Genomic DNA, 57,145 nt, shown 5'->3' on the forward strand with positions numbered 1-57,145 from the left:
CGCGGCGCAGAAGCTGACGCCGAACAGCGTGGCGAGAATGTCTTCCGGGCTGCCGCCGCGACCCTTGACGATGAATCCCGCCGCCAGGATCACGCTCAGAAAGCCGAAGCTGGTGCCCTGCAGGCAGAGCATGCCGGCGCCTATCGGGCCGACCCGCTTGGCTTGGATGAACGTCCCGATTCCGGACACGAACAGCGCCATGCTGACCAGATAGGGCACGTATTCGCCCAGGCCAAGCACACTGCCGATGATCAACGTGGGGGTGATGATGCCGACGAAGCTGGCCAGCACGTGCTGGATGGCGGCAAAGGTGGCGGGAAGCGGACCCGGACGATCCTCGAGCCGATAGATCAGGTCCTGGTTGGGAGCGTCACCGCTCCTGGATTCGGTTGCGGTCATGGTCAAGCCTGCCATTAGTTATTGTTCGGTCATGGGCTTCGGGGCTGCACGGACCCCCATACGCTGATCGCTGAAAAGCTGTTCAAGCGGTCAGGATGTTCCCGACTATAACAACCTGTGAACACACCTTTAAACAATTAATTTAAAAATTGTGCACAATTATGACGAGCGTGCATCGGCGGCTGACTGCGGTCGCTGACTGCCAGCGAATATGGCCGCTTTCAACGTTTGGCCAGCAACTCCTGGGACACGTTCTCGGCGAGCCCGGCACCGGCTTCGGACATGGTGAGGTAGGTGCGGTCCGCACCGGCCTGCTCGATCTGCTGGGCGATGTCCTCGTACAGGGCGTGGGACACGATCAGACCCGCAAACCCCTTGCCGCGCAGTTTGCGGGTGGAAATGATCTTTGCTTCCGGATCGTTCATGGCGAGGATCACGGCCTCCACCTTGTTCATTTCCAGCGACTCCCAGAACATCTGGTCCTCGGCATCGGCAAAAAGGACATGGCGTCCGCTCTCGCTGCTTTTCTCCACCGTGACCGGGTCGGAGTCGAGGCTGACCAGGCGCCAGCCCTTGTCGCGCAGGTGGTCATAGGCGGCGCGGCCGGTTCGGCCCATGCCCATGATCAGGATCTGGGCGTCGCCCAGGGAGACCGGTTGTTCGTCGGGATGACGCGTATTGCGTTCCAGCGGAATCAGGCGTTTGGCCAGGCGATCGTAGAGCGGATGGGACATACGATTGAGTTGCGCCGAAATGATGAACGACAGGGCCACGGTAATGGCCAGCGGTGTCAGCCACTGCGGCAGTACGACGCTGGCGACGATCAGGCCGAATTCACTGTAGTTGGTCAGGCTCGAGGCGCTGAGGAATGCACTGCGCGCGCGTAGGCGGAACAACAGGAAAAGGAAGAAGAACAGCAGGCCCTTGAGCGGCAGCAACAGGGCCACGGCGCCGGCGAAGAGCATGGCATCCATGTCAGGCAACCCGCCGATTCCGATCTGCAGGAAGAAGCCGACCAGAAACACTTCCTTGATCGCCCAAAGCGAACTGGAAAGCTCGGTCGCGCGCTTGTGCTTGGCCAGCATGGCGCCGAAGGCCAGCGCGCCTAGCTCCGAACTCAGCCCCAGATGCTCGAAGCCGAGGCCGCCGACCACCAGCGCCAGCATCAGCCCCAAAAGCACCATCAACTCTTCGTGGCCGCTGTGGTCGAGGAGGCGGAACAGCAGCGGGCGCAGCAGCGGCAGGCCGAATACCAGCAATGCCCACGCCGAGGGCACCTTGCCGCTGGCGATACTCATCACCACCAGCGCTATCAGGTCCTGGATGATCAATACGCCAATGGCGACCCGACCGTGGAAGGCGCGTAGTTCGCGCTTGCCTTCCAGAACCTTGGCGGCCAGCACGGTACTGGAAAACGACAATGCGATCGCCAGCAGCAGGCTTTCGCGCCAACCGGTGTCGAGAAAGAACAGGATCGCCGGCCATACCAGCAGGCTGGAAATACCGAAGTGCAGCAGGCTGCCCCCGATGACCTCGCGCCGCACCAGGTTGCTCAGCTTGAGCTTCAGGCCAACGGTGAACAGCAGCAGCAACACGCCGAGATGAGCGAGATGAGCGAGAATCTCGCTGTCCTGCGGGCCGACGCCGAAATATTCTCCGAAGCCGGCCAGGGCGAACCCTGCCGCCAGGTAGCCAATCAACGGCGGCAGGCCGACGGCACGTGCGACAAGACCCAGAACGAAGGCGAACGCAATCCAGCTGGCTTCAATCATCGCAGGGGACTCGGGCAGGCGGGCCTGCATTTTAGCGGGGGCGAGCGGCTTGTCGAGATTGTGATAAGCGACGAAACCCCGCAGGGGCGGGTTTCGTCGCACGCTGCAGCGGCGGTGGAGTCCGTTCCGCAGCGCGGGTTTCGTGGGGCGTGTACCGCTCTGTCAGTGCTGGGCCGCACCGGTCAACGCATGGCGCTCCGGCCCGCCAAGAACGTTGAACAACAGATTCAGGGTCACTGCGCTGATGGTAGCGACCGCGATACCACTGTGGGTGATGGGTTCCATCCAGTGCGGCAGGTGCGCGAAGAACTCCGGCCGAACCACCGGGACCATGCCCAGGCCGATGCTTACGGCAACCAGCAACTGGTTGCGACGATCGCCGATATCGGCCTCCTGCAGAATCTTGATGCCGGTGGCGGCGACCATGCCGAACATGGCGATGCCCGCACCGCCCAGCACCGCGGCGGGAATCGAGGCGACCATGAATGCGGCCTTCGGCAACAGGCTCAAGGTGATCAGGAACAGGCCGGCGATGGCTGTTACGTAGCGGCTTCGCACGCCGGTCATCTGTACCAGACCGATGTTCTGGGCGAACGAGGAATGGGTGAAGGTGTTCATGAATCCGGCGAGAAAGGTCGCGCCCGCATCGCACAACAGACCGCGGCGCAGTTGCCTGGGATCGACATCCTGGCCGGTGATCTTGCCCAGCGCGAGGAACATGCCGGCAGACTCGACGAAGATGATCACCACCACCAGGCACATCGACAGGATCGGGGCGAGCAGGAACTGCGGCGTACCGAAGTGGTTCGGCGTGACGATCTGGAATGCCGGTGCAGCGCTGATGCCCGACAGCTCGACCATCCCCAGGCTGCCTGCCAGGACGTAGCCCAGCGCCATGCCGATCAGCACCGAAACGTTGACCCAGAAGCCGCGCAGGAACTGGTTGATCAGCAGGATCACCGCCAGCACCGCAGCGGCGACGCCGAGGTAGGGCAGGGCGCCGAACTGACCGGTGGCGCTGCCGCCGCCGGCCCAGTTCACCGCTACCGGGAACAGCGAGAGGCCGATCGAGGTGATGACCGTGCCGGTTACCAACGGGGGAAACAAGCGGACGATCTTGCAGACGAAGGGCGCGATCAGCAGGCCGAAAAAGCCGGCGGCGATGGTGGCACCGAAGATGCCTGTCATGCCCACGCCAGGCATGCCCGCCATGACCACCATGCTGCTGACCGCAGCGAAACTGGCGCCCATCATCACCGGCATGCGGATACCGGCCGGTCCAATGCCCATGGATTGCACAATGGTCGCGATGCCCGCCACCAGCAGATCGGCATTGATCAGGAAGGCGATTTCCTCACGCGACAGCCCGGCTGCCTGGCCTACGATCAGCGGGACGGCAACTGCCCCACCGTACATCAGCAGCACATGCTGAAAGCTCACCAGCAGCATCTGCAGCAAGGGCAGCCGCTTTTCGGTCGCTGGCGCGGTTTCCCGCTCGGTCACATCGTTCATGCAAAAACACCTCGGACGCTTTTGTTATTGGAGGGTCGCGGCGGCTCCGCTGAACGTGCGGGGCCGGGTTTAGGGTGTTCGGGTTCGACCTGTGGCAGAAACCCGCTGGGCGTAGTCTCGGGCTGGTGGGGTCTCCTGGACGCTGGTGTTGGGGGGCTGGATAAAAAAAAGCCGCGCCCGGAAGCGCGGCTGGCGGGCGCCGATCACTGGATCGAAGCACCCTTGTCGATCCAGGCACCGAGCAGGTCGCGCTCCTCCTGGGTCATGTTGGTCATGTTGCCCAGCGGCATGATCTGGCTGGCGACGGACTGTGCGTGAATCTTCGCCGCCTGTTGCCGGATCTGCTCAGGCGTATCGAACATCACGCCGGCCGGGGCGGCGCTGAACAAAGGGCTGCTTGGCTGCGCGGCGTGGCACACGGTGCAACGCTCTTCGATAACGCGGCGGACCCGGGTGAACTCGCTGTCGCCGCCCGTGGCCTGGGCATCGCTCGCCGTGCCGGACTGCTGTGCGCTGATGCTGGCCTGCTCCGGCGAGGTCGCGGCCAGGTTCGGCGCGGCGGGCTGGCGGTTAGGCGAAGTCACGAACGCCAGGCAGATCATGCCGACCGCCGCGGCGGGAAGTGCCCAGGCGAAGCGGTTGCTGTCATGCCGGGTGTTGAAGTAATGGCGGACCAGCACCGCCAGCACCGAAATACCGGCCAGGATCAGCCAGTTGTACTGGCTCCCATAGGTGCTCGGGAAGTGGTTGCTGATCATGATGAACAGCACCGGCAGGGTGAAGTAGTTGTTGTGTCGCGAGCGCAGCAGGCCCTTGGCCGGAAGTACCGGGTCCGGCGTGCGGTTCTGCTCGATGGCCGCAACCAGCGCCCGTTGCGCCGGCATGATGATGCGGAACACGTTACCGACCATGATGGTGCCGATCAGCGCGCCGGTGTGGATGTAGGCGGCTCGGCCGCTGAAGACCTGCGAGTAGGCCCAGGCGGCAAAGATCACCAGGATGAACAGCACCAGCCCGAGCAGCGCCGGTTGTTTGCCCAGTGGTGAGTCGCACAGCAGGTCATAGACGAACCAGCCGACGATCAGCGAGCCAAAGCCGATGGCGATCGCCACGGCTGGCGTCATGTCGCTGCCGGGTGCGATCAGGTACAGCGAAGGGTTGAGGTAGTACACCACCATCAGCAGGGCGACACCCGACAGCCAGGTGGTATAGGCCTCCCACTTGAACCAGTGCAGATTGTCCGGCATCTGCGGTGGGGCCAGCTTGTACTTTTCAAGGTGATAGATACCGCCGCCATGAATCGCCCAGAGATCGCCGGACAGGCCATCGCGGGGGTTGGCGCGGTTGAGGTTGTTTTCCAGCCAGACGAAATAGAACGAGGCGCCGATCCAGGCGATGCCGACGATCATGTGAATCCAGCGAATACTCAGGTTCAGCCATTCGGTCAGATGTGCTTCCACGATAATTACCTCTTGCACGGCCGGCGTACCGGTCGCTGTTTCTTCTTATTCGACTCGTCGCAAGTGTCCCGCTTGTTCTGAAGCACGCATGCCCGGTGTCGGCTGTGCTGTTCAGCCGTGCCGGTAATGCCGTCGCTGATCAATCGGTTGCTTGGTCGGAGTCCCGGTGGGGGTCGAGGAGAACCAGCTCATCCTCGTTGAAAAAATGCTCGTCGCAGTTGTTGCCAGAACCGCTGCGATCGACCACCAGGAATTCATCCCGCTTTTCGATCGTCAGCACCGGGTGGTGCCAGACGCCGCGGTGGTAATTGACGCCTTGCCTGCCGTTGCTGCGGAAGGCGCGGACGTTACCCGGTACAGGTGCATCGCCACGTGGCGCGACCACGACCAGAAAGGGGTTGCCGAGCAGCGGAATGAACGCCTGGCTGCCCTGCGGATGTCGTTCGAGCATGCGAATGACCAGCGGCATTTCCAACGCGTCGGCGGCGAAGATGCTGATGATGGCCTGATCGTCCGGCTGCGCGGTCTCTACCGTCGCCAGCTTGTGGTAGCGGCGGGTGGAACCGTTGTTGATCATGAAATAGTCGCTGCCTTCGGTTTCGATCACGTCACCGAACGGGGCGAAGGCTTCCTTGGTCAACGGTTCGATCTTGAGTGTGCGCATGCTGTGCTCGTTATCTGGATTGCTGTAACGCATGGCAGCAGGAGGGCCATGGCGAAAGCCGCCACGCTCGACCTGCTGCACCTGCTTTCGCTTACTTCACGGCCTTGCCGAACAACCGCAGACGACTGACGCCACCGTCCGGGAAGATGTTCAGGCGCACGTGGGTGATCGGCCCGAGCTGGGCGATCTGCTCGCTGAATTCATGCTCGGCGTGCATCTCCAGCTTCTGGCTTGGCAGCAGTTCACGCCAGAACAGGCTCTGGGTTTCGATCTGGCTGTCGGTGCCGCCTTTGACGTAGGCCGCCTGGATGTTGCAGCTGTCCGGGTAGTTGCCCTTGAAGTGCAGGGTGTCGACGACGATGCGCTCGATCTCGCCGGGGTGGCCCAGTGCGACGATGACCCAGTCATTGCCCGGCGTACGGCGACGCGCCGTCTCCCAGCCATCGCCCATGTTGATGCCACGACCGGGGTTGAGAATGTTGCTCATGCGGCCGAAATGCTCGTCGGAGCAGGCCAGCGCACGGCCGCCGTTAAGCGCCGAGGCGAGGTCGATCTGCTCGTTGTCGCCGACACTGCTCCAGTCGCGGAACGGAATGCCGTGTACGCGCAGACGGGCGACGCCGCCGTCCGGGTAGATGTTGAAGCGCAGGTGGCTGAACGGCTGGTCCACACCGATCTCGTGGTAGTGGTGGCTGTTGCCCTTGAGTTCGACCGCAGGCAGGATTTCGGTCCAGACGGTACGGTCGTCCGGATCGCCTTCGGCGAGGAAGCAGGCTTCCAGCGACGCGGAGGGTGGAAAGTTGCCGGTGAAGAAGCTGGTGTCGATGTCGACGCCCTTGATCGAGCCGGGCACGCCGAGGCGAATGACCGCGTGGTCGAAGCCTTCGAAGCGCTTGCGGCGCGACTCCCAGCCGTCCATCCACTTGCCGTTATCATCGAAAACGCCCTCCTTCCAAACGGCCGGCGTCGGCTGGAATAGCCGGTTGACGTCGGCGAACCAGTCGTCGGTGACGGAGATGGCCTTGGTGCCCAGGCGGGCGTCGGCCAGGTTGACGTATTTTTCGAAGGGTACGGCGTAGCTCTTCATAGGTTGTTCTTCTCTTCGTGTCGTCTGATGGTCTCTTGCTTACATCGCCTGCAGACGGAACAGTGCGATTTTGTTGATCTCGGCGAGGGCGCGGGCGAACTCCTGATCTGGCGTGTTATGCATGCGCTCCTCGAACGCCGCCAGGATCTGGTGCCGGTTACTGCCCTTGACCGCCATGATGAAGATGAAGCCGAACCTGTCCTTGTAGGCCTCGTTCAGCGCGGTGAAGCGAGCGAACTCCTCCGGTGTGCATTCGTGAATCCCGGCGCCGGCCTGCTCGGCTGTGGAGGAGGCCGTCAGTTCACCGCGCACGGCGGCCTTGCCGGCCAGATCCGGGTGCGCGTTGATCAGCGCAAGCTGGGTTTCGCGAGGCGCCGACAGCATCGCCTGAGACAGGCGTTCATGCATCACCTCGACAAAGTCGAGCGTTTCGTCCACGCCAGCCTGATAGACCGTGTCGGCGACCCACGGCGAATGCTCGTAGACGTCGGCGAAGGTGGCAATGAACGTCTCGCGGTCGAGGGTGGAAGGCTTGATGGTCTTGAACGGGGTCATAGGGCGCGTTCCGCGGTAAGGGGGTGAGTCGAGTGCCAGTGACGGGCGATGTCGACGCGGCGGGCGAACCACACCTGCTCATGGCCCTTGGCATACTCGATGAAGCGCTGCAGCGCGGCCAGGCGCGCGGGGCGACCCAGCAAGCGGCAGTGCATCCCGATGGACAGCATTTTCGGCGCGCCTTCGGCACCCTCGGCGTAGAGGACGTCGAACGCGTCCTTGAGGTACTGGTAGAAGTCGTCGCCTTTGTTGAATCCCTGCACCTGGGTGAAGCGCATATCGTTGGTATCCAGGGTGTATGGGATCACCAGGTGCGGCTTGTCCGGGGTAGATTCGGGGTCCCAATAGGGCAGGTCGTCATCGTAGGTGTCCGAGTCATAGAGGAAGCCGCCTTCCTCACGAACCAGTCGCCGCGTGTGCGGGCCGGTGCGGCCGGTGTACCAGCCCAGCGGGCGTTCACCGGTGATATCGGTCAGGATACGGATCGCCTCGAGCATATGCTCGCGCTCCTGCTCCTCGGTCATGTACTGGTAGTCGATCCAGCGGTAACCGTGGCTACAGATCTCGTGGCCATCGGCAACCATGGCCTTTATCACGTCCGGGTGCCGCTGGGCGGCCATGGCGACGGCGAAGATCGTCAGCGGGATGTCGTGCTTGCGAAACAGCTTGAGCAGGCGCCAGACGCCCGCGCGGCTGCCGTATTCATACAGTGACTCCATGCTCATGTTACGCACGCCCTGCAAGGGTTGCGCGGCCACCATCTCGGAAAGAAAGGCTTCGGATTCCTTGTCACCATGCAGCACACAGCGTTCGCCGCCTTCTTCGTAGTTGAGTACGAAAGACAGGGCGATACGGGCATCGCCCGGCCATTGCGGATGGGGTGGGTTGTCGGCATAGCCGATGAGATCACGAGGGTAGTCGGCGCTCACTGTTGTTATTCCTTTATCGATCGCGGGTCGCTGCCTTGGATTGCCGTGCGACCGTCATGGCTCAATTGTATACAAAACGTTTTGCGCTTTGTAAATCACATTTCGTTGATTTATTTTCCAGCTCGGCCAGGGCGCTCGGCTCCAGGCTCCGCTTGTGCGCCCGGCTGGCGCTGTATAGCGCAGCGCTGGCAGATTAAACAGCAGAAATCGGGCCAGAATTGGATACTTAAGATTGTGTACAATTTTTCTAGAAAGTGTCTTTCAAATGTGCGGGTGCATGCTATGCTCGAGCCTGTCCACACTAACCACAAGAGGAGGCGGGCATCGTCAGTAAATCTGCGATGCGAGAATCTATGGGACGTTTGACTACTCATGTACTGGATGCGGCCCATGGTTGCCCGGGCAGTGACATCCGCATCGAACTCTATCGGGTCGATGGCGATCGCCTCGAACTCATCACCACCCGCCAGACCAATTCCGATGGCCGCTGCGATTCACCGTTGCTGGAGGGCACCGAATACCGTTCCGGTGTTTATCAGCTGCAGTTCAGCGCCGGGGATTACTACCGAACCCGTGGCGTGCAGCTGCCCGAGCCGGCATTTCTGGATGTGGTCGTGCTGCGCTTCGGCATCAGCGCCGAGCAGGACCACTACCATGTTCCGCTACTGATTTCGCCGTACAGCTACTCCACCTACCGCGGTAGCTGATGGCGTCTGCCGTGTGCAGCGACGCGGCAGATACCGCTCCCATGCGTGAAACTTTGACTCCCTGAGTCTACGACCCGCCTCTGATGGCGGGTTTTTTTTGGGCGCGGCGGGGCGGGGGCGGGTTTCGCTTGTGAAACGACGCGAGCGTCCCTCACCGGCTCATCAGGGAAGCGGCTCCCGCGCCGCCAAACAGCGCCGCGCTGGTGCGGTTGAACCAGACCTGCCCCTTGCCGGTGCGCAGGTAGCGCGCCGCACCGTGCGCCCCGAGTCCGTAGGCCAGCTTGCAACACAGGTCCAGCACCGCCCAGGTCAGGATCATCATCAGCAACTGCGGCATGAAGGGCCGATCGGCACTGAGAAACTGCGGCAGAAACGCCGCAAAAAACAGAATGTCCTTGGGATTGCTCGCGCCCAGTCCAAAGGCGCGCCAGAACAACTGGCGAAAGCGCGGGCTGACTTCGGGTGTCGCCACGCTGGGCCCGCTGGCGGGGCGGCGCGATTCCTGCCAGCTCTGCCAGGCCAGGTAGAAAAGATAGAAGGCGCCGATGATTTTCAGAATGCTGAAGACCTGCTCCGATGCCAGCAGCAACGCGCCAAGTCCCAGCGCCGAAGCGCTGAGCAGACAGATCGAGGCGCTCACCCCGCCGATGAATGCCGGCCAGGAGCGTCGCAGCCCGTAGTTGAGGCTGTTGCTGATCATCAGCAGCGACAGCGGGCCAGGGATCAGAATCACCACCAGCGCCGCGCTCGCAAATAACAACCAGGTTTCCAGACTCATTTTCGATACCTCAGTATGGCGTTTAAGTGTGTGTCAGCCGCTGTAAAACTACAGCTAAGCGAGGCGGGCTTCCTACAAAAGCCCAAGCCAAAACCAAAAGTCCGGGCGCTTCACCGACCCGCTTTTGTGGGAGGCGCGCCCCGCGGCGAATGCAGGCCTGCCAAGCCCCAAAAGCTTCGCCCCCGGGGCGGGCCTCCCACAAAAACCAAAGCCAGACCCATCGGAAGCACCGATCCGTTCCGGTTCCTGCAAACTCAAAAACCCCGCCGCACGCAGCAGCGGGGCGTGGCCGGTCGTCTTGCTTAAAGGAAGGCGAACTTGGCGATGAAGATGACGCACAGCACATAGAGGCTGATCGAAACCTTGTCGCGCTGACCGGTCAGCAGTTTGAGTGTCGCGTAGGTCAGAAAGCCCAGCGCGATGCCGTTGGCGATGGAAAAGGTCAGCGGCATCATGACCACCGTGACGATGGCCGGAATCGTATCGGTGTGGTCCTTCCAGTCGATATGCGCCAGCCCGCTCATCATCAGCATCGCGACGTAGATCAGTGCGCCCGCGGTCGCATAGGCGGGGATCATGCCGGCCAGGGGCGCGAAGAACATGGCGATCAGGAACAACGCGCCAACGGTGACCGCCGTCAGCCCGGTACGACCGCCCGCGGCGACGCCCGACGCGCTTTCGACATAACTGGTCACTGGCGGACAGCCGACGAAGGCACCGACCACACTGGAGGTACTGTCGGCTTTCAGCGCACGTGAAAGGTTCTGGATCTTGCCATCGTCATCCACCAGGTTGGCGCGGTGCGCAACGCCCATCAGCGTCCCGGCGGTATCGAACATGTTCACGAACAGGAATGCCAGGATCACGCTGACCATCGCCACGTTCAGCGCACCGGCGATATCCATGGCCAGCCAGGTCGGCGCCAGGCTCGGCGGCATCGAGACCAGGCCATTGTATTCGACCAATCCCAGGGCCCAGCCGATGCCGGTGACGACCAGCATGCTCAGCAGGATCGCGCCGAATACGTTGCGGTGGCTCAGCACAGCGATCATCAGAAAGCAGATCGCCGCCAGCAAGGCAGTCGGTTCGCTGAACGAGCCCATGGTCAGCAGGGTCGCCGGACTGTCGACGACGATACCGGCCGTTTTCAGGCCGATCAGGCCGAGGAACAGACCCACGCCCGCACCCATCGCAAAACGCAAACTCATCGGGATGCTGTTGAGCAGCCATTCGCGGATGCGCGACAGGCTCATGACCATGAACAGGACACCGGAAATGAACACCGCACCGAGGGCGATCTGCCAGCTGTAGCCCATCTCGCCGACTACCGTATAGGTGAAGAACGCATTGAGGCCCATGCCGGGTGCCAGGCCCACCGGCCAATTGGCATACAACCCCATGAGCAGGCAGCCCAAGGCCGCACCGATGCAGGTGGCGACGAACGCGGCGCCGTGATCGATGCCTGCATCGGCCATGATGTTCGGGTTGACGAAAATGATATAGGCCATGGTGACGAAGGTCGTCAGGCCCGCGAGCATTTCGGTTTTGACGCGGGTGCCATGGGCGCTGAGTTTGAAGAATCGGTCGAGCCAGCCGGGGTTCTTCGTCTGCAGCGCGAGCGATTGCTGTTCCTGCTTTGTGGTTTCCACAAGGTGTTCCTCATCGTTCTTGTTGTCTATCACCCAGAGCGGTGCTCTCGAGGGCAGGTGATGGTGAGGGCTCTTCTACTCGGTTTTTGACCGAGAGGTCAGGAAGGCTTGACGCGATTATGCTTTTGTATACAAGAAATGCAACAGCGATTCTGCGATATTTCTCGGGATCACTGATGCCTGGCGCCGACGGAAACGGCGGAGCGCCGGACCAGTCGCCAAGTGGACCGTCTTTAGGAAAATACCGACACCATTGATTGTGCACAATAAATGGCGATTTAATTCGATCTTTTGCCGTGGGCTACTGCCAGCCGGGTGCCGAAAGGCAGTAAAGTTCGGTTCTGCCGACATTTCCGACGCGAGTCACCATGAACGAACAGTTGCAGCCTCTCAAAAAGCCGACACGAAGCGGCAAGGCCCGTACCGGGACACAGGACGACATCGTTTACGCGCACATCTTCGACGCGATCCTGGAGCAGCGCCTCGCACCCGGCACCAAACTCAGCGAAGAAGCCCTGGGCGAAATCTTCGGCGTGAGCCGGACCATCATTCGTCGCGCGCTGTCGCGCCTGGCCCATGAGGGCGTGGTGTTGTTGCGTCCGAACCGGGGCGCGGTCGTCGCAAGTCCCAGTGTCGAGGAGGCCAGGCAGATCTTCTTCGCGCGCCGGATGGTCGAGCGCGCCATCACCGAACTGGCGGTTCAGCACGCCAGTGCCGAGCAGTTGGCGGAGCTGCGCAAGATGGTCGCGGATGAACAGGACTGCTTCGCCCGTGGCGATCGCGGTGCCGGCATTCGCCTGTCCGGCGAGTTTCATCTCAAGCTGGCCGAGGCCGCAAAAAATGCCCCGCTGGTCAGCTTTCAGCGAAGCCTGGTTTCCCAGACCTCGCTGATCATCGCGCAGTACGAAAGCAGCAACCGCTCGCACTGCTCGTTCGATGAGCACAATCAGTTGATCGATGCCATCGTCGCTCGCGACAGCGACAAGGCGGTCAGCCTGATGATGCATCACATGGATCATATCGATAGCAAGCTCAACCTCGACGAAGACAGCGCCTCGGATGACCTGCACGCGGTGTTTTCTCACGTGATGCTGGCGAAGAAAAAGCCACGCACCGCTCGTTGATCGTCTCAGTGGTCTGAACTGAAGGCAGCAACGGGTGCATAAAGCGTCGGCGAGTTTCGCGGTGATCGGGACGGCGACCTGTCACACGCGCTCGCCGCTGAACCCACCCGGCAAGCGGCAAGGCCGGCAGCCCTCCGGTGCCATGCGCTATGCCGATCGGATAGGGTGAGCGTTGGCCCACCCTGAATCACCTGCCGCGCACCCTGGTGTATTGCGACCCGCCCGCGCGCAAGCGTTCGGTTCACGCCTTGCGGTGTACCGAGACACCGGCGGCGTAGGTTTCCTTGACCGCACGGTCGTCGCCCAGTGTCATCAGGGCGAACAGGCGCTCTTGTAGCGTCGTCGCCTGGCTCAGACGGTATTCGATCAACGGAGTCGCCTTGTAGTCGAGCACCACGAAGTCCGCATCCTTGCCCGGTTGCAGGTTGCCGACTTGCTCGTCCAGGTACAGGGCGCGGGCGCCACCGAGCGTAGCCAGGTACAAGGCCTTGAACGCGTCGAGCTTCTGCCCCTGCAACTGCAGCACCTTGTAGGCTTCGTTGAGGCTTTGCAGTTGCGAGAAGCTGGTGCCCCCGCCGACATCGGTGCCCAGGCCCACCCGCACGCCATGGCTTTCCAACTTGGCCAGGTCGAACAGGCCGCTGCCGAGGAACAGGTTGGAGGTGGGGCAGAACGCCACCGCCGAGCCGGTTTCGCCCAGACGCTTGCACTCCTCGTCACACAGGTGGACCCCGTGAGCGAACACCGAGCGGGCGCCAATCAGGCCATGGTGGTCATAAACGTCCAGATAGCCGCTGCGCTCGGGGAACAGCGCCTTGACCCATTCGATCTCCTGCTTGTTTTCGGATATGTGGGTGTGCATGTACAGGTCGGGGAACTCGGCGAACAGCTTGCCCGCCAGGGCCAACTGTTCCGGTGTGCTGGTTGGCGCGAAGCGGGGGGTGACGGCGTAATGCAGGCGACCCTTGCCATGCCAGCGCTCGATCAGTTCGCGGCTGTCGGCATAGCCGGACTCTGCCGTATCAGTCAAAAAGTCCGGCGCGTTGCGGTCCATCAGTACCTTGCCCGCAATCATCCGCAGGCCGAGCTTTTCCGCCGCCTCGAAGAAGGCTTCCACCGATTGCTTGTGCACCGTGCCGAATACCAGCGCCGTGGTGGTGCCGTTGCGCAGCAGCTCGGCGAGAAACAGGTCGGCTTGTTCGCGGGCATGCGCCATGTCGCTGAAACGGCCTTCATTGGGAAACGTGTAGGTCTCCAGCCAATCGAGCAACTGCGCGCCGTAGGAGCCGATCACACCGACCTGCGGGTAATGAATATGGGTGTCGATAAAGCCGGGCGTGATCAGCGCATCCGGGTACTCGACCACCTCGGTGCCGGCTGCCAGGGTGGGAAGCAGATCGGTGGCGGCACCGATGCGTGCGATCTTGCCGTCCTCGACCACCAGCAGGCCATCTTCGAAATACTCATGGGACTGCTCGATGCCTACCTCGCGCGGGTCGGCGAGGCAGTGAAGCAGGGCGGCACGGTAGGCTTTTGATTGGGGCATGGCGAGTCTCGGATCGTTGTAATGAGTGTGCGTTGGGTTGTAGGAGGCCCGCCCTCGGGGCGAAGCGTTCGGTCGGCTTGCGGCCCGTTCGCCGCGAGGGCGCGCCTCCCACGGAAGGTGCCTGACGCTAGATGCCTGTCATTAAAAGGTGTCTTCCGATGATAAGTCGCTTCCAGTGAGCGATAGTCGCGTGATCAGCCGTTCTGCGAGCTTTGATGGGCGCATGGTGCATCTCGAATCGTTGTAAAGAGTATGCGTTGGGTTGTGGGAGGCCCGCCCTCGGGGCGAAGCGTTCGGTCGGCTTGCGGCCCATTCGCCGCGAGGTCGCGCCTCCTACGGAAAAGGTGCCTGACGCTAGATGCCTGTCATTAAAAGGTGTCTTCCGATGATAAGTCGCTTCCAGTGAGCGATAGTCGCGTGATCAGCCGTTCTGCGAGCTTTGATGGGCGCATGGTGCGTCTCGAATCGTTGTGATGAGCGTGCGTTGGGTTGTGGGAGGCCCGCCCTCGGGGCTAAGTGTTTGGTCGGCTTGCGGCCCGTTCGCCGCGAGGTCGCGCCTCCCACGGAAAAGGTGTGGCGCTAGATGCCTGTCGCTGAATGGTGTCTTCCGGTGATAAGTCGCTTCCAGTGAGCGGCGGTCGCGTGATCAGCCGTTCTGCGAGCTTTGATGGGCGCATGGTGCATCTCGAATCGTTGTAATGAGTGTGCGTTGGGTTGTGGGAGGCCCGCCCTCGGGGCGAAGCGTTCGGTCGGCTTGCGGCCCGTTCGCCGCGAGGTCGCGCCTCCCACGGAAAAGGTGTGGCGCTAGATGCCTGTCGCTGAATGGTGTCTTCCGGTGATAAGTCGCTTCCAGTGAGCGGCGGTCGCGTGATCAGCCGTTCTGCGAGCTTTGATGGGCGCATGGTGCATCTCGAATCGTTGTAATGAGTGTGCGTTGGGTTGTAGGGGGGCCGCCCTCGGGGCGAAGCGTTCGGTCGGCTTGCGGCCCGTTCGCCGCGAGGTCGCGCCTCCCACGGAAAGGTGTGGCGCTAGATGCCTGTCGTTGAATGGTGTCTTCCGGTGATAAGTCGCTTCCAGTGAGCGGCGTCGCGTGATCAGCCGTTCTGCGAGCGACGCGAGGCGGGCACCAGCATGGGCACCGGTTTTTCGCCGTCGCGGGTCTTCTCGCCGTTCTTTTCACCGAAATGGGCGTTGTAGGTGGCGATCACTTCCCCGGCGATGGACACGGCAATTTCGACCGGCAGCTTGCCTTTTACCTCGGCGATGCCCATCGGGCAGCGCATGCGTTGTAGCGTTTCGGGTTGCACACCTCGGTCACGCAGGCGGTGCTCGAACTTGGCGCGTTTGCTCTTCGAGCCGATCAGCCCGTAATACGTGAAATCATTGCGCGCAAGGATGGCCGCGCTCAGTTCCAGGTCGAGTGAGTGATTGTGCGTCATGACGATGAAGTAACTGCCGGCCGGCATGGCGGCCACTTCATCGACTACCTCGTCATTGACGACCCTGTCCACCCCGGCGGGAATCTGCGCGGGGAATTCGCTTGCGCGCGAGTCGATCCAGCGCACCTTGCAGGGCAGGCTGGCGAGCAGCGGCACCAGCGCGCGCCCGACATGGCCGGCGCCGAACACGGCGATGTGCGCCTGCGGCTGGCCCATGGGTTCGAACAGCAGCACGGTCGCGCCACCGCAGCATTGTCCCAGGCTCGCACCGAGGGAGAAGCGCTCCAGGCGGGTCTCGCGGCTGCGGTTCTCCAGCATCTGGCGGGCAATCTGCTGCGCCTTGTATTCCAGGTGGCCGCCGCCGATGGTGTCATACAGGCGCTCGCGGCTGACGACCATTTTCGAACCCGCATTGCGCGGCGTCGAGCCGCGCTCCTCGATGATGGTCACCAGCACACAGGGTTCGCCCTGTTGCTGCAGGTCGGCGAGCGCTTCGATCCAGACCGTGTTGCTCATGTTTCTGTCCTTCGTCGTACGGATGGACGTTTCGTGGAAACCGCCACGCGGTTTCTTTTCGAGACGTTCAAGTTGTTCCCGGTGGGCCAGAGCCCACCCTACACCTGGGCGTGAAGCCCATCCATGATCCCGCAACCGTGGTAGCCATGAGCTTCAGGCTGGCGTGGTTTCTGCCGCCGTTGCAGCCGTGGTCCGCTTCAGCTTGCGCATCTGCTCGACCCCCCACAGCACACGCTCGGGCGTGGCCGGGGCGTCGATCTTCGGCTGGGCCTTGTAGTCGGCCAGGCTGGCGACGGCGTCCTTGATCGCGCACCAGACGGATATTCCCAGCATGAACGGTGGCTCGCCGACGGCTTTGGAGTGGAACACCGTGTCTTCCGGATTCTTGCGGTTCTCGACCAGCTTGACGCGCAGATCGAGCGGCATGTCGGCCACTGCCGGCACCTTGTAGCTCGCCGGTCCGTTGGTCATCAGCTTGCCTTTGTCGTTCCACACCAGCTCTTCGGTGGTCAGCCAGCCCATGCCCTGGACGAAGCCGCCTTCCACCTGGCCTATGTCGATGGCCGGGTTCAGCGAGGCGCCGACGTCATGGAGGATGTCGCTGCGCAACATCTTGTACTCGCCGGTCAGGGTATCGACGATTACCTCCGAACAGGCGGCGCCATAAGCGAAGTAATAGAACGGACGGCCCCGCGCCTGGCTCCGGTCGTAGTAGATCTTCGGTGTGCGATAGAAGCCGGTGGACGACAGCGAAACCTGGCCGAAATAGGCCTGCTGGATGAGTTCGTCGAACGAGACGTACTGATCGCGGATGCGCACCTGGCCGTTGTTGAACTCGACATCTTCTTCGGTGACCTGATAGTGCCGCGCGGCGAACTCGATCAGCCGCTGCTTGATGGTCTGCGCCGCGTTCTGCGCGGCCTTGCCGTTGAGGTCCGCACCGCTCGATGCGGCGGTCGGCGAGGTGTTCGGCACTTTGTCGGTGTTGGTCGCAGTGATCTGGATACGGTCGATATCGACCTGGAACACTTCGGCCACTACCTGCGCAACCTTGGTATTCAGGCCCTGACCCATCTCGGTGCCGCCGTGGTTGAGGTGGATGCTGCCATCGGTGTAGACGTGCACCAGCGCACCGGCCTGGTTGAGGAAGCTGGCGGTGAAGCTGATGCCGAATTTGACCGGGGTCAGCGACAGGCCTTTCTTGAGGATCGGACTCGTTGCGTTGAAGGCACGGATTTCCGCCCGGCGGCGGGCATATTCGCTGCTGGCTTCAAGCTCGGCGGTCATCTCCTCGAGCATGTTGTGCTCGACGGTCTGGTAGTAGGGCGTGACGTTGCGCTCGGTCTTGCCGTAGTAGTTGCGTTTGCGCACCTCGAGAGGGTCCTTGCCCAGCTCACGCGCGACGGTGTCCATGATCTCCTCGATGGCGACCATGCCCTGCGGGCCGCCGAAGCCGCGATAGGCGGTGTTGGAGGCCAGGTGGGTCTTGCAGCGATGGCCGTTGATGGTGGCGTCGCCCAGGTAATAGGCGTTATCGGAGTGGAACATGGCGCGGTCGACGATGGAGCCGGAGAGGTCCGGTGAGTAGCCGCAGTTGCCGGCCAGGTTGATCTCGATGCCGTGCAGCAGGCCGTCGTCATCGAAGCCGACGTCGTATTCGACGTAGAAGGGGTGGCGCTTGCCGGTCATGGTCATGTCTTCCATGCGCGGCAGTCGCATCTTGGTCGGACGACCGGTGAGATGCGCGATCACTGCGCACAGGCACGCCGGCCCTGCCGCCTGGGTTTCCTTGCCACCGAAGCCGCCGCCCATGCGACGCATGTCGATGACGATCCTGTTCATCGAGACACCGAGCACCTCGGCGACCAGCTTCTGTACCTCGGTGGGGTTCTGCGTCGAGGTGTAGACGATCATGCCGCCGTCTTCGGTGGGCATCACCGAGGAAACCTGCGTTTCCAGGTAGAAGTGTTCCTGCCCGCCAATGTGCAGGCTGCCCTGCAGACGTCGTGGCGCGGTCGCCAGCGCCGCACTGGAGTCGCCGCGCTTGTGGGTGTGACTGTCGAGCACGAAATGCTTCTTGCGCAGCGCATCGACCACATCGAGCACCGGCTCAAGGTCTTCGTATTCGATGATCGCGGCCATGGCGGCCTTGCGCGCGGTTTCAAGGCTGTCGGCCGCGACGGCAATCACCGGTTGGCCGACGAACTCCACCTTGCCGTCAGCCAGCAGCGGGTCGCCGGGCATCACCGCGCCAATGTCCAGCTGGCCCGGCACATCCGCGGCGGTAATGGCGATGGCGACGCCCGGCACCGCATAGCAGGGCGCCGTATCGATGCGCAGGATGCGGGCGTGCGCGCGGTCACTCATACGCGCATACACATGCAGCTGGTTCGGGAATTCCAGCCGGTCGTCGACATACACCGCTTCGCCGGTGACGTGCTTGGGCGCGCTGTCATGCTTGACGCTGCGACCCACGCCGGTGACCAGATCCTGAGTGAACAGGGCGGCCAGTTCCGCTTGTGATCGAGTGGGCTTATGCATAGGACGTGACCCTCGTTTCATACGCTGGCGCTTGTTGTTCGAGGAAGTATTTGCGCAGCAGGTTCTGAGCGACCAGCAGGCGGTACTCACGGCTGGCACGAAAATCGGTCAGCGGCGTGAAGTCTTTTTCCAGAGCTTGGCAGGCCTTTTCGATGGTGTCGGTGCTCAGCGGCGCGCCGATCAGCGCACGTTCGCAGGCCAGCGCGCGTCTGGGAATGGCGGCCATGCCGCCGAAGGCGATGCGGGCATCATCGATCAGGCCACCTTCGAGCTTCAGATCGAAGGCCGCGCAGACGGCTGAAATGTCGTCATCCAGGCGCTTGGATACCTTGTACGCACGGAACACCCGGTTTGGCTGCGCGCGCGGAACGATGATCTTCTCGATGAACTCGCCCGGTTCGCGGGCGGTGACCTTGTAATCGATGAAGTAGTCCTGCAACAGCAGCGTGCGGCGGTTGCGGCCCTTGCGCAGGACCACTTGCGCACCCAGCGCGATCAGCAGCGGTGGCGAGTCGCCGATGGGCGAGGCGTTGCCAATGTTGCCGCCCAGCGTGCCTTGGTTGCGGATCTGCAGGGAGGCGAAGCGGTGCAGCAGCTCACCGAAATCCGGGTACTCCTGCGCCAGCACCGGGTAGCAGTCGGTCAGCGGCGTGGCCGCGCCGATCTCGATGTGGGTGTCGGTGACCTCGACCTGCTTCATCTCGGCAATGTGTCCGACGTAGATCATCACGGGCAGTTCGCGGTGGAACTGAGTGACTTCAAGTGCCAGGTCGGTGCCGCCGGCCAGCAGACGGGCGTCGGGATTGGCGCTGTAGATGTCGGCCAGGTCGGCGGCGGTCAACGGCGACAGGCAGCGTTTGTCTCCGCTGTTCAGTTCGGCGGTTTCAAGTGGTGCGATGGCCTTCAGTTGCGCGATGGTTTCGGCTTCACGCGCGTCGAACTGGTCCGGCTGCCTGGCGCAGCAGGCCTGTTCGGCGGCATCCAGGATCGGGCGATAGCCAGTGCAGCGGCAGAGGTTTCCCGCCAGCGCCTCATGGGTGTCGGCCTTGTCGTAACCGTCCGCCGACTTCTGCAGGGCGAACAGGCTCATGACGAAGCCCGGCGTGCAGAACCCGCACTGCGAGCCGTGGCAATCGACCATCGCCTGCTGAACGCTGTGCAACCGGCCCTGATGCTTGAGGTCCTCGACAGTGATCAACTGCTTGCCGTGCAGCGCGGACACGAACGTGAGGCAGGCATTGAGCGTGCGATAGCGCAGCCGGTCACCGTCCAGCTCGCCGACCACGACGGTACAGGCGCCGCAGTCACCGGAGGCGCAGCCTTCCTTGGTACCGGATTTACCCCGGTATTCACGCAGGTATTCCAGCACGGTGGTATTCGGATCGAGTGTCTGCTCACGGTGCAGTTCTCGATTGAGTAGGAACTGGATCAAAGAGGCCTCCGGGAATTTTTGTTCTTGGCTCTGGCGTGAAAATTAGCCTTATCTGACTTTTAGGTCAACAAATTCCTGACTCAAAAGTCAGTAGAGCCGACGAGCGAAATTCAAGCAGCAATGTGCATGCCGCTTCGGGTTGTCTGGTCGTGTATTGAGTGTGGCTCAGGCGGCCCGATAGTGCCCCTCGCCTCGACGGGCGCAATGTCTCGCCGGCAAGGGGCACGGGCGACCGGACGCCCGTGGGCTTCGGTGAGCGAGGCGTTCCGTGTTGCCATCGAGCACGCCCGCTGCACCGCCAGGAGGCACCCTTCATGCGGCGCGGTGCACCATCGCTCAGCCCGTGATCAACGCTCGGGCAGCCTGGCTGTGGTTGGCGATCAGGCCGGCCACGTCGAGCCCCTCGACCTGCCCGTCGATCACTCGCCACTGTCCGCCGATCATGACCCGGTCGGCACGGTCGGCGCCACACAACAGCAGTGCCGAAATCGGATCATGACTGCCGGAGAAGCGCAGTTCGTCCAACTTGAACAGGGCCAGATCTGCCTGCTTGCCCACACTCAGTTCGCCAACGTCGTCGCGACCCAGCAGGCGTGCCGAACCGCGTGTCGCCCAGCCGAGCACCCGCTGCGGGGTGATCTGTTCGGCGCCGTAACGCAGGCGCTGGATATACAAGGCCTGGCGGGCTTCGAGGATCATGTTGGAGGCATCGTTGGATGCCGAACCGTCCACGCCCAGGCCAATGGCCGCACCGGCGCGTTCCAGCGCAACGGTCGGGCAGATGCCCGAGGCCAGGCGCATGTTGGAGCTGGGACAGTGACAGATGCCGGTCCCGGCGGCGCCCAGGCGCTCGATCTCGTCGTCGTTGAAATGAATGCCGTGAGCCAGCCAGGTGCGGCCGGACAACCAGCCCACGCTGTCCAGGTAATCCACGGTGCGCAGGCCGAAGCGCTGCTGGCAGAAGGCTTCCTCGTCGAGGGTTTCGGCCAGGTGCGTGTGCAGGCGTACATCGTGGTGCTCGGCCAGTTCGGCGCTGGCGCGCATGATGTCCGGTGTGACCGAAAAGGGCGAGCAGGGCGCGAGTGCAATCTGAATCTGCGCGCCGGCACCCCGCTCGTGATAGGTGCCGATCAGCCGCTCGCTATCGGCCAGAATCGCCTCTGCCGTCTGCACCGTGTGCTGGGGCGGCAAACCGCCATCCGCTTCACCCAGGCTCATCGACCCGCGGGTGAGCATGGCGCGCATGCCCAGCTCGCGCACCGCGTCGATCTGCACGTCGATGGCATTTTCCAGGCCGTCCGGAAACAGGTAGTGGTGGTCGGCGGCGGTGGTGCAGCCCGAAAGCAGCAGTTCGGCCAACGCAACCTTGCTGGCCAGTGCCAGGCGGTCTGGCGTCAGGCGTGCCCAGACCGGATACAGCGTCTTCAGCCAGGGGAACAGTGGCTGATTCACCACGGGCGCCCAGGCACGCGTAAGGGTCTGGTAGAAGTGGTGATGAGTGTTGATGAGCCCCGGCAGCACCACATGCTCGCGGGCATCGAACGTACTGTCTACGGGCGTGGCGGGCGACTGCCCGGCTGCGAGCAGTTCGACGACGATGCCGTCTTCGATCACCAGGCCGCCGGAGGCGTGCTGGTCGTTGGCGGTGAAAATGGCGAGGGGATTCTTGATCCAGATACGGCTGGCAGTCATGGCCGGCTTCTCCTGAGTTGAGTTCAGAAATGAGCCAGCTCAGTTATGCCCTGTCTGCTGATCCAGGGGGGACGCCTAGTTGGGACGCCTAGTCGGGGACGCCTAGTTGGGACGCCCAGTCGGGGGACGCCCAGTCGCGGGACGGCGCCCAGTCGGGGAAACACAGTGGGTCGCCGGCAAGCACCTTAACGCCTCTCGCCAGCGTTGTCACCGCCCTGTCGGGTCGAATTCGTTCGCCCGAATCCAGGACGTTCCGGTCCTCATCCTTGAGGCACCGATCCACGTCTGCTGGCGACCCCGCACCGCGGATCGCCAGCGCAGGTTCTTTACAACCTGCAACGTGTTTTCGATCAACCGCCGAGGTAGGCGTCACGGACCCGGGGATTGCTCAGCAGCTCTTCGCCACTGCCCTGCATGACGATGCGGCCGTTCTCGAGCACGTAGCCACGGTCGGCCAGTTTGAGCGCCTGGTTGGCGTTCTGCTCGACGAGGAAGATGGTCACGCCATCCTCACGCAACTGCTCGATGATATCGAAAATCTGCTGGATGATGATCGGCGCCAGTCCCAGCGACGGTTCGTCCAGCAGCAACAGCTTGGGTTTGCTCATCAGGGCGCGGGCGATGGCGAGCATCTGCTGTTCGCCCCCGGACATGGTGCCGCCACGCTGCTGAAAGCGCTCCTTCAGGCGTGGAAACAGCAGCAGCACCTTGTCCAGCTGTTCCTGGAAATCGGACTTGTTGGTGAAGAAACCGCCCATGGCGAGGTTTTCCTCTACCGTCAGGCGGGCAAAGATGCGCCGTCCCTCCGGCACAACGGCGATATCCTTGCGCATGATGTCGCAGGTCTGCCGGCCCACCAGCTCATCGCCTTCGAAGCGGATGCTGCCTTCGGAGGCCATCGGCGTGCCGCACAGCGTCATCAGCAGGGTCGACTTGCCGGCGCCGTTGGCGCCGATCAACGTGACGATCTCGCCCTTGCGGACTTCGACATCGACGTTGTGCAGTGCCTGGATCTTGCCGTAGAAGGTCGAGACGTTTTCGAAATACAGCATGGTTACGCCTCCCCCAGATAGGCTTTGATCACGTCCGGATTGTCTCGGATCTGGCTCGGCGTGCCGTCGGCCAGCGGGCAACCCTGATTGATCACGACAATGTGGTCGGAAATGCTCATGACCAGCTTCATGTCGTGTTCGATCAACAGCACCGTGACGTCGTGCGTGTCGCGCAGCATGCCGATCAGCGCCTTGAGGTCCTCGGTTTCCTTGGGGTTGAGACCCGCGGCGGGCTCGTCGAGCATGAGAATGCGCGGGCGCGTCATCATGCAGCGCGCAATTTCCAGGCGCCGCTGTTGACCGTAGGCGAGCGTGCCGGCAGGACGGTTGGCGATATCGGTCAGGTTGACCTGCTCGAGCCAGTGCGCGGCAAAATCCATCGCTTCATGCTCGCTCTTGCGGAACGCCTTGGTCTTCAGCAGGCCGGACAGGAAGCCCGTGTTCAAGTGGCGATGTTGCGCGACGAGCAGGTTCTCCACGGCCGTCATGTCCTTGAACAGCCTGACGTTCTGGAAGGTTCGAACCACACCCTTGCGTGCAATCTTGTGGCCCGGCAGGCCCTGGATCGCTTCCCCGTCGAGCAGAATTTCACCGGAGGTCGGTTGGTAGAAGCCGGTCAGGCAGTTGAATACCGTGGTCTTGCCGGCGCCATTGGGGCCGATCATCGAGACCACTTGTTTGTCATGTACGGTCAGACCCACCCCGTTGACGGCCAGCAGGCCGCCGAAACGCATGGTCAAGCCGCGTACTTCGAGAATCGGGCGGCTCATCGTTTCAGCTCCAGGTGGGGGCGTTGCATGGGCAGCAGGCCCTGCGGACGCCAGATCATCATCAGCACCATCATGGCGCCGAACATCAGCATGCGGTATTCGCTGAACTCACGCATCAGCTCGGGCAACAGGATCATCACGATGGCGGCGAGAATCACCCCCAACTGAGAACCCATGCCGCCGAGGACGACGATGGCGAGAATGATGGCCGATTCGATGAAGGTGAAGGATTCCGGCGACACCAGGCCCTGGCGGGCGGCGAAGAAGCTGCCGGCGAAACCGGCGAAGCTCGCACCCAGGGTAAAGGCTGAAAGCTTGATCACCGTCGGGTTCATACCCAGCGCGCGGCAGGCGATCTCGTCTTCACGCAGCGCTTCCCAGGCGCGTCCGATGGGCATGCGCAGCAGGCGATTGATGACGAACAGGGTCAGCAATACCAGCAGCACGGCGATCAGGTAGAGGAAGATCACCTTGTTGATGGAGCTGTAATCCACGCCGAAGAACTCGTGAAAGGTCTGCATGCCCTCGGCGGCGCGACGGTCGAACGACAAGCCGAACAGGGTCGGTTTGTCGATCCCGCTGATGCCGTTCGGGCCTCCGGTGAGTTCGGTCATGTTGCGCAGCAACAAGCGGATGATCTCGCCGAAGCCCAGGGTCACGATGGCCAGGTAGTCGCCGCGCAGCCTCAGCACCGGGAAGCCCAGCAGGAAGCCGAACAGGGCCGCCATGGCGCCGGCAATCGGCAGTGCCATCCAGAATCCGATCCCGTAGTAATGCGAGAGCAGGGCATAGGTGTACGCGCCAACGGCGTAGAACCCGACATAACCGAGGTCCAGCAAGCCCGCCAGTCCCACCACGATGTTCAGGCCCAGGCCGAGCATCACGTAGATCAGAATCAGCGTGGCGATATCCACCGCACCCCGCGAGCCGAAGAACGGCCATACCAGTGCCAGCACTATCAGGGCGATGATGATGTAGCGCTGCGTCGATGGCAGGGTGAGGAAATTGCCCGCACCGGCCGGAACCGTCGGCAGGTTGGGACTGGCGGCCCAGCCGGCGGCCAGGTGATGGCGGAACAGCTGCCAGAAAAACATCGCGACGGCACAGGCGGCGATGATCCAGAAGGTGTTTGCATCGCTGCCGTGGACTTCGAGCCGGATGCCGACGGTGGTGAGCTTCAGACCGAAAACCGGTACCGCGACGGCGATGACCAGCAGGGCGCTGAAAAAGGCAGTACGAAGATTGCGGGTCATACCTTTTCCACCTCCGGGCGACCAAGAATGCCGGTCGGGCGGAACAGCAGGACCAGCACCAGCAGGCTGAACGCCACGACGTCCTTGTACTGGTCACCGAAAATGTCCGCACCGAAGGCTTCGGCCACGCCGAGCACCAGGCCACCCAGCATCGCGCCGGGAATACTGCCAATGCCGCCGAGCACCGCGGCGGTGAACGCCTTGATACCCGCCAGGAAACCGATATGCGGGTTGATCACCCCGTACTGCATGCTGATCAGCACGGCCGCGATGGCCGCCAGCGCTGCACCAATGACGAAGGTCAGGGCGATAATGCTGTTGGTGTTGATGCCCAGAAGGTTGGCCATTTTCAGGTCTTCGGCGCAGGCACGGCAGGCGCGGCCCAGGCGTGAGCGGGAAATGAACAGCGTCAGGCCCAGCATGGCAATGATGGTGACCACGAAGATCAGCACCTGCATGTAGGAAACGACCACACCGTTCATGGCGCTCTCACCGAAGATGAAATTGCCCGGCATCAGGTTGGGGATGGCCTTGTCCTTCGAGTCCTGGGAAAGCAACACGACGTTCTGCAGGAAGATCGACATGCCGATCGCCGATATCAGCGGGATCAATCGGTTACTTCCGCGCAAGGGTCGGTAGGCGACCCGCTCGATGCTGTAACCGTAGGCGCTGGTGACAATCATGGCGGCGGCGAACGCACCGATCATCAGGATTGGAAGGGCATCGAGGCCCATCATCGAAAGCCCGACGATGGCGATGAAAGCGACGTAGGAGCCGATCATGTATACCTCGCCGTGGGCGAAGTTGATCATGCCGATAATGCCGTAGACCATCGTGTATCCGATGGCTATCAGGGCGTAGGTGCTGCCAACGGTCAGGCCGTTGATCAGCTGTTGGAAGTAGTGGTAAAGCTCAGGCATTACATTCTCCTGAACACCCAGCAGCCCGTGCTCGACCGCCAATGCGGACCTGCTTCGAACACGCAGCATGACGAAATGCGGCGTCAGGGGCTCGGTGCGGATCACGCACATTGCCTGCTTCGAGGCGGGCCAGCTCTATGCAGGCACTCGCTTGGATGAAGGTGTTGCGGGGGCGGCCAATGTGCTTGTGGCAAGCCAGCCCCGATCAGCTAAAACAAAGCCCACAGCGGACGCCGTGGGCTTCGGTTGGGTGGTTACCGGATCACTTGGCTTCGGTCTTGGTGCCGTCCTGGTGCCATTCGTAGACCACGAAGTTGAAGTCTTTCAGGTCACCCTTCTCGTCGAAGGCGAGGCTGCCGGTCGGCGTATCGAAGGTGTTGCTGCGCAATGCCGCGGCGACTTCTTCGGTGTCGGTGCTGCCGGCTTTCTCGATGCCTTCGGCAATCACCTGGACCGCCGCGTAGGCCGGGAATACGAACGGGCCGCTCGGGTCCTGCTGCTTCGCCTTGAAGGCCTCGACCAGCTCCTGGTTGCGAGGGTCCTGGTCGAAGGATTTCGGCAGCGTCACGTAGAGGCCTTCGGATGCCGGGCCGGCGATCGCGGAAATTTCCTTGTTGCCAACCCCTTCAGGGCCCATGAAACGCACGTTCAGGCCGCGTTCCTTGGCTTGGCGCAGCAAGAGTCCGAGTTCGGGGTGATAGCCGCCGTAGTAGACGAAGTCGACGCCGGCCTGCTTGAGCTTGGAGATCATCGAGGAGAAGTCCTTGTCGCCGGCATTGATGCCTTCGAACAGGCCGACCTTGACGCCTTTCTCTTCTAGGGTCTGCTTCACCGCGGTGGCGATGCCTTCACCGTACTGCTGCTTGTCGTGGATGACGGCGACGTTCTTCGGCTTGACGTGGTCGGCGATGAAATTGCCGGCGGTCGGGCCCTGCAGACTGTCCAGGCCGATGGTGCGGAAGATCAGTTCATAGCCACGCGAAGTGATGTCCGGGCTGGTCGAGGCCGCGGTGATCATCAGAATGCCTTCATCTTCGTAGATGTCGGATGCTGGCTGGGTCGAGCTGGAGCACAGGTGGCCAACCACGAAGCTGACTTCATCGTTGACGATCTTGTTGGCGACCGCGACCGCCTGCTTGGGGTCACAGGCATCGTCATACACGATCCCTTCCAGCTGCTGGCCGCTGACGCCGCCCTTCTTGTTGATTTGCTCGATGGCCATCTGGGCCCCGATGAACTGCATGTCGCCGTACTGCGCGACCGCCCCCGTGACTGGCCCGGCCAAACCGATCTTGATGGTGTCGGCGGCTAGCGTGTAGCTCGCGGCTCCGGTCAAAGCGATGGCCAGGAAAAGTTTGGACAGATGCTGCTTGGTCTTCATATGCGCTCCACTTGCATCATTATTGTTTGAATCCTGCTGGCTGCAGTGTCGTTAAGGGGCAAACGTCCCCAAACGGCACGGCAACTGTACCGGCACAGTGTAGAAGCGTCAGCACCTGTTTGCACAGTCAGGATTCCATCCATTTGATGGGATTACGCCGGGCGCTATCATGGCGCCCTTTACCTGAACGCGAGAATCCCATGAGCGAAGACCCAAGCACTCTCTATGCCAAGCTATTGGGCGAAACCGCGCCGATCTCCTGGCAGGAATTGCAGCCTTTCTTCGCTCGCGGCGCGCTGTTGCGCGTGGCCAGCGACTTCGATCTGATCGAGGCCGCGCAGGCGGTGGCGCAGGATGATCGGGAAAAGGTCGCTGCCTGGCTGGCCCAGGGCCATATCCTCAAGCTGGAGTCCGAACAGGCACAGGACTGGCTGGAGCGCGATCCGCAATTGTGGGCCGTGGTCGTCGCGCCTTGGGTGCTGGTGCAGGAGCGCGGTCAGCGGCCAGCCGTGCACTAAAATGGGGCGCTGAGCTGGGCGGGACTGCCGTGTCAGCGGGGGCATCGCGCCGGGTATCGGCCGTAGCGCTCAGCCGCGGACCCAGCGCAATCGCGCCCAGCCGCTCAGCGCATCCACTGCCAGGACCATCAGCAGCATGGCGAGAATCACCGTCGAGGCCTGGGCTTCCTGGAACAGGCTGAGGCTCATGTAGAGCATCTGCCCCAGCCCGCCTGCACCGACGAAGCCGAGCACACTGGCCATGCGGATGTTGTTTTCCCAGCGATACAGCGTGTAGGCCATCAGCTGCGGCCAGAGGATCGGCAGGGTGCCATAGCAGAACGCACTGATGCGATTGCAGCCGGACAGGCGCAGCGCGTCGGCTGGGCCGCTCGGTGTGTTTTCCAGGGCTTCGGCGAACAAGCGTCCGAGCACGCCGGCCGTATGCAGCGCCAATGCCAGGGTCCCGGCGTTCGGACCGAGGCCCGCCGCCAGCACCATCAGCGCCGCCCAGACCAGTTCCGGAATGGCACGCAGCGCATTGAGCAACAGCCTCGACGCCCCCTTGGCCAACAGGCCGAAGCGGCCCGAGGCCGGTAACGCCAGCAACAATCCCAGCAGTGCGGCCAATAGCGTACCCACCGCCGACATCGCCAGAGTTTCCAGCGCGCCGTGGCCGATGGCCTTCAGATGACCGGGCGACAGATCAGGGCTGAAAAAGCCCGAGGCGTAATCGGCCATCTGCCCGAGGCCGTCACGGCTGAACAGCGCGCCGGTGTCGAGTTGCAGGTAGACGAACGAGCCGACCACCGCCGCCAGCAGCAACGACGGCAGCGCATAGCGTGAAAGCGACCTCACGCGAACCTCCTGCGCAGCAGCTGACTGATCGCGTCTGCCATCAGCACCAACACCAGGAACGTCAGCAGCATGCTGGCGACCTCGCCTCCCGCGAACATGCGCATCGACAGGTCCATCTGCTGGCCCAGCCCGCCGGCTCCCACGAAGCCCATCACCACCGAGGCGCGCACCGCGCATTCCCAGCGGTAGACGGTGTACGAGAGCATTTCGCCCGTCGCTTGCGGCAACACGCCATAGGCGAACGCCTGCAAGCGTGAACTGCCCGCACCGAGCAGGGCGCGGGTGGGCAGCGGGTCGACCGACTCGAAGATTTCCGCGTAGACCTTGCCGAGCATGCCGGCATAGGTGATGGCAATCGCCAGCACGCCCGCCGTGGGCCCGAGGCCCACCGCCCGCACGAACAGCAACGCCCAGACGATCTCCGGCACGCTGCGCAACAGGATCAACAACCCGCGCACCGGCCAGCGCACGGCCTGCGCCCCCCTGCGCGGACGCCCGGCGCGGCTGAGCGCCGAGATGGACAGCGCGCGTGTGGCCAGCAAGGCACAGGGCAGCGCCACCACCAGCGCCAGGGCCATGCCCGCCGTGGCAATGGCGAGTGTTTCCAGCGTGGCGCGCCCCAGCAGCAGGAGAAACGCACCGTCATGCGTCGGCGGCCAGAAGCCTGCGAGGAACGTCCCCATGGTCTCGGCGTTGCTGCCGTCGAACAGCACGGCCAGGTTCAACTCGCTCAGCGACAGGCCCGGCCACAGCACGGCCAGCACCAGCACGGCCACGACCAGGCGCGGAGCGGCGGCGGGATCGCGTCGGGCGGTGTCGGGGTTCAGCATCGGGGAATGTTCAACGGCTGGTTGGGCAACGGCAGCGTGGCCTGTTCGCTGTCCAGTTGTTCGTTGGCGTAGAGCGCCTGGAGTTCGGCCGGGGTCACTTCGGTCGAAGGTTTATCGAACAGAATGCGTCCGGCTCGAACCCCGATGACCCGCGGGAAATGTTCGAGCGCAAGGTCCACAGCGTGCAGGCTGGCCAGCAGGGTAGCCTGGCGGCGCAGCGACTCGCGGTTGAGGACGTTCAGCGAATAGGCCGCGAGTACCGGGTCCATTGCCGACACCGGTTCGTCCGCCAGGATCAGTTCGGGCTGCTGATAGAGCACCCGGGCGATGCCGACACGTTGCAATTGCCCGCCGGAAAGTTGATCGCAGCGTACGTAAAGCTTGTCGGCAAGATCCAGCCGGCCCAGCGCTTCAGCGGCACCTTGCCTGTCGATTGGCCAGACCAGGCTGAACAGGCTGCGACCCAGCGACCAATCGCCCAGGCGCCCGGCCAGGACCGCAGTGATGACCCGCTGGCGGGGTGGCAGCGGTGGCGCCTGGTGTATCAGGCCGATGCGTTTGCGCAACCGCTGTCGCCCGCTGGCCGACAGGGACCAAGGCGCGCATCCCAGCAGCTCCAGCTCACCCTCGGTCGGCTGGATGTGGCTGGCCAGCAGGCGCAACAGCGTGGTCTTGCCGGCGCCCGATGGGCCGATGATCGCAACGCGCTCGCCGGGTGCGATTTGCAATTCGACGGCGTGTAGCGCCACCTGACCGTCGGCATGACGATGGGTCATGCCGGACATCCGCAGCAATGGAACCGATGTGGACTGACGGTCTGGCGCGGTTGAAAGGGTGATCGAGCGGCTCATCTTGACTACCTGGGCTCAGCGTCACGCATCCCTGCGTGAGCATCGCCGTGAGGACATTGGGCGCCGTACGGCTGGACACGAGAGGCCGGGCCGTGACGATTCGGGCGGCGCTGGGCCGCCGCGCGACAGGTGGGAGGACTACTTCAACAGGCCAGCGGCGCGCGCGGCATCCTCGATGCCCTTGTAGTTTTCCGGGCGGGTTTCAATGAAGCGGCTGGCGGCCTGCAGGTCGAGAATCTTCTTGTGTTCGGGCTTGGCGGGGTCCAGCGCAAGGAAAGCCGCGCGAATCTTGTCCACAAGCGCCGGGTCGAGGTCGCCGCGCACTGTCCAGTTGTAATCATAGTAAGGCGGGGTGGTCGAGATGACGCGGACCTTGTCAGTATCGACCTTTCCGGCCTCGACCAGCTTGTCCCAGACCGACGCGTTGAGCACGCCGCCGTCGGCCTTGCCGGCCTGGACCCAGGCCGCCGTGGCGTCGTGCGCGCCAGAGTAGGCGATGCGTTTGAAGAACTGCTCGGGATCGATACCATCCCTGATCATGAAATAGCGCGGCATCAGGCTGCCAGAGGTCGACGACACCGAGCCGAAGGCGAACGTCTTGCCCTCGAGATCCTGCAGCGTTTTCACATCTGGGTCGGCGGTGATGAACTTACTGGTGAACTTCTCGTCCTGCTCGCGTTGCACCAGCGGAATCGCATTGCCCGTCTTCAAACGGGTCTGGACGAAGGTGAAGCCACCGAGCCAGGCGACGTCGAGTCGACCTGAGGCGAGGGACTCGACCACGGCGGCGTAATCGGAAACCGGGGTGAACCTGACCGGCATGCCCAGTTCCTGTTCGAGGTACTGGCCCAGCGGCTCGAACTTGCGGATCAGTTCGGTGGGCGCTTCGTCGGGAATCGCCGAAACGCGTAGAACGTCGGCAGCGTGCGCGGTGGCAAAACAGAGGGAAACGGCAAGGCCGGCAACGGCTGCCAGGGTGTGCTTTAGCATTGTGGTTCTCCGGTTCAATAGCGGAAAAAGCGCGCGGATTATAGAGGTAGAGGGGTGCGACGACGCAAGTCGGCTGTTTTTTCCGCGCTGCGCCGTTCATGTCGCGAGCGCCGGATGGTTGCGCCGCGGGCATCTTGCGTCGCCGCACCGGCGTCACTGGTAACTGATTGCGTATTCCATGACGCCGGTCTCCGCGCCGGGGGTCGGGTTGCGCCGGACACGTGGCGTGTCTCATGGCAGCGCTTGGCGATCACCATTGTCTTGGCGTCCATGACCCTGCTGGAATCAGACGATTTTGCCGGGCGAGCAGCCGTAGCCCACCCGCGCCGGCCAGTCCTGAGCCGCCGATGGCGGCTCGACGGCAGCCACACCAACGGCAGCGTCGACGTTGCGTCAATCGAGCGCAGTGATCATTCTGTGATTTGGTTCGCGGTTTGCACTAGAATCGCGGCGTTCATGGATGAATGAAGGCCAATGGCTATGGAACAGCAACCCGAAAAACGCAGGCTCCACGCCCTCAGAAAACACGTCGATGAGCTGCTTGCCGCCGGCGCTGTGATCGTCTCGAGAGACCCGGTGACCCTGCTGTGCAACGGCCAGCGGTTGAAGATCAGGCACGGGATGCTGATCGGCTACTCCGCGTTGCCCGATCTGGTTCCGCCGGTTGTCCGCCGTAAATAAAGCGTGTGCGATACCGCTGTAGCGGGCGATCGGCAAATAAATACCCGGACGAAGAAACGCAGCGAGCGCGACTCGATCAGAGAGGTATGGATGCACATGGCATCCCAGTGATCTGAAGGGGGCTCTCCATGTTCGATCGGACCTCGTGCCAGGGTTTCATTCCGCCCTATATTCTGCGGCACATCATCGACAACGGCTCGGACCGGCAGCGCGAGAAGGCGCTGGGGACCCTGGCACATGTGCGCAGCCTGCTGCCCAACCCGGGGCCGCCCAATCGCCAGCCAATGGTCAGCGTACTGCCGGAACGCGGCCGCGCCGGTGAGCCACGGCGCAGCATTCACGATGCCCAGCAGCAGATGGTACTGCCGGGCGTGCTGGCCCGCATCGAAGGCCAGCCGCCGGTCTCCGACGCGGCGGTCGACGAGGCTTACGACGCGCTGGGCGTGACGCACGCATTCTTCTGGAAGGTGTTCGGCCGGGATTCGATCGACAACCACGGGTTCCCGCTGGTCGGGACGGTGCATTACGGTGTGGGTTATGAAAACGCCTTCTGGAACGGGGCACAGATGGTGTTCGGCGATGGCGATGGCGAGCTGTTCAATCGCTTCACCCTCTCGCTGGACGTCGTGGCCCACGAACTGGCCCATGGCGTGACCGAAAGCGAGGCCGGGCTGGTCTACGTCAATCAGTCCGGTGCCCTGAACGAGTCGGTATCTGACGTGTTCGGGGTCCTGGTCCGGCAATTCAGCCTGGGGCAAACGGCCGATCAGGCCGATTGGCTGATCGGCGCCGAGCTGTTGACCGACAAGGTGCAGGGCGCGGCGCTGCGCTCGATGGCCAATCCGGGAAGCGCCTACGATGACCCTTTGTTAGGCAAGGATCCGCAGCCCGGTCACATGCGCGACTTCATCGATACCCGCGACGACAACGGCGGCGTGCACCTGAACTCCGGCATACCCAATCGCGCGTTCTATCTGGCGGCCATGGCGATGGGCGGCTACGCCTGGGAAAAGGCCGGACGCATCTGGTATGACACGCTGTGCGACCGCCGCCTGGCCAACGACGCTGATTTCCTCGCATTCGCCGGTCTTACCGTGGATAACGCGGCGGCACGCTTCGGCGGGGACGAGGCGCAGGTCGTCCGGCAGGCCTGGGCGGATGTGGGCGTGACGCTGAGTTGAGGAGGCACCATGAAACGGTTACCGGAATTGGGCAACGACACGACCGTTCGCCTGTCGAGACAGGGCGGTTTCGCCGCGATGCAGGCGCTCAGCCGCCCGCGCGAAATCGACTTCGCCCGTTGCGACGAACAGCAGCGTGGGCGAATCTGTTCCGTGCTGGAGGGCTGTTTGCCATTGGCCACGGGCATGGGGGGGCAGGGCGACCGCCGTTATTACCAGATCGAGCTGCGTTACCGGGATAACCAGCGCGACGACGAGCTGGTGCTTCGGATACCGGAGGATCGGGCGCCGGGTGAGCTGGTGCGGCTGTGGGACAAAGGCGAAGTCTCCTGAGCGTGAGTTGTTCGCGTGCGTCAGCGTGGCGCTAGAATCCCGGTTCCTGTCTTGCGAGGAACGTCTTCATGTCCGAGTTGCCATCCGTTGCCTTTGCCGGCATCGGCCTGATGGGTCAGCGCATGTGCCGCCGACTGCTTGCGGCGGGTTTTCCGCTGACCGTCTGGAACCGTTCGCCTGACAAATGCGCACCCCTTGTCGAGGCCGGTGCGCGGCAGGTGGACACGCCTGCCGCGCTCTGTGCGGCGGCCGATGTGGTGCTGCTGTGCCTGGCCGATACGTCGGTCGTGCGTGAGGTGGTGTTCGGTGCCGGCGGCATCGTCGAAGGTGCGCGCGCGGGGCAGGTACTGGTCGATCATTCGAGTCTGGAGCCCTCTGCAACCCGCGCGATGGCGGCTGAACTCGAATCACGGAGCGGCATGCGCTGGGTTGACGCGCCGGTGTCCGGCGGTACGGCCGGCGCCGAGGCGGGAAGCCTTGCGATCATGGCTGGCGGTCGCATCGAAGACGTGGAACGAGTGCGGCCTGTGTTGGCCCATCTGGGCCAGCGGCTGACGCATATGGGCGATGTCGGCGCGGGCCAGGTGACCAAGGCATGCAACCAGATGATCGTCGCGTGCAATGCGCTGGTCATCGCGGAAGTCGTGGCGCTGGCCGAGCGTTCCGGTGTCGATGCCAGCCTGATCGCGCCTGCGCTGGCCGGTGGCTTTGCCGACTCCAAACCGTTACAGATTCTTGCGCCGCAGATGGCCCGTAGCGAGTTCGAACCGGTGAAATGGCACGTCAGGACGCTGCTCAAGGACCTGGATACCGCGGGGCAACTGTCGCGCGAGGCCGGCAGCGCCACGCCCATCACCGGGCTCGCCGCGCAGTTGATGCGCCTGCATGGTAGCCAGGGAAATCTTGAAAACGACCCGTCCACCCTGGTGAACCTGTATCGGGAGCTGAATCCATGAAGATAGCCGCCAACCTGTCCATGCTGTTCAACGAATGGCCGCTCGCCGAACGCATCATGGCGGCCCGCGTCGCGGGTTTCGAGGGTGTGGAAATCCAGTTTCCCTATGAGTTGCCGGCAATTCGTCTCAAGGAACTGCTGGAGCGCGCCGGTGTGCCACTGGTGCTGATCAACCTGCCCGCTGGCGATTTCATGCAGGGTGGCGCAGGTCTGGCCGCCGTCCCGGCACGGCAGCAGGCCTTCGATGCAGCATTGCAGGAGGCGCTGACATACGCGGCCATGGTGCGACCGATGTGCATCAACGTACTGCCGGGACGGCTGGCCGAGGGCATCGGTCGCGAGCAGGCGCTGGATACGCTGGCGGGCAATCTGCGCAAGAGCGCCGAGGCCTTTGCGCTGCTGGGCGTACGGGTGGTTTGCGAGGCGATCAATCCATTGGACATGCCGGGCTTTCTGATCAACACGCCCGAGCACCTGCAAGATTTGCTGACGCGCGTCGATCATCCCAACTGCCAGGCGCAACTGGACCTTTATCACATGGCCCGGCAGGCGCTGGATGTGGTCGCCGGTATTCGTCTGCTGGGGTCGCGCATCGGCCATGTACAGTTTGCCGACTGCCCCGGACGCGGTGCGCCGGGCACCGGCTCGGTGGCGTTCGAGCCGTTGATCGATGCGTTACGGGCGGTGGGCTATGACGGCTGGTTGTCGGCCGAGTATCGACCCGAAGGCACGGATACCGGCGCCAGCCTGGGTTGGCTGGAAACGTGGCGCAAACACTGAACGGTCGCATTGCCCGGCATAAGCGAAGATGATGGTGACAGACAGGCGAGGCGTGGGACTCTAGAGTCCGCCTCGGAAATCCGGTCGGGAGACGATCGGCGAATAACAATAAATCGAGAGCGACGTCATGCAGCCATCCACCCAAGCCGCGAACGCCTGGCGCGTCCTGTTCCTGCTGTTTCTGGCCAACCTGTTCAACTTCTTCGACCGTACCATCCCGGCGATCATCGCCGAACCCATCCGCCTGGAATGGAATCTCAACGACTTCCAGCTTGGGCTGATCGGCACCGCTTTCACCATCGTCTACGCCATCGCGGGCGTGCCGCTGGGGCGGATGGCCGACCTGGGTTCGCGCCGCAAGATCATGGGTTGGGGCCTGACCGCGTGGAGCGGGTTGACGGCGGTCAATGGGTTTGCCTGGAACTTCTGGAGCTTTCTGCTGGTGCGCATGGGCATCGGTATCGGCGAGGCCAGCTATGCACCCGCCGCGAACTCGCTGATTGGAGACCTGTTCCCGGCGCACAAGCGTGCGCGGGCCATGGGCATCTTCATGCTGGGCCTGCCGCTCGGGCTGCTGCTGGCCTTCTTCACCATCGGTTCGATGGTTGAATACTTCGGCAGTTGGCGCGCGCCGTTCTTCATCGCCGCGATTCCGGGACTGCTGTTGGCGGTGTTCATCTTCTTTATCAGGGAGCCCCAGCGAGGGGCCGCCGAGACGGTCAAGGTCTCCCAGGAGCCGGTGCAGCAGCCTGTACGCAAGGTGCTGGCGATCCGCACGTTCTGGTGGCTGGTGCTGGCCGGGCTGGCGTTCAACTTCGCCACCTATGCCTGTAACGCCTTCATGGTGCCGTTGCTGATGCGCTATCACTCGGTGCCGCTGGTCGAGGCCTCGATCGCGACCGGCGTGATCGTCGGCTTGACGGGCCTGATCGGCTTGACGCTGGGCGGCTGGGTGGCCGATCAGATTCATCAACGCTTCGCCCGCGGACGGCTGATCTTCGCAGCCGTGAGCATGGCGATCGCCACAGTCGCCACCGGTTATGCACTGCTTGCCGGACGCATCGAAGTCGGCGTGTTCGTTGCGATCTTCAGCATCGGCTGGCTGTTCTCGTACAACTTCTATACCTGCGTCTACACCGCGATTCAGGACGTCGTCGAGCCGCGCCTGCGGGCCACCGCGATGGCGCTGTTCTTCGCCGGCTTGTACCTGCTCGGCGGCGGCATGGGCACCGTGGTCGTGGGCTTGTTGTCGGATCATTTCGCCGAAGCCGCGATGCTTGCCGCCGGCGCCAGCGAGATGAGCGAAGCGTTTCGTGCCGAGGGGCTGCATGGCGCGATGTATCTGATTCCCGCATCGCTGTTGCTGACCATGCTGTTCCTGTTCCAGGCGTCGCGTACCTTCTGCCTCGACGCCAAGCGAATGACCGACGGCATGAGCCTTTCGACCCGCGAAGGCGACGCCGCACTGGCCTGAGCCTGGCTTGCCGTCGACTGCGCAACGACGTGGTCGACGGCGCCTCGTCCTCCCGACGATTGACCTGCATTTGCCGGCAGGCTCGCATAAACTGCGCGGCCGTTTTTGGCAGTCCGGAACGCTCATGCACAATCCGTCACCCGCCCGCGCCTGCGGCATCGACTTCGGTACCTCCAATTCCACCGTCGGCTGGTGGCGCCCTGCCACCGAGCCGCTGATTGCGCTCGAAGGCGATCAGCACACCTTGCCGTCGGTGGTGTTCTTCAACATCGAAGAGCGCCGCCCGGTCTACGGGCGACTGGCCTTGTCCGAATATCTGGAAGGCTACGAAGGCCGACTGATGCGTTCGCTCAAGAGCCTGCTGGGCTCCAAGCTGTTGAAGAGCGAAACGACCGTGCTGGGTAGCGCCATGCCATTCAGGGACATCCTCGGGCTGTTCCTCGGTACGCTCAAGCAGCGTGCCGAAGCCAGCGCCGAGCGAGCCTTCGACGAGGTGGTCCTGGGCCGCCCGGTGTTCTTCGTCGATGACGATCCGCAAGCGGACAGGGAGGCGGCCGATACGCTGGCCGCAGCGGCGAAGAAGATCGGTTTCAAGGACGTATCGTTCCAGTACGAACCCATTGCAGCAGCCTTCGACTACGAGTCGCGTATCGAGCAGGAAGAGCGCGTGCTGATCGTCGATATCGGCGGCGGTACCTCGGACTTTTCCCTGGTGCGGTTGTCACCGCAGCGGCGCGCCATCGACGATCGGCAGAGCGACATTCTGGCGACCTCTGGCGTGCATATCGGCGGTACCGATTTCGACAAGCAGCTGAGCTTGCAGGGTGTGATGCCGCTGTTCGGTTATGGCAGCCGGATGAAAAGCGATGCGCCGATGCCCACCAGCACCCACCTCAACCTGGCCACCTGGCATACCATCAACGCCGTCTATGCACCGGCGTCGTTGCGCGCGCTGCAAAGCATGCGCTACGACATCGTCGATCCCACCGGGATCGATCGTCTGTTCAGCCTGATCGAGCAGCGCGCCGGGCACTGGCTGGCCATGCAGGTGGAGCAGGGCAAGATCGATCTGACCGAGCAGGACCGCTATCGGATCGATTTCGCACGGATCGAGGCGGGCCTGCAGGCGAGCCTGACCCGCGGCGGTTTCGAAACGGCGATCGACCCGCTGCTCGAACGAATCCGCGATAACGTCAGTCAATTGCTGGTCAGTGCCGGGCTGAGGCAGGATGACATCGATACGGTGTTCTTCACCGGTGGCTCCAGCGCGATTCCCGCGCTGCGACGAAGCGTTGCCGACCTGCTCCCCGGGGCCCGGCATGTCGAAGGCAACCGCTTTGGCAGTATCGGCAGTGGCTTGGCCATCGAGGCGAAGAAACGCTACGGTTGAGTTCTTTTGGTGTCTGCGTGGCACCGGAGCCGGATCGGGAGTTTTCATGGGATACAGGCTTCGTCCAGGCGACTCCGCCGCCGAGGTGCGCAAGGTCGCACGGCAGGGCATCGACAAGGCCATCGAGGCGTTGAGCGTTCCCCCCGCAGAGCGGGCCGAGGGCGTGCACCAGGCACGCAAACGCTTCAAGGAATTGCGCGCATTGCTGCGGCTGGTGCGCAAACCGCTGGGCGGCACCTTCAAGCGCGAGAACCGTCGGTTGCGCGACCTGGGCCGAGCGCTGGCCGAGTCGCGCGATGCGGCAGCCATGCTGGAAAGCTGGGACCTCCTGGCGCAGCGCTTTGCCGAGCGGTTCGCCGATCCGGATTTCAGTGCCGCCCGGCAGCGCTTGCAGGCCCGGGCCGAGACAAACGAGGGCGCCACCGCCGATCTGGAAGGGCGTCTCGCAGAGGTGATCGAGGCGTTACGCACCGCCCGTGGCGGCATCGACCGCTGGCCGCTCAGGGGCGAAGGGTTCGACCTGCTGGCTGCCGGTGTGGAGCGCACCTACGCCGACGGCTGCGCCGAGCTGGCCAAGGTGCGGCTCGCGCCGAGCGACGAACAGCTCCACGAGTGGCGTAAACGGGTCAAGGATCATTGGTACCAGACACGGCTGCTGGCCCCCGCTTGGCCAACGCTGATGCAGGTGCGCAGCGATTCGCTCAAGCGACTGGCCGATCGGCTCGGCGACGACCATGATCTGGCCATGATGCAGCAACTGCTCCACGCCGAACCTTCGCTTTTTGGCGACCGGGGCGTTTGCGAGCAACTCGGCCAGGCAATTGCCGAGCGCCGCAGCGAACTGCAACGCGAGGCGCTGGCGCTGGGTGAGACGCTTTACCGGGAGGCACCGAACGATCTGGTGGCGCGCTGGCGGCGCTACTGGGACGCCGCCGAAAGCTGATGGCCAAAGCGGTCAGGCTGTCTGGCTGTTGACCTCGTGAATGTTCAGCATCTTTTCCATCTCGCTGCGGATGAACGCATCGGTGCAACCCGGCAGGTATTCACGCAGCTTGCGGATCACCCACTGCTGGCCCTTGTCGACGAATGCAAGGCGTTCGTCCAACGACTCGATTGCCATCGCCTTGGCATAGAAGGCCCCTGTTTCACGATTGGGTTCGACGCCCAGGTGGTTGAGGCAGTTGAGCACCCGTTTGCAGCTGTCTATTTCTCCCTGGCGGATCTGCTCCAGCAGGGTCCGTTGCGCCGGATCGTCGCAATGTTGCAGGCTTTCGCCCGCCACCTTGGCGCCGGCGCGTTCGGCGCTGAGCAGATCCTGCAACAGTTGCGTTTCCCCTTGCGCCGTGTTCAGCGGGTTCCGGTCAGTCATGCGCGATTCCTGTCTGGAGGGCTGACGCGCGGCTGCGGGCAGTGGCGTCAGCGGGATGAGCCCGTCGGTTACAGCTTCTTTGCCGTCACGATCTTCACCGGGGTCAACGGGACGTTCTGCATCATGCTGCGGTTGCCGGTCGGCACCTGGGCGATCTGGTCGACCACGTCCATGCCGCGCACCACCTTGGCAAACACCGCGTAGCCGAAATCCCGGCTGCCGTGGTCGAGGAAGGCGTTATCGCGATGGTTGATGAAAAACTGACTGGTGGCCGAATTGACGTTCTGGGTGCGGGCCATCGCCAGCGTCCCGCGGACGTTGTGCAAGCCGTTGTCGGCTTCGTTCTTGATCGGCTCGCCGGTCTTCTTCTGGCTCAGCCCTTCGTCGAACCCGCCGCCTTGAACCATGAACCCTGGAATGACGCGGTGGAACACCGTGCCATCGTAGAAGCCGCTTTCCACGTAGCTGAGGAAATTCTTCACGCTGATCGGCGCCTTCTCGGCCTCCAGCTCGATTTCGATTTCGCCCATGCTGGTGTTCAGCAATACGTGCGGATTGTCCGCGGCCAGTAGGTCGCCGGCGAGCAGCAATGAACAGGCGGCAAGGATGAGTCGTTTCATGGTGTTGTCCTGATGGGAGTGGAAGCCTGGGCCGGTCCGCCATTGGCAGCCTGCGATTGCGCATCGTACGTCTTGATCAGGTCGATGAGAATCTGCGTGGCCGGGCCGAGCGGCTTGTTAGGGTTAGTGTAGAGATAGAACAGGGGCCGGCGAATGCTGCCCTGGACCAATGGCAGCGGCTTGAGCACACCCTCGGCGAGTTCGCGGCCGATCATGTGACGCGGCAGCCAGGCGAAGCCAAGTCCGCTGCTGACGAAGCCCACCGATGTGGCCAGGCTGCCCACCGTCCAGCGCTGTTCGGCGCCCAGCCAGCCGCTGTCGCGAGGCTGACGCTGGCCGGAGTCGCGCACCACCACCTGCATCTGGCTCTGCAGGTCCTGCACGCTGAGTTTGCGCTGCAGTTGATGCAAGGAATGATCGACGTGGGCCACGGCGATGAACTCGACGGTACTCAGCTCGGCGCCAAGATAGCCGGTGATGTCCAGGCTGCTGATGGCGAGATCGGCGGTGCCGTCCTTGAGTACGTCCTCGACCCCGGACAGCACTTCCTCGCGCAACCGCACGCGACAGCCACGGCTTTTGGGCATGAATGCGGTCAGGGCGCGGATCAGTTTGGCGTTGGGGTAGGCGGCGTCCACCACCAGGCGGACTTCGGCCTCCCAGCCCTGCTCCATGTGATGGGCCAGTTCTTCGAGCTGTCCGGCCTGGGCCACCAGTTGCCGTGATCGACGCAACAGCACCTCGCCGGCATCGGTGAGTACCGCCTTGCGCCCGTCGATACGCAGCAGGGGCACGCCCAGTTGCTCCTGCATGCGCGCAACGGTGTAGCTGACGGAAGACTGCGAGCGATGGAGCATTTCGGCGGCCTGGGCGAAGCCGCCGTGGTCGATCACTGCCTGCAGGGTTCGCCACTGATCGAGGGTCACGCGTGGCACTTTCATTCCATTGTTTTCCTGTTGCGTCTGTCTGGTACGCTGGCGAGCCTTTACGAGGAGCCGACAAAAATGAAAAGAATCCGCTTCGCCGCGTTCGCTTCGCTCACTATCATCCCACTGAGCGCCCTGGCCGTCAGCTACCCGGTGGACGTGGAGCAGGAACTCAACGGTGCCGACGTGCTGGCAACCACCGAAACCATCGATCGGGACATGGCCGGCCTGATGCTACAGAACCTCGGCACGCGACCGGTCGATTGCACCGCCGTGTTCCGCAACGGACCCGAGGCACCTCGAACCCGTCATACCGCGCTCGCCGCGGGCGAGCGCAAACCTTTGGTCGCCAAGTTCAAGCGCGACGTGATTCGCCTGCGTATCAAACTGACCTGCGAGCCGCAGCCCTCCTCTTGACCGAAGCGTGCGGGACCGGCGGTACCGCCGATGGCCGTCAGCATCGTCGCATGGCCGCAGCGTTTGCAACCCCAGACGCTCATCGGGCCGGCAGAAGCGGACGTGATGCACAAAGCCGCCTCTCCTGCGGCTGGACGCGTTAATCTATGCGTCGTTTTTCGACTTGCCCGAGGTGTCACCCTTGTTTGACCAATTCGCCCTTCACGAACGCCTGCTCAAGGCGGTCGCCGAACTCAAATTCGTCGAGCCGACGCCCGTGCAGGTGGCGGCTATTCCTCCGGCGCTCGAAGGGCGCGATCTGCGGGTAACGGCGCAGACCGGCAGTGGCAAGACGGCGGCGTTCGTGCTGCCGATGCTTAACCGGCTGATCGGCGATGCGGTGGTGCGTACCGATGTGCGCGCGCTGATTCTGCTGCCGACCCGCGAACTGGCCCAGCAGACCCTCAAGGAAGTCGAGCGTTTCTCGCAGTTCACTTTCATCAAGTCGGCGATGATCACCGGTGGCGAGGATTTCAAGGTCCAGGCCGCGATCCTGCGCAAGGTGCCGGATATTCTCATCGGTACTCCGGGGCGAATGATCGAGCATCTGAACGCCGGCACACTGATCCTCAAGGACGTGGAGCTGCTCATTCTCGATGAAGCCGATCGCATGCTCGACATGGGGTTCGCCGACGATGTTCAGCGTCTGGTCGGCGAATGCGACAAACGCCAGCAGACCCTGCTGTTCTCGGCCACCAGTGGCGGCGCAGCGTTGCGCGAGATGGCTGCCAATGTCCTGCGCGATCCGCTGCATTTGCAGCTCAACCGCGTCAGCGAGCTGAACGAGGGTACCCGCCAGCAGATCATTACCGCCGAGAACACCGAGCATAAGGAAAAGCTGGTGCACTGGCTGTTGGCCAACGAGACCTACAAGAAGGCGGTGATCTTCACCAATACACGGGTCCAGGCCGACCGCCTGTATGGGCGGCTGGTGGCCGAAGGCGTGAAGGCCTTCGTCCTGCATGGCGACAAAGACCAGAAGGACCGCAAACTGGCGATCGACCGGGTCAAGGAAGGTGGCGTCAAGGTGTTGGTCGCGACCGATGTGGCGGCGCGCGGGCTGGATATCGAAGGCCTGGATCTGGTGATCAACTTCGACATGCCGCGCTCGGGCGACGAATACGTGCACCGTATCGGTCGGACCGGCCGCGCCGGTGCCGAAGGCCTGGCGATCTCGCTGATCTGTCACAACGACTGGAACCTGATGTCGAGCATCGAACGCTACCTCAAGCAGCGCTTCGAGCGACGGGTGATCAAGGGCCTGAAGGGCAGCTACATGGGGCCGAAAAACCTCAAGGCTTCCGGCAAGGCAGCGGGCACCAAGAAGAAAAAGGACGACAAGAAGAAGGCAGCCGATAAAAAGACCAAACCCGCAGGCAAGCCCACCGCCAAGCGCCCGAAGAACGCCAAGCGCGAGGCGCCGCCCTCGCAGATCGTCAGTCAGGATGGCATGGCGCCGCTGCGCCGCAAGAAGCCGGCCGCCGAGTAACGTTGCCCCTCGCCGGGGCGGCGTCGTTGCCCCGGCTCCTACGGATCGTCAGCGCTTTTTGGCCGGTGCGATATCGGCTTTCTTCTCCGCCTCTTCCACATGCTGAAGACGCCTGTCATAGGCCTGGCATTCGTCACCAAGCTGTTCGGCGGTTTGTTTGACCTCCATGTCGCGCAACTGCTCGTTGATTTCCGCCGCCCGTTCCGGGTCATTCTCGGTCAGCTGATTGACGCGTTCGGCCAACTGTTCGGCCTTGGCGTTGATCTGGTCCGTGGTGCATTCGGCGAGCGCCGTCTGGCTGGCCAGCAGGGCGGCAGCGATGGGAATGATCAGATATTTCATGGTGCGCTCCTGTAACGATCTGTTCGGTGGATCGTCATCGGAGCGCTTTAGTTCAGCTGTTGCCCGGTGTGCAGGATCGAACCATGCCGCGATTGGCGGGGTCCGAATCAGCATGAGCCGCCGTTCGACGCGGCGCGACAGGAGAGGGACATGACCTATAACTGGGACCTGATGCTGCGCCTGCTGCTGGAAGCGCAGAAATCCGGCAGCGAGACGTTCACGCCACGGCAGTACGCCGACGAACACGCGATCGCCATGGAAGAGGCGGGGCAACCGTTGCCCAATCTCGATTCGTTGAAGGCCGAGGCACAGAACTACGAAAGCCTGCTGTTCGAAGGCGGGTTCATGGTGGCGCGCCCTGAGGATCAAGGCGGCAACGGTGAGAATTTCGTTCTGACCGAGCGAGGCATGCAACTGCTGCAGATGCTCCAGGGTGGCAGCGTGAACCGGCAGCGCCTGGACGAAACGGGCCAGGCTGCGCTGACCCCGGAGGTCTTCGACGGCCTGGCGGCCGGCTGAGCGACAGCGTCCCGCTTGTGCGGGACGCCGTTTCGAGGGGGGCGACTGTCAGAACAGCGGGCCGATGGTCCCGCAGGACTTGTTCGCCGCGTGTTTCTGCAGCACCGGCAGCTGCGGGCGCGGCTTACCGCTCTTCACATCCAGCGACAGCGCGTAGTCGCCCCACCAGGGACCTGCGGCCCAGTAGGTGCTAGGGATGCAATGCTGGTTGAGGTATTTCAGCAGGTTATCGGTGGCCACGATGGCGGAGGGCGAATAGTCCGGCGCCCCGTGTTCGCCGATGAATCCGCGCAGTTTGTTCCGGCTCAGCCATTCGACGAACGGTTTGGCCCGGACCACCCCGATCATCGGATCGTAGACGGCGCTGCGGCTTGCGTAAGTACCGGAGTAGTCCTTGTCCAGATACAGGTGGGCCTCGTACACCAGATTGTTGTTCGGGTCGCGCATCCATGGATGGGTGGCCAACTGGGTGTTGTAGGACGGCCAGTGGAACGCACTGGACCAGCGGTCACCGGCAACGAAGATCCAGCGCTTCTGATCGATCCCGCGGATCGCCTGTGCCGCTGCAAGTGCGGCCGCCGGCCATTTTCCATTGGTGGAGTGGGGCTCGTTCATCAGCCCGTATCCGTAGACCGCCGGATGGTTGGCGACTTTCTGGGCGATGCGGCGCCAGCTATTGGCGAAGGCGCTGATGGGCACTTCGTTCGAAGCGATCAGCTTGCCGTAGTAGCGGTAGTAGTTGTGCATGTCGAGGATGACCTGCATGTTGTACTTCTGCGCGTGGTTCAGGGCGGTCAGCAGCCTGCCCAGTTCGGCGGCATCGAGTTCGCCGTTGAGCTTCGGCTGGATACGCTCCCAGCGAAATGGCAGGCGGATCAACTTCAGATTGAGGCCGGCATAGCGCTTGAAGTTGGCCTCGCTCGGGTAGATGTAGTGAATCTGGTGGCGTCCGGGCAGTCCGGAATATTCACCGAACTCAGCCCCGGCCAGATTCACACCCACCAGATGGATCGGGTTGGCTGGCGCGGCCCCGCTGTCCTTGCCCGGCGACGGGGACGTACCGCCCGCCGGCGGTTGGCTGAAGTCCGTACTGCTGACCGAGAGCGTCCTTGGGTAGCCCACGGCGTGGCCGTCGACAGTGCCGCCGTCGAGCATCACGGTCATGTTGTCGCCGGCGTGGTAGACGAGCTTGACGGTCCGGATCTGCCCATTGGCGAACCTCACCTTCGCACCTTTGTGAAACGCGGCCTTGTTGGCTGCTGTGCCCTTGACCGAAACGCCCACCGATCGGTACACGCCGTTGACGAAGTCCTTGCCGTTGAACGAGTTCAGCGCCGTGATCATGGGCGCCGAGGGTGTCGGCGCGCTGGTGGGCGGCGCGGGTGCAGGCGTGGGTGCCGTCGGGATGCTGGGCGTCGCAGTGCCGACAGCGGCGAACAGCTTGTTCGGGTGGCCGAGCGATCCGCCCAAGGTGGCGCCGGCAAGCATGACGCTCATGGTATTGCCTGAAATGTACACGGCGGTGATGGCGCGGGTCTGGCCGTTTGCCAGTCTCACCGAGGCGCCCGGTTTGAAAACCGAACGGTTGGCAGCGCTCAATGGAATCGAGAAGCCTGCGGATTTGCGCCAGACACCGTTCAGCCAGTCGCTGTTGGTGTAATTGTTGATGGCGCTGCTGTGAGCTGTCGCGCTCGGTGTCGAGGGCGTCGGCTGCGCAACGGGAGGTGTTGGCGAGCCGGTGGCGGCGCCGAGCGCCACGACGCTCTTCGGATAACCGGTGCTCGAGGGGTTGAGCGTTGCGCCAGAGAGCATCACGCTCATATGAGCGCCCGAAAAGTAAACGACTTTGACGGTGCGTATCTCACCGGTGGCCAATCTGACCTGAACGCCTTTGCTGAACGCTGCCTTGTTGGCAGGCGTCGCGGGAATGGAGAATCCAGCGGATTGGCGCCAGGTTCCTTTGTTCCACTGGGGGCTGGTGAAGTCGTTGACCTGGGCGGTGGCGACGGTCCGAACGGCGCTCGCGGCCGTCGTGGCGGCGTGCGCCTGTTGGCCCACCGGGGCGAAGCCAAACAGGGCGCTCAGTGCGACGGCGGCCAGTAACGCCCGTGGCGCGCCTGAAACTGCTCTCAGGGACATTGATATCTCCGGAACTTAATACGACAAAAGGCAGCGGGTGCCTTTTAAAAAATTTCGGAAGCATTCCCGGAGTGTTGAACAAACGAAGCACTACCGACGACGCAACCATTCAGACAACGCAGCGAAACGGCAATGCAGCGGCTCGCGTTGTTGGATAGGCGTTATATAGACAGAGTGCTAATGAGTAAAATTATTTTGGCGCCGGAAAGTCGCCGTAAACCTTCGATTTGATTATGTAATTTCATAATGACATTAACTAATATCAATGAGCTATCGCTTATAGATGATCGTAAGTTATTGATATTACTTATATTTTATAATTTTTGATTAATTGGAGGAATATTTGACGCCGGCAACTACCGTTTCGCCTGTTAGTTGCTACGCAGCGACCGGCGGTAATTGTTTATTGCCAGATATGTCGAGCGCGAGCCGCCCGGCCTGACGAGCGAAGCGAATCAACGGATAGGAAAAGGCAAGTGGCCAAGGCCGCGGCGATTCGCATGCCGACGGCTGAGGGACCCTTGCCGGCGTGCTGATGAGGTCAGCGCACGTGCTTCAGGCTTTCGGCGGTCAGCTCCAGGGCCTTGCGCATGTCCAGGCGGGCCGAGCGGCCAATGTCCTGGTTGTCCAACTGATAGCTGCGCTCGGACGGCAGGATCGGAGCGGTCAGGTCGTCGGCCTCTGCGGGCTCGAAATCCTTGTCGCGGCCGATGGTCAATGCGCTGCGGCGTAGCAGCTCGCGCAGTTGATCAGGTGCAAGCTCCGGGTTGATCGACAGCATCGCGGCGACAATGCCGGTCACCATGGGCGTGGCATAGGAGGTGCCGCAGTGCACGTCGCCACGCTTGCCGGCCTTCAGCGTCGCGGCACGGGTGCAGGCCGAGGCGGTGATGTCGACACGCATGTCGACGTTCGACGAAGGCCGCTTGGTGACATATTCCGGATGCTCGACGGGAACGTCGCGCTCGCCGTTGCGCTGGTGGCCGCCGACGACCAGCAATTGCTCGGTGATGAACGAGGACGGCAGGCGGTAATCGTCCTGGCCGGAGCGGGCCGAGCCATTACCGGCAGAGTTAACGACGAGCACATCAGGATGCTCGCGGCGCAGCCAGAGGAAGAATTCCTCGAGCAATTCCTCATAGCCGCTCATGGCGACGCCGGAACGAATCAGCGAATCGACTTCTTCACCTTCGATGTCCCGCGCGCCGACGCGGTGAATGCCCCAACTCCAGTTCAGTACGCGTGCGCCGTCCTGCACCAGATTGACCGAGGCGGCGACGTTGGCGGTGATGCCGGCGTCGGAGTTGCGCTCGACGATGATCTCGAAACCGACGCTGGCCGGCTCCAGTGCGCTGAGAAAGCCGCTGTCGTTGGGTTCCGGGCTGCGCGCGGCGAGGATGCCGGTGACCGTGGTGCCGTGCTCGGTCGGCACGTCGGCGTCCCGGGCGTAGACGCAGGTTCGCGATGACCGTGGGTCGCAACGGCCCACGTAGTGGGCGAACTCGGGTGCGTCGAAGTCGAGGTTGCGTTCGATGATGCCGATGCGCACCGGATGCGTTTTGAGCGGGGCGTTTCCGGACGGCAGGCGATGCAGGTAATAGTCCACTGCGTCGAGAAAACGGTTGGCGACCCATTCGCTGTTTCGAGGCTTGTCGCCCGTGTCTTGCTCGACCGGCTGCTCGGGCCCGGATTCCTCGACCACCACGGCGTCGACGCTCACCTCGTTGCCCAGGCGTAGCACCATGGCGTCGCGCTCGGTCAGGTCATTCACCGGCAGTCGCAGCTGATAGGTGTTGAGCGGAGCGATGGCGCCAACGACTTCGGCTCCGTACTTGCTGGCCAGGCGGCGCGACTCGTCCAGGCCGTCGTGGCTTTCCTCGATGATCAGGCTGACCAGATTCAGGTAGGTGTTCAGCCCGTCCATGTTTTTCGTCACGTCATCGGGACCTGCGGCCAGCACATGGCTGCCGTTAAACGTCAGCCACACCGGGTTGCTCTGGCGTTCGCCCTGTTCAAGCCAGAGCGGGCCGCTTCGATGCTCCGACGTGCGCAGCGACAGGCGCAGCCTGCCGTTGCCCAGCGTGGAGGTTTCGATCGGCTTGCCGCCGAGCATCAGCCGGGCCTCGCCGTCGCCGAGCCCCGTGCTGCGCAGGCAGAACGTGACCTGCTCGGTGGCAAGGAGGTCGCCGCAGCGCTGCAGATCCTTGATGCGTAGCGGAGCGGACTCGGCCTTCGCCGGGTTGCCATGCACTGCGCCCAGCACGATGGCGATTGGCAGGCAAAGGCTTGCGACCCTCATTGTCGACGTTGCAGGTAATGCACGCTGAACAGTTCGCTGCTGTCCGTCCATTGACCGCTGCAGTCAAAGCCGGCGCTGCTGGCGAGATGGGAGAAGGATTCAAGCGTGTACTTGTAGGAGTTTTCGGTGTGCAGCGTTTCGCCGGCATCGAAGTGAAAGCGCTGGCCTTCGATGGTCACATCCTGCGCCTCGCGGCTGACCAGGTGCATTTCGATGCGCGAATCGACTTCGTTGAAGAAGGCGCGGTGGGCGAAACGTGATGGATCGATGTCGCTATCCAGTTCCTGGCGGATGCGCTGCAACAGGTTGAGATTGAACGCTGCCGTGACATGTGCGCGGTCGTTATAAGCGGCTTCGAGCAGGGTGCGGTCCTTGACCAGGTCGACGCCTACCAACACGCCGCCGCCGGGCGGAAGAATTTCATGCAGGTGTCCAAGCAATTTGCGCGCTTGCAGCGGCGTGAAGTTGCCGATGCTCGAGCCCGGAAAGAACACCAGCGGGTGATGAAGGGTGAAGTTGTCGGGCAGTGTCAGCTCGTCGGAGAAGTCGGCGCAGGCGGCATGAACCTCCAGCCAGGGATAGTCCGCCGCCAGCCGTTGGGTGCTGGTGAGCAGGAAGTCTTCGGAGATATCGATGCCCAGATAGCTGACCGGGCGCAACCCCTCGAGCAACAACCGTACCTTGCGACTGGCGCCGCTGCCCAGTTCGATCAGGTCGGTCTGCGGGCCGGCGATTTCGCGGATGTCGTTCGCAGCATCGGCGAGAATGCGCTCTTCGGTGCGGGTCAGGTAGTACTCCGGTTGCACGCAGATCTGCTCGAACAGTTCCGAGCCGCGCCGGTCGTAGAAGAACTTGGGGGAAATGCGTTTCGGCGTGGCGCCGAAGCCGGCCAGCGTTTCGTCGCGCAAAGACGCCTCGTGGGGTTGCCGGGTCTGGTCATGGAAATGCACGGCTAGTGCCATTTTCATAGCTCCCTGGCCAGGCGCAGCCCGGCAAACTGCCAGCGCATGGCCGGCTGGAAAAAATTGCGATAGGTGGCACGGATGTGAGCTTCCGGCGTGGCGCAGCCACCGCCGCGCAAGACCATCTGACCGGACATGAACTTGCCGTTGTACTCGCCCAGGCTGCCTTCGAGCGGGTGGAAGCCGGGGTAGGGCCGGTACGCGCTGGCGGTCCACTCCCAGACATCGCCGAACAGCTGCGCCGGCCCGTCATGGGGCGCGCTCGCCGCGACCGGCTGCAGATGATCGCTTTCGAGAAAGTTGCCGCGCAGCGGTTGGTCCATTGCGGCGACCTCCCACTCGGCTTCGGTGGGCAACCGGGCCCCGGCCCAGCGCGCGTAGGCATCCGCCTCGTAGAAGCTGATATGGCACACCGGCGCTTCGAGATCGAGCGGACGCAGCCCTCCCAGCGTGAATTCATGCCAGGCGTCGTCCAGCCGCTGCCAATACAGCGGGCAATGCCAGCCGCTTTGCTGAATCTGCGCCCAGCCATCGGATAGCCAGAGTTCGCTGCGCGCGTATCCGCCGTCCACGATGAACGACAAGTACTCCCGGTTACTGACCAGGCGGTCGGCGAGCTGGAAGTCTTCGACGAACTGGCGATGCCGTGGCGTCTCGCAGTCAAAGGCGAAACCGTTGCCGACGTGGCCGATATGGCGCACGCCCGCGCTGTAGTCATGCCAGCGCAGGCGGTCGTTATGCAGTGCCGGCACCGGTTTCAGGTCGTTGCGGTAGACCGGGGAACACGGGTTCTGCGCCAGAATGTGCTTGATGTCCATCAGCAGCAATTCCTGATGCTGCTGTTCATGCTGCAGGCCCAGTTCGACCCGTCGCAGGATTTCTCCGGCGTGCTGCTGCGGGGGATTGGCAAGCAGCTCTTCCATGGCGCGGTCGACATGCTGGCGAAAGCGGTAGACGTCATCCACGCCGGGCCGTGAGATCAATCCTCGCTGGGCCCGCGGAAACGGGGCGCCATGGGTTTCGTAGTAGGAGTTGAACAGGTGATCGTAGATCGGATCGAGCGGCTTGTAACGCGCGAGATAGGGTTTGAGCACAAACGCTTCGAAGAACCAGCTGACGTGCGCCAGATGCCATTTCGGTGGGCTGACATCGGGCATGCTCTGAATGACATAGTCCTCGACCTGCAGCGGCGCGCAGATCGCCTCGCTGGTGGCGCGCACCTGCCGGAAACGCTGCAACAGATAATCCAGCTCGGCCAGTGCCGGATGCTGTTTTGGCTGTTCTGCCGGGTTGCCCATGGGCGTCTCCCTTGTTCGATACTCGGATATTCGATGCCGGCAACGGCCGAAAACCGCCTCTCATAGCGACCCGAAGCGAGGCGTAAAAGTTTCTGCCGATGCGGGCACCAGAGCCTCTGGCCGACGCGTGAATGCCCCTGTGATGAAAGCAGCCAGAGCGGGTTTGCGAAAGGCGCCGTGTCGGGTGGCTCGCTGGCGAGACGGATCGGGACCGTGGCCGACCCGCCTGGCTAGGGGGATTCGATTGGCGGGGTTGGGCGGATAAGCATCTCGTTGACGTCCACGTGCCGGGGCTGCGAAAGCGCATAGACTACCGCCCGCCCGATATCCTCCGGCTGCAGCGCGTAGGCGGGCGGCTTGTCGAACAATGGCGTGTCTACCATGCCCGGTTCGATCAGGGTGACCCGCACGCCAGTGCCGCGCAGTTCCTCGCGTACGCTCAGGCCCATGCCGGTCACCGCCCATTTGCTGGCGCTGTACATCGATCCGGGAATGACGAAGCGGCCGGCAGCCGAGCCTGTCAGCAACAAGTGGCCGCGACTGGCCTTCAGCGCTTCGATGCTGCAGCGCAGCGTCAATCCGACGCCATACACGTTGGTCAGCAACATCTCGCGCCAGACCTCCGGGTCGGCACCGCTGAAGCCGCCGTCGCTGCCAGGCATCCCGGCGTTGGCGTAGACCGCATCGAGCTGGCCGAAACGATCCAGCACGCGCTGCACCATGGCACGCTGGTCGGCGTACTCCTTGACGTCGCAGCGGATCGCCAGCGCTCGTTCGGGTCCGCCGAGTTCGCTCACCAGTTGGATGAGCTTATGTTCGGAGCGTGCCGCCAGCGCCACGCGGTAGCCGGCCTCGGCGGCAAGACGGGCCGTGGCCGCGCCGATACCGGAGGAAGCTCCGGTGATCAAAAGTACCGAATCGTTCATCGGGTCCTCGCTCGGGTGCGGTTACAGGGTCAGTAGTTCGGCGGGGTTTCCGGAATGCCGGTGTCGTCGGCCAGCGCCGGCATGGTCCAGGGTTCGAGGCGTTGATCCTTGTCCTCGACATCCAGCCGCGCCTGCTCGATGACGCTGCCCAGGTGCTGCGGGTTGCTGTATTCGTCCCGACCCACGCGGGGGACCTGCAATAACTCGATGCCATTGCCGGACATCACGGTAAAGCCGAAGCTGTCTTCGTCCGGGTTGGCGCTGGTCACGCAGCCGCATGGGAGAAAGGCCTCGGAGACCAGCTCCATGGCATCATCGAGCGTCAGTGGTTGGTTTTTCATGATCGGCTCCGTCGTCAGGCTGTGTGCGATGGACCTCGCGCACCGGCCGCCGTTTCCAGGCATGCGACGGGCTGCGGTCGCGCGCCCTTGCAGTGGAGCCGCCGCGCCAGCATATTCAGGCGATGAATCACAGCCCCGTTCACGACGCACTGGTCGCTTTTCACCCAGCGGTAGCCGGCTGGTTCAGTCGCAGCTTTCCTTCGCCGACGCCCGCCCAGGCCCGCGCCTGGCCGCTCATCCGTTCCGGCCAGTCGACTCTGGTCGCGGCGCCCACCGGCTCGGGCAAGACGCTGACGGCCTTTCTCGCCGCACTGGACCAACTCGTCCAGCAAGGCCTGGCAGAGGGCGGCCTGCCGGACGAAACGACGGTGCTCTACATCTCGCCGCTCAAGGCGCTGTCCAATGATATCCATGCGAATCTGGAGCAACCGCTGGCGGGTATCTGCGCCGAGCTGCAACGCCTCGGCTTGCCCTCCCTGCAGATTCGGACCGCGGTGCGCACCGGCGATACCCCGCAAGCCGAGCGCGCGGCCATGCGCAAGCGAGTCCCACATATCCTGGTGACCACGCCGGAATCCTTCTACGTGCTGCTGGGTTCCGAGTCTGGCCGTCGCATGCTGGCGAGCGTGCGCAGTGTGATCGTCGACGAGATCCATGCAGTTGCCGGTAACAAACGTGGCAGTCATCTCGCCTTGTCACTGGAGCGGCTCGAAGCCCTCTGCGGGCGTGCCTTGGTGCGCGTTGGCCTGTCGGCGACACAGAAGCCGATCGATGCGGTGGCAGCGTTCCTGACCGGCAATGGGCGAGGGTGCGAGATCGTCGATATCGGCCACGGCAGGGCCCGGGACCTGGCGCTGGAAGTCCCACCGGTTCCGCTTGAGGCGGTGATGAGCAATGACGTATGGGCGCAAGTTTACGACCGGCTGGCGGCATTGGCCGGCGAACATCGGACCACGCTGATTTTCGTCAACACCCGGCGAATGGCCGAGCGCGCCGCGCGGCATCTGAGCGAGCGCCTCGGCAACGCCGTGGTGGCCGCGCACCATGGCAGTCTGGCGCGCGAACAGCGGCTGGATGCCGAGCAACGGCTCAAACGCGGCGAACTGCGTGTGCTGGTGGCCACGGCCTCGCTGGAACTGGGCATCGATATCGGCGACGTCGAGCTGGTCTGTCAGCTCGGTTCGCCACGCTCGATCGCCGCGTTTGTGCAACGCGTCGGTCGCGCAGGACACCAGGTCGGCGGTGTCTCGAAAGGGCGCTTGTTCCCCACTTCGCGCGACGACCTGATCGAGTGCGCCGCCTTGCTCGACAGCGTGCGGCGCGGTGAGCTGGATACTTTGGTCGTTCCGCACGCGCCGCTGGATGTGCTGGCCCAGCAGATCATCGCCGAGGTGTCATGCCGCGAGTGGCACGAAACCGAGCTGCTGGCGCTGATCAGGCGGGCCTCGCCCTACGCGACGCTCAGCGGAGAGCGCTACCAGGCGCTGTTGGCGATGCTTGCCGAGGGCTACACCACTCGACACGGCGCGCGAGGCGCTAATCTGCACCGCGATGTGGTCAACCGTAGCCTGAGGGGGCGACGCGGCAGTCGAATGACTGCATTGACTTCTGGCGGGACCATTGCAGACAACGCCGACTACGCGGTGCTGCTCGAACCGCAGGGCTTCAACATCGGCACGGTGAATGAGGATTTCGCCGTGGAAAGTCTGGCCGGCGACGTCTTCCAACTGGGCAATACGGCGTATCGCATCATCCGGATCGAGGCTGGCCGAGTCCGGGTCGAAGACGCACGGGGCCAACCCCCGAATATCCCGTTCTGGCTGGGCGAAGCGCCCGGACGCAGCGATGAATTGTCTGCCGCGGTCGCCAGGCTTCGCGGGGAGATCGATGAGCGGCTGGCCGCTACCGCCCCTCACCCCAGCGCTCTCGCCAAGAGGGCGAGTGGGTCGTCCGAGCCGGGCGGGGAAGCGGGCAATGGGTTTGATACCGGGACCGAGGCGGCGCGTACGATCGATCTGACGCCAGCGACCGGCTGGCTGACCGAGACCCTCGGCCTGCCGGACGCCGCGGCTCGGCAGGTCGTCGAGTATCTGGCGCGCGCGCGCTCGGCCCTGGGCGCGTTGCCTACCCAGCAGCGGTTGATCATGGAACGCTTCTTCGATGAATCGGGCGGCACCCAACTGGTCATCCATTCGCCGTTTGGCAGCCGGATCAACCGTGCCTGGGGTCTGGCGCTGCGCAAGCGCTTCTGCCGCACCTTCAATTTCGAACTGCAAGCAGCCGCGACCGAGGACGCGATCATTTTCTCGCTGTCGACCAGCCACAGTTTCCCGCTCGACGAGGTCTGGCGTTACCTGCACTCCAGCAGTGCCGAGGGTGTGCTGATCCAGGCTCTGCTCGACGCGCCATTATTCGGGGTGCGCTGGCGCTGGAATGCAACCACCGCACTGGCGCTGCCACGCATGGTCGGAGGGCGCAAGGTAGCGCCGCAATTGCAGCGGATGAAAAGCGAGGACCTGCTCGCCAGCGTTTTTCCGGATCAGGTGGCATGCCTGGAAAACATCGTCGGCGAGCGTGAGATTCCCGATCATCCGCTGGTCGCGCAGACGCTGGAGGACTGCCTTCACGAAGCCATGGACTGCGAGGGCTGGTTGGCGCTGTTGAGACGTATCGAAAACGGGGAAATCGAGCTGCTCGCCCGTGATTTGCCGTCACCGTCGCCGCTGGCGATGGAAGTGCTGGGCGCGCGCCCTTACGCCTTCCTCGACGACGCGCCGTTGGAAGAGCGACGCACCCAGGCGGTGCTCAATCGGCGCTGGACGGACCCCGAATCCAGCGACGATCTCGGCGCACTGGACGTCGCGGCCATCGAGGCGGTACATGAGCAAGCCTGGCCGCAGGCGCGCAGCGCCGATGAGCTGCACGAAGCCTTGATTGGCCTGGGCTGCATCGCCGAAGGCGAAGCGCTGCGTCAGGACGCGTGGCCCGCCTGGCTTGGCGAGCTGGCCGCCGGCGGTCGTGCGACACGCGTGCAGGCCGCACGGGACCGCGCGCTCTGGTTTCCGGTGGAGCGTCTGACTCTGCTCCAGGCCATCTACCCCGGTGCCCGCTACGAACCTGCGCTGCCCCTGCTGCCGGGCTTCGACGAGACGCTGTCGGAGGATGCGGCCCTGACCGAATTGATCAGGGCGCGCCTGACCGCCTTCGGCCCGCTGCCGGTCCCGCTGATCGCCCGACCGCTGGCCTTGCCGGCGTCTGCGGTCGCGCAGGCCCTGACGCGGCTCGAGGCGGAGGGCTATGTGCTGCGCGGCCACTTCAGCCCTGGTGCGGTCGAAGAACAATGGTGCGAACGGCACCTGCTGGCGCGCATACACCGCTACACGGTCAAGCGTCTGCGCCGTGAAATCGAGCCGGTGGAGCGTGCCGACTTTATGCGATTTCTGTTCGATTGGCAGCATCTTTCCGAAACGACACGGATGCAGGGGCGTGATGCGCTCGGCCCTGTGATCGAGCAGCTTGAAGGTTTCCAGGCTGCGGCGGGGGCGTGGGAAACCGACCTGCTGCCGGCGCGACTGAAAGACTACGGCGGTCCCTGGCTGGACGAAGTGTGCCGCTCCGGGCGCATCGTCTGGACGCGGCTGGCCGGGCGAACCAAGGCCAGCAGCGGTCCGGTGCGCGGCACGCCCATCGTCTTGTTGCCGCGCCGCCATCTCTATGCCTGGTACGCACTGGCCAACGACGCCCCCCTGCCAGAGCTGACGGCACGTGCGCAGCGGGTGTTCGAGACGCTGCAGGCGCATGGCGCCTTGTTCTTCGATGAATTGCAGCACGACGCTCATCTGTTGCGCAGCGAACTGGAGGATGCGCTCGGCGAGCTGGTCGCGGTAGGGCTGGTCAACGCCGATAGCTTCGCTGGTCTGCGCGCGTTGTTGGCGCCAGCGGCCAAGCGCTCACGCAGCCCGCGCCAGACCCGTGGTGGTGCCTTCATCGGCGGCATGGCCGATGCGGGACGCTGGGCCCTGGTACGCAAGGCACCGGCCGCGCCCGTCGCTCCCACTCCGCTGCGCCGGTCGTTCGACCCGGAGATGCTCGAGCACATCGCCCGGGTGCTGTTGCGCCGGTACGGCGTGGTGTTCTGGCGGTTGCTGGATCGCGAAGCGGACTGGCTGCCGCCATGGCGTGATCTGCTGCGGGTTTACCATCGGCTCGAGGCGCGCGGAGAGATCCGGGGCGGCCGCTTCGTCGCCGGCGTGCCGGGTGAGCAATTTGCGTTGGCGGATGCGGTCGGCCTGCTGCGTGAAATGCGCAAGCGGCCACCGTCAGGGGAAATGATTGCGGTCTCGGCGGTCGATCCGCTGAATCAGGTGGGCACGCTGCTCCCCGGCGAGCGCGTGCCGGCGGTCGCAGGCAATCGCATCCTCTACCGCGACGGGGTAGCGCTGGGATTACTGGTTGCCGGCAGGCCTGAACTGCTGGCCGAGCTGAACGAAGACGACCAGCGCAAGGCGCGGCAGTTGCTGGCGGTGGCGCGACACCGAGCGCCTGCGTAGGCGGCCCGCCCCGGGGCGAAACGGGCTCGCCGACGAGCCTCATGACCGCTTGGTAGGAGGCCCGCCCCCGGGGCGATGCTCCGCTGGCTCAGGACCGTCGAACGATCAGCCGGCAACCAGCACGCGAATCGCCTCCAGGCGAAGTGCGGCCTTATCCAGCATCCCCAGACCTTCTTCGCGCTGCTTGCGCAGGGCGTCGATCTCGCTGTCGCGTACGCTCGGATTGACCGCCTGCAGCGCGGTCAGGCGCGCCAGTTCCTCGTCGAGACTGGCTTTCAAGCGGCGCTGCGCCTCGGCGACTCGCTCGCTATGACGCGGGGCGATCTTGGCCTCGGCATCGGATATCTGCACCGCCAGCACATCACGCTGGGCCTGGATGAACTTGTTGGCGCTGGCACGCGGAACGCTTTCCAACTGGTCGGTCAGGGTCTCGAAGGCGACTTTCGGCGCCAGGTCGTTTCCGTTCGAGTCCAGCAGGCAGCGCAACGCCAGCGGCGGCAGGAAGCGATTGAGTTGCAGCGCACGCGGCGCCACCACTTCACTGACGAACAAGAGTTCCAGCAGGACGGTGCCGGGCTTGAGCGCCTTGTTCTTGATCAACGCCACCGCGGTGTTGCCCATGGAACCGGACAACACCAGGTCCATCCCGCCCTGGACCATCGGGTGCTCCCAGGTCAGGAACTGCATGTCTTCACGCGCCAGCGCCTGCTCGCGGTCATAGGTGATGGTCACGGCTTCGTCGTCGCCCAGCGGGAAGCTGGCATCGAGCATCTTCTCGCTGGGACGCAGAATCAGTGCGTTCTCTGAGTGGTCCTCGCTATCGATGCCGAACGCGTCGAACAGCTCTTCCATATAGATCGGCAGTGCAAACTGGTCGTCCTGCTCTTCGATGGCCTCGACCAACGCCTTGC

50 protein-coding genes (2 of these 50 running past the window's edge) are annotated in these 57,145 nt (G+C 63.4%); 15 read left to right on the forward strand and 35 right to left on the reverse strand.

What is annotated here, in order from left to right; genetic code table 11:
* The 8 genes from GQA94_RS08830 to puuE all read right to left on the reverse strand — a co-directional run.
* Positions 1-399, reverse strand: partial view of a uracil-xanthine permease family protein gene (locus tag GQA94_RS08830; RefSeq protein ID WP_158187657.1) — the beginning only. 1,101 nt of this gene lie to the left of the window's left edge; the window shows 399 of its 1,500 coding nt (coding positions 1-399); it begins with the start codon at positions 397-399; its stop codon lies off the left edge, out of view.
* Between the two features lie 221 nt (positions 400-620).
* Positions 621-2,171: a cation:proton antiporter family protein gene (locus GQA94_RS08835; RefSeq protein ID WP_158187658.1), complete on the reverse strand. Its 1,551-nt coding sequence runs from the start codon at positions 2,169-2,171 to the stop codon at positions 621-623.
* A gap of 162 nt (positions 2,172-2,333) precedes the next feature.
* Positions 2,334-3,683 carry a nucleobase:cation symporter-2 family protein gene (locus GQA94_RS08840; protein ID WP_158187659.1) on the reverse strand — a complete coding sequence of 450 codons (1,350 nt, stop codon included), beginning with the start codon at positions 3,681-3,683 and terminating at the stop codon, positions 2,334-2,336.
* A gap of 203 nt (positions 3,684-3,886) precedes the next feature.
* Positions 3,887-5,143: a urate hydroxylase PuuD gene (locus GQA94_RS08845; protein ID WP_158187660.1), complete on the reverse strand. Its 1,257-nt coding sequence runs from the start codon at positions 5,141-5,143 to the stop codon at positions 3,887-3,889.
* 139 nt (positions 5,144-5,282) lie between these two features.
* The gene (locus tag GQA94_RS08850; RefSeq protein WP_158187661.1) at positions 5,283-5,807 is read right to left on the reverse strand and encodes an ureidoglycolate lyase; all 525 of its coding nucleotides are present in this window, start codon (positions 5,805-5,807) and stop codon (positions 5,283-5,285) included.
* A 91-nt stretch (positions 5,808-5,898) separates the two neighbouring features.
* Positions 5,899-6,894, reverse strand: coding sequence for an allantoicase (alc, locus tag GQA94_RS08855; RefSeq protein WP_158187662.1), 996 nt, complete (start codon positions 6,892-6,894; stop codon positions 5,899-5,901).
* A gap of 39 nt (positions 6,895-6,933) precedes the next feature.
* A complete protein-coding gene (uraD, locus tag GQA94_RS08860; RefSeq protein WP_158187663.1) occupies positions 6,934-7,449 on the reverse strand; it encodes a 2-oxo-4-hydroxy-4-carboxy-5-ureidoimidazoline decarboxylase in 516 nt (171 codons plus the stop codon).
* Complete coding sequence (gene puuE, locus GQA94_RS08865; RefSeq protein ID WP_158187664.1) at positions 7,446-8,378, reverse strand: allantoinase PuuE; 933 nt, start codon at positions 8,376-8,378, stop codon at positions 7,446-7,448. Before puuE ends, uraD begins: the two co-directional genes overlap by 4 nt.
* Before the next feature lie 353 nt (positions 8,379-8,731).
* On the opposite strand from puuE, the gene uraH reads away from it, so the two are divergent.
* Positions 8,732-9,085 (forward strand): hydroxyisourate hydrolase, encoded by a 354-nt coding sequence (gene uraH, locus GQA94_RS08870; RefSeq protein WP_158187665.1) that lies wholly within the window; start codon positions 8,732-8,734, stop codon positions 9,083-9,085.
* 151 nt (positions 9,086-9,236) lie between these two features.
* Here the strand turns inward: uraH and GQA94_RS08875 are convergent, their stop codons facing one another.
* A complete protein-coding gene (locus GQA94_RS08875; RefSeq protein ID WP_158187666.1) occupies positions 9,237-9,863 on the reverse strand; it encodes a LysE family translocator in 627 nt (208 codons plus the stop codon).
* 302 nt (positions 9,864-10,165) lie between these two features.
* Complete coding sequence (locus tag GQA94_RS08880) at positions 10,166-11,512, reverse strand: NCS2 family permease (protein ID WP_158187667.1); 1,347 nt, start codon at positions 11,510-11,512, stop codon at positions 10,166-10,168.
* A gap of 368 nt (positions 11,513-11,880) precedes the next feature.
* Here GQA94_RS08880 and GQA94_RS08885 point away from each other — a divergent pair, with 368 nt between their 5' ends.
* On the forward strand, positions 11,881-12,636 hold the full coding sequence (locus tag GQA94_RS08885) for a GntR family transcriptional regulator (RefSeq protein ID WP_158187668.1): 756 nt from the start codon (positions 11,881-11,883) through the stop codon (positions 12,634-12,636).
* A gap of 241 nt (positions 12,637-12,877) precedes the next feature.
* Here GQA94_RS08885 and guaD read toward each other — a convergent pair whose 3' ends face one another.
* The 10 genes from guaD to GQA94_RS08935 all read right to left on the reverse strand — a co-directional run bounded on the left by guaD (position 12,878) and on the right by GQA94_RS08935 (position 27,178).
* Complete coding sequence (gene guaD / locus GQA94_RS08890) at positions 12,878-14,182, reverse strand: guanine deaminase (RefSeq protein ID WP_158187669.1); 1,305 nt, start codon at positions 14,180-14,182, stop codon at positions 12,878-12,880.
* 1,094 nt (positions 14,183-15,276) lie between these two features.
* Complete coding sequence (gene xdhC, locus GQA94_RS08895) at positions 15,277-16,137, reverse strand: xanthine dehydrogenase accessory protein XdhC (RefSeq protein WP_158187670.1); 861 nt, start codon at positions 16,135-16,137, stop codon at positions 15,277-15,279.
* 153 nt (positions 16,138-16,290) lie between these two features.
* Complete coding sequence (xdhB, locus tag GQA94_RS08900) at positions 16,291-18,678, reverse strand: xanthine dehydrogenase molybdopterin binding subunit (protein ID WP_158187671.1); 2,388 nt, start codon at positions 18,676-18,678, stop codon at positions 16,291-16,293.
* The gene (xdhA, locus tag GQA94_RS08905) at positions 18,671-20,110 is read right to left on the reverse strand and encodes a xanthine dehydrogenase small subunit (protein WP_158187672.1); all 1,440 of its coding nucleotides are present in this window, start codon (positions 20,108-20,110) and stop codon (positions 18,671-18,673) included. Before xdhA ends, xdhB begins: the two co-directional genes overlap by 8 nt.
* 336 nt (positions 20,111-20,446) lie before the next feature.
* Positions 20,447-21,802: an 8-oxoguanine deaminase gene (locus tag GQA94_RS08910; protein WP_158187673.1), complete on the reverse strand. Its 1,356-nt coding sequence runs from the start codon at positions 21,800-21,802 to the stop codon at positions 20,447-20,449.
* Positions 21,803-22,152: 350 nt separating this feature from the next.
* Positions 22,153-22,854, reverse strand: coding sequence for an ABC transporter ATP-binding protein (locus tag GQA94_RS08915; protein ID WP_158187674.1), 702 nt, complete (start codon positions 22,852-22,854; stop codon positions 22,153-22,155).
* Between the two features lie 2 nt (positions 22,855-22,856).
* On the reverse strand, positions 22,857-23,624 hold the full coding sequence (gene livG / locus GQA94_RS08920) for a high-affinity branched-chain amino acid ABC transporter ATP-binding protein LivG (RefSeq protein WP_158187675.1): 768 nt from the start codon (positions 23,622-23,624) through the stop codon (positions 22,857-22,859).
* Positions 23,621-24,877 (reverse strand): high-affinity branched-chain amino acid ABC transporter permease LivM, encoded by a 1,257-nt coding sequence (locus GQA94_RS08925; RefSeq protein ID WP_158187676.1) that lies wholly within the window; start codon positions 24,875-24,877, stop codon positions 23,621-23,623. The genes livG and GQA94_RS08925 overlap by 4 nt, the downstream gene beginning before the upstream one ends.
* Positions 24,874-25,797, reverse strand: a complete 924-nt coding sequence (livH, locus tag GQA94_RS08930; RefSeq protein ID WP_158187677.1) for a high-affinity branched-chain amino acid ABC transporter permease LivH — start codon at positions 25,795-25,797, stop codon at positions 24,874-24,876. Before livH ends, GQA94_RS08925 begins: the two co-directional genes overlap by 4 nt.
* Positions 25,798-26,059: 262 nt before the next feature.
* Positions 26,060-27,178, reverse strand: coding sequence for a branched-chain amino acid ABC transporter substrate-binding protein (locus GQA94_RS08935; protein WP_158187678.1), 1,119 nt, complete (start codon positions 27,176-27,178; stop codon positions 26,060-26,062).
* 200 nt (positions 27,179-27,378) lie between these two features.
* Between GQA94_RS08935 and GQA94_RS08940 the strand changes: the two genes are divergently transcribed.
* Positions 27,379-27,696: a DUF2288 domain-containing protein gene (locus GQA94_RS08940; protein WP_158187679.1), complete on the forward strand. Its 318-nt coding sequence runs from the start codon at positions 27,379-27,381 to the stop codon at positions 27,694-27,696.
* A gap of 69 nt (positions 27,697-27,765) precedes the next feature.
* On the opposite strand, the gene phnE is transcribed toward GQA94_RS08940, so the two are convergent.
* From phnE to GQA94_RS08960, 4 genes are all read right to left on the reverse strand, one after another.
* A complete protein-coding gene (gene phnE, locus GQA94_RS08945; RefSeq protein WP_158187680.1) occupies positions 27,766-28,533 on the reverse strand; it encodes a phosphonate ABC transporter, permease protein PhnE in 768 nt (255 codons plus the stop codon).
* Complete coding sequence (locus GQA94_RS08950) at positions 28,530-29,363, reverse strand: PhnE/PtxC family ABC transporter permease (protein ID WP_158187681.1); 834 nt, start codon at positions 29,361-29,363, stop codon at positions 28,530-28,532. Before GQA94_RS08950 ends, phnE begins: the two co-directional genes overlap by 4 nt.
* Positions 29,357-30,148 (reverse strand): phosphonate ABC transporter ATP-binding protein, encoded by a 792-nt coding sequence (locus tag GQA94_RS08955; RefSeq protein WP_233270257.1) that lies wholly within the window; start codon positions 30,146-30,148, stop codon positions 29,357-29,359. Before GQA94_RS08955 ends, GQA94_RS08950 begins: the two co-directional genes overlap by 7 nt.
* A 204-nt stretch (positions 30,149-30,352) precedes the next feature.
* Positions 30,353-31,204 carry a putative selenate ABC transporter substrate-binding protein gene (locus GQA94_RS08960; protein WP_158187682.1) on the reverse strand — a complete coding sequence of 284 codons (852 nt, stop codon included), beginning with the start codon at positions 31,202-31,204 and terminating at the stop codon, positions 30,353-30,355.
* Between the two features lie 474 nt (positions 31,205-31,678).
* Between GQA94_RS08960 and GQA94_RS08965 the strand changes: the two genes are divergently transcribed.
* The 8 genes from GQA94_RS08965 to GQA94_RS09000 all read left to right on the forward strand — a co-directional run bounded on the left by GQA94_RS08965 (position 31,679) and on the right by GQA94_RS09000 (position 38,941).
* A complete protein-coding gene (locus GQA94_RS08965) occupies positions 31,679-31,885 on the forward strand; it encodes a hypothetical protein (protein ID WP_158187683.1) in 207 nt (68 codons plus the stop codon).
* Between the two features lie 128 nt (positions 31,886-32,013).
* Positions 32,014-33,066, forward strand: coding sequence for a M4 family metallopeptidase (locus tag GQA94_RS08970; RefSeq protein WP_158187684.1), 1,053 nt, complete (start codon positions 32,014-32,016; stop codon positions 33,064-33,066).
* Between the two features lie 9 nt (positions 33,067-33,075).
* Entirely contained in the window at positions 33,076-33,399 is a 324-nt protein-coding gene (locus tag GQA94_RS08975; RefSeq protein ID WP_158187685.1) for a protealysin inhibitor emfourin, read from the forward strand.
* 68 nt (positions 33,400-33,467) lie between these two features.
* Positions 33,468-34,355, forward strand: coding sequence for an NAD(P)-dependent oxidoreductase (locus GQA94_RS08980; RefSeq protein ID WP_158187686.1), 888 nt, complete (start codon positions 33,468-33,470; stop codon positions 34,353-34,355).
* Positions 34,352-35,134, forward strand: coding sequence for a hydroxypyruvate isomerase family protein (locus tag GQA94_RS08985; RefSeq protein ID WP_158187687.1), 783 nt, complete (start codon positions 34,352-34,354; stop codon positions 35,132-35,134). Before GQA94_RS08980 ends, GQA94_RS08985 begins: the two co-directional genes overlap by 4 nt.
* 127 nt (positions 35,135-35,261) lie before the next feature.
* Positions 35,262-36,608 (forward strand): spinster family MFS transporter, encoded by a 1,347-nt coding sequence (locus GQA94_RS08990; protein WP_158187688.1) that lies wholly within the window; start codon positions 35,262-35,264, stop codon positions 36,606-36,608.
* Between the two features lie 124 nt (positions 36,609-36,732).
* Positions 36,733-37,998 (forward strand): Hsp70 family protein, encoded by a 1,266-nt coding sequence (locus GQA94_RS08995; protein WP_158187689.1) that lies wholly within the window; start codon positions 36,733-36,735, stop codon positions 37,996-37,998.
* Positions 37,999-38,044: 46 nt separating this feature from the next.
* Complete coding sequence (locus tag GQA94_RS09000) at positions 38,045-38,941, forward strand: CHAD domain-containing protein (RefSeq protein ID WP_158187690.1); 897 nt, start codon at positions 38,045-38,047, stop codon at positions 38,939-38,941.
* 12 nt (positions 38,942-38,953) lie between these two features.
* Here the strand turns inward: GQA94_RS09000 and GQA94_RS09005 are convergent, their stop codons facing one another.
* The 3 genes from GQA94_RS09005 to GQA94_RS09015 form a co-directional block, all read right to left on the reverse strand.
* Positions 38,954-39,367 carry a DUF6306 domain-containing protein gene (locus tag GQA94_RS09005; protein WP_158187691.1) on the reverse strand — a complete coding sequence of 138 codons (414 nt, stop codon included), beginning with the start codon at positions 39,365-39,367 and terminating at the stop codon, positions 38,954-38,956.
* Between the two features lie 68 nt (positions 39,368-39,435).
* Positions 39,436-39,987 carry a peptidylprolyl isomerase gene (locus GQA94_RS09010; protein WP_158187692.1) on the reverse strand — a complete coding sequence of 184 codons (552 nt, stop codon included), beginning with the start codon at positions 39,985-39,987 and terminating at the stop codon, positions 39,436-39,438.
* The gene (locus GQA94_RS09015) at positions 39,984-40,928 is read right to left on the reverse strand and encodes a LysR family transcriptional regulator (protein ID WP_158187693.1); all 945 of its coding nucleotides are present in this window, start codon (positions 40,926-40,928) and stop codon (positions 39,984-39,986) included. The genes GQA94_RS09010 and GQA94_RS09015 overlap by 4 nt, the downstream gene beginning before the upstream one ends.
* 63 nt (positions 40,929-40,991) lie before the next feature.
* Between GQA94_RS09015 and GQA94_RS09020 the strand changes: the two genes are divergently transcribed.
* Both GQA94_RS09020 and GQA94_RS09025 read left to right on the forward strand, forming a co-directional pair.
* Positions 40,992-41,330, forward strand: coding sequence for a 3-phosphoglycerate kinase (locus tag GQA94_RS09020; RefSeq protein ID WP_158187694.1), 339 nt, complete (start codon positions 40,992-40,994; stop codon positions 41,328-41,330).
* 181 nt (positions 41,331-41,511) lie between these two features.
* Complete coding sequence (locus tag GQA94_RS09025; protein ID WP_158187695.1) at positions 41,512-42,858, forward strand: DEAD/DEAH box helicase; 1,347 nt, start codon at positions 41,512-41,514, stop codon at positions 42,856-42,858.
* A 48-nt stretch (positions 42,859-42,906) separates the two neighbouring features.
* Here GQA94_RS09025 and GQA94_RS09030 read toward each other — a convergent pair whose 3' ends face one another.
* On the reverse strand, positions 42,907-43,200 hold the full coding sequence (locus GQA94_RS09030) for a hypothetical protein (RefSeq protein ID WP_158187696.1): 294 nt from the start codon (positions 43,198-43,200) through the stop codon (positions 42,907-42,909).
* Between the two features lie 150 nt (positions 43,201-43,350).
* On the opposite strand from GQA94_RS09030, the gene GQA94_RS09035 reads away from it, so the two are divergent.
* Positions 43,351-43,719 carry a transcriptional regulator gene (locus GQA94_RS09035; protein ID WP_158187697.1) on the forward strand — a complete coding sequence of 123 codons (369 nt, stop codon included), beginning with the start codon at positions 43,351-43,353 and terminating at the stop codon, positions 43,717-43,719.
* 48 nt (positions 43,720-43,767) lie between these two features.
* Here the strand turns inward: GQA94_RS09035 and GQA94_RS09040 are convergent, their stop codons facing one another.
* The 6 genes from GQA94_RS09040 to GQA94_RS09065 all read right to left on the reverse strand — a co-directional run bounded on the left by GQA94_RS09040 (position 43,768) and on the right by GQA94_RS09065 (position 51,684).
* The gene (locus tag GQA94_RS09040; protein WP_158187698.1) at positions 43,768-45,858 is read right to left on the reverse strand and encodes a glycoside hydrolase family 5 protein; all 2,091 of its coding nucleotides are present in this window, start codon (positions 45,856-45,858) and stop codon (positions 43,768-43,770) included.
* Positions 45,859-46,399: 541 nt separating this feature from the next.
* On the reverse strand, positions 46,400-48,157 hold the full coding sequence (locus GQA94_RS09045) for a S8/S53 family peptidase (RefSeq protein WP_158187699.1): 1,758 nt from the start codon (positions 48,155-48,157) through the stop codon (positions 46,400-46,402).
* Entirely contained in the window at positions 48,154-49,119 is a 966-nt protein-coding gene (gene egtD / locus GQA94_RS09050) for an L-histidine N(alpha)-methyltransferase (protein WP_158187700.1), read from the reverse strand. Before egtD ends, GQA94_RS09045 begins: the two co-directional genes overlap by 4 nt.
* Positions 49,120-49,121: 2 nt before the next feature.
* Complete coding sequence (egtB, locus tag GQA94_RS09055; RefSeq protein ID WP_158187701.1) at positions 49,122-50,417, reverse strand: ergothioneine biosynthesis protein EgtB; 1,296 nt, start codon at positions 50,415-50,417, stop codon at positions 49,122-49,124.
* A 230-nt stretch (positions 50,418-50,647) separates the two neighbouring features.
* Positions 50,648-51,343, reverse strand: a complete 696-nt coding sequence (locus GQA94_RS09060) for an SDR family oxidoreductase (RefSeq protein ID WP_158187702.1) — start codon at positions 51,341-51,343, stop codon at positions 50,648-50,650.
* A 29-nt stretch (positions 51,344-51,372) separates the two neighbouring features.
* Positions 51,373-51,684: a hypothetical protein gene (locus GQA94_RS09065; protein WP_158187703.1), complete on the reverse strand. Its 312-nt coding sequence runs from the start codon at positions 51,682-51,684 to the stop codon at positions 51,373-51,375.
* Positions 51,685-51,806: 122 nt separating this feature from the next.
* Here GQA94_RS09065 and GQA94_RS09070 point away from each other — a divergent pair, with 122 nt between their 5' ends.
* Positions 51,807-56,234, forward strand: a complete 4,428-nt coding sequence (locus GQA94_RS09070) for a DEAD/DEAH box helicase (protein WP_158187704.1) — start codon at positions 51,807-51,809, stop codon at positions 56,232-56,234.
* 105 nt (positions 56,235-56,339) lie between these two features.
* On the opposite strand, the gene rapA is transcribed toward GQA94_RS09070, so the two are convergent.
* On the reverse strand, positions 56,340-57,145 hold the 3' portion of the coding sequence (gene rapA / locus GQA94_RS09075; protein ID WP_158187705.1) for an RNA polymerase-associated protein RapA. 2,044 nt of this gene lie beyond the right edge of the window; only the last 806 of its 2,850 coding nucleotides appear in the window; its start codon lies off the right edge, out of view; the stop codon is at positions 56,340-56,342.

The sequence above is a fragment of the Stutzerimonas stutzeri genome (assembly GCF_009789555.1).
GTDB classification, from domain to species: Bacteria; Pseudomonadota; Gammaproteobacteria; order Pseudomonadales; family Pseudomonadaceae; genus Stutzerimonas; species Stutzerimonas stutzeri_R.

What these genes read in the sequence shown, in the direction of transcription:
- GQA94_RS08910 (WP_158187673.1), bottom strand. Translation starts at nt 21,802, where the DNA reads ATGACTGCCAGCCGTATCTGGATCAAGAATCCCCTCGCCATTTTCACC.
- GQA94_RS08950 (WP_158187681.1), bottom strand. Translation starts at nt 29,363, where the DNA reads ATGCTGAACCCCGACACCGCCCGACGCGATCCCGCCGCCGCTCCGCGC.
- uraD (WP_158187663.1), bottom strand. Translation starts at nt 7,449, where the DNA reads ATGACCCCGTTCAAGACCATCAAGCCTTCCACCCTCGACCGCGAGACG.
- guaD (WP_158187669.1), bottom strand. Translation starts at nt 14,182, where the DNA reads ATGCCCCAATCAAAAGCCTACCGTGCCGCCCTGCTTCACTGCCTCGCC.
- GQA94_RS09020 (WP_158187694.1), top strand. Translation starts at nt 40,992, where the DNA reads ATGAAAAGAATCCGCTTCGCCGCGTTCGCTTCGCTCACTATCATCCCA.
- GQA94_RS08835 (WP_158187658.1), bottom strand. Translation starts at nt 2,171, where the DNA reads ATGATTGAAGCCAGCTGGATTGCGTTCGCCTTCGTTCTGGGTCTTGTC.
- GQA94_RS08940 (WP_158187679.1), top strand. Translation starts at nt 27,379, where the DNA reads ATGAGCGAAGACCCAAGCACTCTCTATGCCAAGCTATTGGGCGAAACC.
- GQA94_RS08985 (WP_158187687.1), top strand. Translation starts at nt 34,352, where the DNA reads ATGAAGATAGCCGCCAACCTGTCCATGCTGTTCAACGAATGGCCGCTC.
- GQA94_RS09060 (WP_158187702.1), bottom strand. Translation starts at nt 51,343, where the DNA reads ATGAACGATTCGGTACTTTTGATCACCGGAGCTTCCTCCGGTATCGGC.
- GQA94_RS09070 (WP_158187704.1), top strand. Translation starts at nt 51,807, where the DNA reads ATGAATCACAGCCCCGTTCACGACGCACTGGTCGCTTTTCACCCAGCG.
- GQA94_RS09045 (WP_158187699.1), bottom strand. Translation starts at nt 48,157, where the DNA reads ATGAGGGTCGCAAGCCTTTGCCTGCCAATCGCCATCGTGCTGGGCGCA.
- GQA94_RS09040 (WP_158187698.1), bottom strand. Translation starts at nt 45,858, where the DNA reads ATGTCCCTGAGAGCAGTTTCAGGCGCGCCACGGGCGTTACTGGCCGCC.
- GQA94_RS09035 (WP_158187697.1), top strand. Translation starts at nt 43,351, where the DNA reads ATGACCTATAACTGGGACCTGATGCTGCGCCTGCTGCTGGAAGCGCAG.
- livG (WP_158187675.1), bottom strand. Translation starts at nt 23,624, where the DNA reads ATGAGCCGCCCGATTCTCGAAGTACGCGGCTTGACCATGCGTTTCGGC.
- GQA94_RS09010 (WP_158187692.1), bottom strand. Translation starts at nt 39,987, where the DNA reads ATGAAACGACTCATCCTTGCCGCCTGTTCATTGCTGCTCGCCGGCGAC.
- GQA94_RS08915 (WP_158187674.1), bottom strand. Translation starts at nt 22,854, where the DNA reads ATGCTGTATTTCGAAAACGTCTCGACCTTCTACGGCAAGATCCAGGCA.
- GQA94_RS08965 (WP_158187683.1), top strand. Translation starts at nt 31,679, where the DNA reads ATGGCTATGGAACAGCAACCCGAAAAACGCAGGCTCCACGCCCTCAGA.
- egtD (WP_158187700.1), bottom strand. Translation starts at nt 49,119, where the DNA reads ATGGCACTAGCCGTGCATTTCCATGACCAGACCCGGCAACCCCACGAG.
- GQA94_RS09015 (WP_158187693.1), bottom strand. Translation starts at nt 40,928, where the DNA reads ATGAAAGTGCCACGCGTGACCCTCGATCAGTGGCGAACCCTGCAGGCA.
- GQA94_RS09000 (WP_158187690.1), top strand. Translation starts at nt 38,045, where the DNA reads ATGGGATACAGGCTTCGTCCAGGCGACTCCGCCGCCGAGGTGCGCAAG.
- GQA94_RS08925 (WP_158187676.1), bottom strand. Translation starts at nt 24,877, where the DNA reads ATGACCCGCAATCTTCGTACTGCCTTTTTCAGCGCCCTGCTGGTCATC.
- GQA94_RS08935 (WP_158187678.1), bottom strand. Translation starts at nt 27,178, where the DNA reads ATGAAGACCAAGCAGCATCTGTCCAAACTTTTCCTGGCCATCGCTTTG.
- GQA94_RS09065 (WP_158187703.1), bottom strand. Translation starts at nt 51,684, where the DNA reads ATGAAAAACCAACCACTGACGCTCGATGATGCCATGGAGCTGGTCTCC.
- GQA94_RS09005 (WP_158187691.1), bottom strand. Translation starts at nt 39,367, where the DNA reads ATGACTGACCGGAACCCGCTGAACACGGCGCAAGGGGAAACGCAACTG.
- GQA94_RS08875 (WP_158187666.1), bottom strand. Translation starts at nt 9,863, where the DNA reads ATGAGTCTGGAAACCTGGTTGTTATTTGCGAGCGCGGCGCTGGTGGTG.
- GQA94_RS08990 (WP_158187688.1), top strand. Translation starts at nt 35,262, where the DNA reads ATGCAGCCATCCACCCAAGCCGCGAACGCCTGGCGCGTCCTGTTCCTG.
- GQA94_RS08885 (WP_158187668.1), top strand. Translation starts at nt 11,881, where the DNA reads ATGAACGAACAGTTGCAGCCTCTCAAAAAGCCGACACGAAGCGGCAAG.
- uraH (WP_158187665.1), top strand. Translation starts at nt 8,732, where the DNA reads ATGGGACGTTTGACTACTCATGTACTGGATGCGGCCCATGGTTGCCCG.
- GQA94_RS08850 (WP_158187661.1), bottom strand. Translation starts at nt 5,807, where the DNA reads ATGCGCACACTCAAGATCGAACCGTTGACCAAGGAAGCCTTCGCCCCG.
- xdhB (WP_158187671.1), bottom strand. Translation starts at nt 18,678, where the DNA reads ATGCATAAGCCCACTCGATCACAAGCGGAACTGGCCGCCCTGTTCACT.
- egtB (WP_158187701.1), bottom strand. Translation starts at nt 50,417, where the DNA reads ATGGGCAACCCGGCAGAACAGCCAAAACAGCATCCGGCACTGGCCGAG.
- GQA94_RS08970 (WP_158187684.1), top strand. Translation starts at nt 32,014, where the DNA reads ATGTTCGATCGGACCTCGTGCCAGGGTTTCATTCCGCCCTATATTCTG.
- alc (WP_158187662.1), bottom strand. Translation starts at nt 6,894, where the DNA reads ATGAAGAGCTACGCCGTACCCTTCGAAAAATACGTCAACCTGGCCGAC.
- GQA94_RS08995 (WP_158187689.1), top strand. Translation starts at nt 36,733, where the DNA reads ATGCACAATCCGTCACCCGCCCGCGCCTGCGGCATCGACTTCGGTACC.
- xdhC (WP_158187670.1), bottom strand. Translation starts at nt 16,137, where the DNA reads ATGAGCAACACGGTCTGGATCGAAGCGCTCGCCGACCTGCAGCAACAG.
- livH (WP_158187677.1), bottom strand. Translation starts at nt 25,797, where the DNA reads ATGCCTGAGCTTTACCACTACTTCCAACAGCTGATCAACGGCCTGACC.
- GQA94_RS08840 (WP_158187659.1), bottom strand. Translation starts at nt 3,683, where the DNA reads ATGAACGATGTGACCGAGCGGGAAACCGCGCCAGCGACCGAAAAGCGG.
- GQA94_RS08955 (WP_233270257.1), bottom strand. Translation starts at nt 30,148, where the DNA reads ATGTCCGGCATGACCCATCGTCATGCCGACGGTCAGGTGGCGCTACAC.
- GQA94_RS08975 (WP_158187685.1), top strand. Translation starts at nt 33,076, where the DNA reads ATGAAACGGTTACCGGAATTGGGCAACGACACGACCGTTCGCCTGTCG.
- GQA94_RS08960 (WP_158187682.1), bottom strand. Translation starts at nt 31,204, where the DNA reads ATGCTAAAGCACACCCTGGCAGCCGTTGCCGGCCTTGCCGTTTCCCTC.
- GQA94_RS08980 (WP_158187686.1), top strand. Translation starts at nt 33,468, where the DNA reads ATGTCCGAGTTGCCATCCGTTGCCTTTGCCGGCATCGGCCTGATGGGT.
- GQA94_RS09030 (WP_158187696.1), bottom strand. Translation starts at nt 43,200, where the DNA reads ATGAAATATCTGATCATTCCCATCGCTGCCGCCCTGCTGGCCAGCCAG.